The organism is Roseburia sp. 1XD42-34 (assembly GCF_009917385.1).
Taxonomy (GTDB): Bacteria; Bacillota; Bacilli; order Bacillales; family Amphibacillaceae; genus Virgibacillus.
In genome coordinates this window covers 1-57,671 of record NZ_QWLJ01000009.1, presented here as the reverse complement: position 1 = coordinate 57,671, position 57,671 = coordinate 1, and the positions used below count along the sequence as shown (strand labels likewise).

Annotated in this window: 45 protein-coding genes, 1 tRNA gene and 1 pseudogene (1 of these 47 running past the window's edge); 16 read left to right on the top strand and 31 right to left on the bottom strand. The window is 36.6% G+C overall.

Annotated features, from left to right (window positions below; translation table 11 throughout):
• From D1839_RS07025 to D1839_RS07005, 5 genes are all read right to left on the bottom strand, one after another.
• Positions 1-145: the 5' end (the start) of a BglG family transcription antiterminator gene (locus D1839_RS07025; protein ID WP_120379199.1), read on the bottom strand. The gene continues 1,928 nt to the left of window position 1, outside the view; the window shows 145 of its 2,073 coding nt (coding positions 1-145); its start codon is at positions 143-145; its stop codon lies beyond the left edge, outside the window.
• Between the two features lie 404 nt (positions 146-549).
• Positions 550-2,112, bottom strand: a complete 1,563-nt coding sequence (locus D1839_RS07020) for a BCCT family transporter (RefSeq protein WP_120379198.1) — start codon at positions 2,110-2,112, stop codon at positions 550-552.
• 281 nt (positions 2,113-2,393) lie between these two features.
• Positions 2,394-3,626, bottom strand: coding sequence for a peptidase U32 family protein (locus D1839_RS07015; RefSeq protein ID WP_120379197.1), 1,233 nt, complete (start codon positions 3,624-3,626; stop codon positions 2,394-2,396).
• Positions 3,627-3,764: 138 nt separating this feature from the next.
• The gene (locus D1839_RS07010) at positions 3,765-4,679 is read right to left on the bottom strand and encodes a peptidase U32 family protein (protein ID WP_120379196.1); all 915 of its coding nucleotides are present in this window, start codon (positions 4,677-4,679) and stop codon (positions 3,765-3,767) included.
• Positions 4,680-5,105: 426 nt separating this feature from the next.
• Positions 5,106-5,459 carry an STAS/SEC14 domain-containing protein gene (locus D1839_RS07005; protein WP_120379195.1) on the bottom strand — a complete coding sequence of 118 codons (354 nt, stop codon included), beginning with the start codon at positions 5,457-5,459 and terminating at the stop codon, positions 5,106-5,108.
• 224 nt (positions 5,460-5,683) lie between these two features.
• Between D1839_RS07005 and D1839_RS20310 the strand changes: the two genes are divergently transcribed.
• The 3 genes from D1839_RS20310 (at position 5,684) to D1839_RS06995 (ending at position 8,276) form a co-directional block, all read left to right on the top strand.
• A complete protein-coding gene (locus tag D1839_RS20310; RefSeq protein ID WP_199690002.1) occupies positions 5,684-6,034 on the top strand; it encodes an EamA family transporter in 351 nt (116 codons plus the stop codon).
• A gap of 3 nt (positions 6,035-6,037) precedes the next feature.
• On the top strand, positions 6,038-6,463 hold the full coding sequence (locus tag D1839_RS21085; protein ID WP_199690001.1) for a DMT family transporter: 426 nt from the start codon (positions 6,038-6,040) through the stop codon (positions 6,461-6,463).
• 601 nt (positions 6,464-7,064) lie between these two features.
• Entirely contained in the window at positions 7,065-8,276 is a 1,212-nt protein-coding gene (locus D1839_RS06995) for an MFS transporter (RefSeq protein WP_120379194.1), read from the top strand.
• A gap of 164 nt (positions 8,277-8,440) precedes the next feature.
• Here D1839_RS06995 and D1839_RS06990 read toward each other — a convergent pair whose 3' ends face one another.
• The 6 genes from D1839_RS06990 to D1839_RS06965 all read right to left on the bottom strand — a co-directional run bounded on the left by D1839_RS06990 (position 8,441) and on the right by D1839_RS06965 (position 15,554).
• Positions 8,441-9,925 (bottom strand): aldehyde dehydrogenase family protein, encoded by a 1,485-nt coding sequence (locus D1839_RS06990; RefSeq protein ID WP_120379193.1) that lies wholly within the window; start codon positions 9,923-9,925, stop codon positions 8,441-8,443.
• A 27-nt stretch (positions 9,926-9,952) separates the two neighbouring features.
• Entirely contained in the window at positions 9,953-10,849 is an 897-nt protein-coding gene (gene dapA, locus D1839_RS06985; protein ID WP_120379192.1) for a 4-hydroxy-tetrahydrodipicolinate synthase, read from the bottom strand.
• 102 nt (positions 10,850-10,951) lie between these two features.
• A complete protein-coding gene (gene nhaC / locus D1839_RS06980; RefSeq protein ID WP_199690000.1) occupies positions 10,952-12,379 on the bottom strand; it encodes a Na+/H+ antiporter NhaC in 1,428 nt (475 codons plus the stop codon).
• A 48-nt stretch (positions 12,380-12,427) separates the two neighbouring features.
• On the bottom strand, positions 12,428-13,330 hold the full coding sequence (locus D1839_RS06975) for a proline racemase family protein (RefSeq protein ID WP_120379190.1): 903 nt from the start codon (positions 13,328-13,330) through the stop codon (positions 12,428-12,430).
• 12 nt (positions 13,331-13,342) lie between these two features.
• A complete protein-coding gene (locus D1839_RS06970) occupies positions 13,343-14,368 on the bottom strand; it encodes a proline racemase family protein (RefSeq protein ID WP_120379189.1) in 1,026 nt (341 codons plus the stop codon).
• Entirely contained in the window at positions 14,358-15,554 is a 1,197-nt protein-coding gene (locus tag D1839_RS06965) for an NAD(P)/FAD-dependent oxidoreductase (RefSeq protein ID WP_120379188.1), read from the bottom strand. The genes D1839_RS06970 and D1839_RS06965 overlap by 11 nt, the downstream gene beginning before the upstream one ends.
• 576 nt (positions 15,555-16,130) lie before the next feature.
• On the opposite strand from D1839_RS06965, the gene D1839_RS06960 reads away from it, so the two are divergent.
• The 6 genes from D1839_RS06960 to D1839_RS06935 all read left to right on the top strand — a co-directional run bounded on the left by D1839_RS06960 (position 16,131) and on the right by D1839_RS06935 (position 22,409).
• Positions 16,131-17,849, top strand: a complete 1,719-nt coding sequence (locus tag D1839_RS06960) for a sigma-54 interaction domain-containing protein (RefSeq protein WP_199689999.1) — start codon at positions 16,131-16,133, stop codon at positions 17,847-17,849.
• 65 nt (positions 17,850-17,914) lie between these two features.
• A complete protein-coding gene (locus D1839_RS06955) occupies positions 17,915-18,184 on the top strand; it encodes a (2Fe-2S)-binding protein (protein ID WP_199689998.1) in 270 nt (89 codons plus the stop codon).
• Positions 18,181-18,516: a (2Fe-2S)-binding protein gene (locus D1839_RS06950; RefSeq protein ID WP_120379187.1), complete on the top strand. Its 336-nt coding sequence runs from the start codon at positions 18,181-18,183 to the stop codon at positions 18,514-18,516. The genes D1839_RS06955 and D1839_RS06950 overlap by 4 nt, the downstream gene beginning before the upstream one ends.
• Positions 18,509-19,738, top strand: a complete 1,230-nt coding sequence (locus D1839_RS06945) for an NAD(P)/FAD-dependent oxidoreductase (RefSeq protein ID WP_120379186.1) — start codon at positions 18,509-18,511, stop codon at positions 19,736-19,738. Before D1839_RS06950 ends, D1839_RS06945 begins: the two co-directional genes overlap by 8 nt.
• A gap of 63 nt (positions 19,739-19,801) precedes the next feature.
• A complete protein-coding gene (locus D1839_RS06940) occupies positions 19,802-20,914 on the top strand; it encodes a M24 family metallopeptidase (RefSeq protein ID WP_120379185.1) in 1,113 nt (370 codons plus the stop codon).
• A 607-nt stretch (positions 20,915-21,521) separates the two neighbouring features.
• Positions 21,522-22,409, top strand: coding sequence for a DMT family transporter (locus D1839_RS06935; RefSeq protein ID WP_120379184.1), 888 nt, complete (start codon positions 21,522-21,524; stop codon positions 22,407-22,409).
• Between the two features lie 44 nt (positions 22,410-22,453).
• Here the strand turns inward: D1839_RS06935 and D1839_RS06930 are convergent, their stop codons facing one another.
• From D1839_RS06930 to D1839_RS06910, 5 genes are all read right to left on the bottom strand, one after another.
• Positions 22,454-23,080 carry a hypothetical protein gene (locus tag D1839_RS06930; RefSeq protein ID WP_166554443.1) on the bottom strand — a complete coding sequence of 209 codons (627 nt, stop codon included), beginning with the start codon at positions 23,078-23,080 and terminating at the stop codon, positions 22,454-22,456.
• Complete coding sequence (locus D1839_RS06925) at positions 23,077-23,361, bottom strand: DUF2628 domain-containing protein (protein ID WP_158589616.1); 285 nt, start codon at positions 23,359-23,361, stop codon at positions 23,077-23,079. The genes D1839_RS06930 and D1839_RS06925 overlap by 4 nt, the downstream gene beginning before the upstream one ends.
• Positions 23,362-23,923: 562 nt before the next feature.
• On the bottom strand, positions 23,924-24,598 hold the full coding sequence (locus D1839_RS06920) for a response regulator transcription factor (protein WP_158589615.1): 675 nt from the start codon (positions 24,596-24,598) through the stop codon (positions 23,924-23,926).
• A 73-nt stretch (positions 24,599-24,671) separates the two neighbouring features.
• Complete coding sequence (locus tag D1839_RS06915) at positions 24,672-25,262, bottom strand: class D sortase (protein WP_199689997.1); 591 nt, start codon at positions 25,260-25,262, stop codon at positions 24,672-24,674.
• Positions 25,263-26,125: 863 nt separating this feature from the next.
• A complete protein-coding gene (locus tag D1839_RS06910) occupies positions 26,126-27,322 on the bottom strand; it encodes a response regulator (RefSeq protein WP_120379180.1) in 1,197 nt (398 codons plus the stop codon).
• Positions 27,323-28,296: 974 nt separating this feature from the next.
• On the opposite strand from D1839_RS06910, the gene D1839_RS06905 reads away from it, so the two are divergent.
• The gene (locus D1839_RS06905) at positions 28,297-31,353 is read left to right on the top strand and encodes an ATP-binding protein (RefSeq protein ID WP_120379179.1); all 3,057 of its coding nucleotides are present in this window, start codon (positions 28,297-28,299) and stop codon (positions 31,351-31,353) included.
• 591 nt (positions 31,354-31,944) lie between these two features.
• On the opposite strand, the gene D1839_RS06900 is transcribed toward D1839_RS06905, so the two are convergent.
• A complete protein-coding gene (locus tag D1839_RS06900; RefSeq protein WP_120379178.1) occupies positions 31,945-32,556 on the bottom strand; it encodes a sterol desaturase family protein in 612 nt (203 codons plus the stop codon).
• Positions 32,557-33,614: 1,058 nt separating this feature from the next.
• On the opposite strand from D1839_RS06900, the gene D1839_RS06895 reads away from it, so the two are divergent.
• Entirely contained in the window at positions 33,615-34,466 is an 852-nt protein-coding gene (locus D1839_RS06895) for a YitT family protein (protein WP_120379177.1), read from the top strand.
• A gap of 471 nt (positions 34,467-34,937) precedes the next feature.
• Here D1839_RS06895 and D1839_RS06890 read toward each other — a convergent pair whose 3' ends face one another.
• Positions 34,938-35,108: a hypothetical protein gene (locus tag D1839_RS06890; RefSeq protein ID WP_158589614.1), complete on the bottom strand. Its 171-nt coding sequence runs from the start codon at positions 35,106-35,108 to the stop codon at positions 34,938-34,940.
• A 1,217-nt stretch (positions 35,109-36,325) separates the two neighbouring features.
• Positions 36,326-36,709, bottom strand: a complete 384-nt coding sequence (locus tag D1839_RS06885; protein ID WP_120379175.1) for a hypothetical protein — start codon at positions 36,707-36,709, stop codon at positions 36,326-36,328.
• 591 nt (positions 36,710-37,300) lie between these two features.
• Between D1839_RS06885 and D1839_RS06880 the strand changes: the two genes are divergently transcribed.
• A complete protein-coding gene (locus tag D1839_RS06880) occupies positions 37,301-37,816 on the top strand; it encodes a DUF3231 family protein (protein ID WP_120379174.1) in 516 nt (171 codons plus the stop codon).
• A 168-nt stretch (positions 37,817-37,984) separates the two neighbouring features.
• On the opposite strand, the gene D1839_RS06875 is transcribed toward D1839_RS06880, so the two are convergent.
• From D1839_RS06875 to D1839_RS06840, 8 genes and pseudogenes are all read right to left on the bottom strand, one after another.
• Entirely contained in the window at positions 37,985-38,434 is a 450-nt protein-coding gene (locus tag D1839_RS06875; RefSeq protein WP_120379173.1) for a ferritin-like domain-containing protein, read from the bottom strand.
• Between the two features lie 380 nt (positions 38,435-38,814).
• A pseudogene (locus D1839_RS21295) lies at positions 38,815-39,840 on the bottom strand (IS110 family transposase); the annotation flags it as partial.
• A gap of 508 nt (positions 39,841-40,348) precedes the next feature.
• Positions 40,349-40,421: transfer RNA gene (locus D1839_RS06865), tRNA-Val, on the bottom strand.
• Positions 40,422-40,880: 459 nt separating this feature from the next.
• Positions 40,881-41,615: an ABC transporter permease gene (locus tag D1839_RS06860; protein WP_120379171.1), complete on the bottom strand. Its 735-nt coding sequence runs from the start codon at positions 41,613-41,615 to the stop codon at positions 40,881-40,883.
• Positions 41,616-42,332 carry an ABC transporter permease gene (locus tag D1839_RS06855; protein ID WP_120379170.1) on the bottom strand — a complete coding sequence of 239 codons (717 nt, stop codon included), beginning with the start codon at positions 42,330-42,332 and terminating at the stop codon, positions 41,616-41,618.
• Positions 42,329-43,240 carry an ABC transporter ATP-binding protein gene (locus D1839_RS06850; RefSeq protein WP_120379169.1) on the bottom strand — a complete coding sequence of 304 codons (912 nt, stop codon included), beginning with the start codon at positions 43,238-43,240 and terminating at the stop codon, positions 42,329-42,331. The genes D1839_RS06855 and D1839_RS06850 overlap by 4 nt, the downstream gene beginning before the upstream one ends.
• A gap of 387 nt (positions 43,241-43,627) precedes the next feature.
• Positions 43,628-44,998 (bottom strand): HAMP domain-containing sensor histidine kinase, encoded by a 1,371-nt coding sequence (locus D1839_RS06845; RefSeq protein WP_120379168.1) that lies wholly within the window; start codon positions 44,996-44,998, stop codon positions 43,628-43,630.
• The gene (locus D1839_RS06840) at positions 44,995-45,663 is read right to left on the bottom strand and encodes a response regulator transcription factor (RefSeq protein ID WP_120379167.1); all 669 of its coding nucleotides are present in this window, start codon (positions 45,661-45,663) and stop codon (positions 44,995-44,997) included. Before D1839_RS06840 ends, D1839_RS06845 begins: the two co-directional genes overlap by 4 nt.
• 366 nt (positions 45,664-46,029) lie before the next feature.
• On the opposite strand from D1839_RS06840, the gene D1839_RS06835 reads away from it, so the two are divergent.
• Positions 46,030-47,748: an ATP-binding protein gene (locus D1839_RS06835; protein ID WP_199689996.1), complete on the top strand. Its 1,719-nt coding sequence runs from the start codon at positions 46,030-46,032 to the stop codon at positions 47,746-47,748.
• Positions 47,741-48,463: a response regulator gene (locus D1839_RS06830; protein ID WP_120379165.1), complete on the top strand. Its 723-nt coding sequence runs from the start codon at positions 47,741-47,743 to the stop codon at positions 48,461-48,463. Before D1839_RS06835 ends, D1839_RS06830 begins: the two co-directional genes overlap by 8 nt.
• 112 nt (positions 48,464-48,575) lie before the next feature.
• Here the strand turns inward: D1839_RS06830 and D1839_RS06825 are convergent, their stop codons facing one another.
• From D1839_RS06825 to D1839_RS06810, 4 genes are all read right to left on the bottom strand, one after another.
• Entirely contained in the window at positions 48,576-49,601 is a 1,026-nt protein-coding gene (locus D1839_RS06825) for a 2-hydroxyacid dehydrogenase (protein ID WP_120379164.1), read from the bottom strand.
• A 91-nt stretch (positions 49,602-49,692) separates the two neighbouring features.
• Positions 49,693-50,751, bottom strand: coding sequence for an AEC family transporter (locus D1839_RS06820; protein WP_120379163.1), 1,059 nt, complete (start codon positions 50,749-50,751; stop codon positions 49,693-49,695).
• Between the two features lie 532 nt (positions 50,752-51,283).
• On the bottom strand, positions 51,284-52,294 hold the full coding sequence (locus tag D1839_RS06815) for a 2-hydroxyacid dehydrogenase (protein ID WP_120379162.1): 1,011 nt from the start codon (positions 52,292-52,294) through the stop codon (positions 51,284-51,286).
• A 24-nt stretch (positions 52,295-52,318) separates the two neighbouring features.
• Positions 52,319-53,377: an AEC family transporter gene (locus D1839_RS06810; protein WP_120379161.1), complete on the bottom strand. Its 1,059-nt coding sequence runs from the start codon at positions 53,375-53,377 to the stop codon at positions 52,319-52,321.
• Positions 53,378-53,901: 524 nt separating this feature from the next.
• Between D1839_RS06810 and D1839_RS06805 the strand changes: the two genes are divergently transcribed.
• Together D1839_RS06805 and D1839_RS06800 are read left to right on the top strand one after the other, a co-directional pair.
• On the top strand, positions 53,902-55,632 hold the full coding sequence (locus D1839_RS06805) for an ABC transporter ATP-binding protein (RefSeq protein WP_120379160.1): 1,731 nt from the start codon (positions 53,902-53,904) through the stop codon (positions 55,630-55,632).
• A complete protein-coding gene (locus D1839_RS06800) occupies positions 55,622-57,475 on the top strand; it encodes an ABC transporter ATP-binding protein (protein ID WP_120379159.1) in 1,854 nt (617 codons plus the stop codon). Before D1839_RS06805 ends, D1839_RS06800 begins: the two co-directional genes overlap by 11 nt.
• Positions 57,476-57,671 lie beyond the last annotated feature (196 nt).

Here is a 57,671-nt window from a genome sequence, read left to right as displayed (position 1 = left end):
GTTTATCTAAAAATTCATCTATTTCTATTAAGTCATTATAAATCGTACGTTGACTCACAGAAAAATGTTGAGTAAGTTCATTAACCGTAAAAAAATGGTCATTTTCGATAAATAATAAAACAAGATCACGCGCGCGATTGTTCATCTATCTCCACCTCATTTTTATTATATAAAGTCCATTTATAAAGCACCAAGACCAAATCATTGCAGCTTAAATTGCAATGTTTGATTTTTTATTTGCAAACACAACTTGCAATTTACGAATTAAAAGTCTCTTTAACAATTCATAATCTTTATAGATAGTTAAAAAAACAATTGTAAAATAGTAAATTATCTTTAGAAAGTATGTACAGATTATTTTTATCTTTATTGTAAACGTTATGCCTTATATGTATAAAAAGGATATGAATACTGAAATGGAGGATAACGATAAGGAAGTAAATAAAAAGAGGCATAATAATACTCTAAACTAAAGAATATTTAACAAAGTCCAAGCACCTCTAGTGCCGTTGCTAAAGGTGCTTGATTTAGAAGAAATATGAGAATGTTTTATTCTTTTTCACGAACATTTGTCTTCCAGGCTTTATCTTCATCAATCATCTTTATTACAGCGTATATCGTAAAAAATTGAATGATAATAATCGGTATACCCATCATCCCAGATACAACTTCAAGAGGTGGCAAACCGCCTATTCGCATTAAAATTAAAGCGAGCACAGTAATAACAGTAGCAACAATAATCCGTAAATATTTAGACGGCTCTACTTTGCTCATATTTTCCGTACTCGTATAAGAAGCAATCGTGTAAGTAGTAGAATCAAGCGTAGTAGTTAGAAAAATCATCGCGATCACAATAAACAGAATGATCACGACGGTTGAAAATGGCAATGAAGATAATATATCTGGAATAGCTTGCATGGCATCGCTATTCGCTACTGTATCCAATACTGGTACATCTCCAGACAGATAACTGTTCACGCCTAATCCCCCAAGTACACCAGTTGCCACCCAAGAGATAAAAGTTGGTGCCATTAAATACGTTAATATCATTTCCTTTATTGTGCGGCCGTAAGATATTTTTGCTGCAAAAACACTGTGCAGCATAGCCCATGTTGCATTATAAGCAAACCAAAATATCGTCTGTCTCTCCATATGAGAGGAACCATCAATGCTTAAAGCATTTGTATGAAACGATATATCTACATAATTGGATATTAAAAAGCCCATACTGTCCGTGAAGTAATTGAGGATAAAAACTCCTGGTCCTATCAGCATAATGATTAATGCAAATGCACCTGCAAGGTACATATTTAATGTGCTTAACCGTTTAATCCCTCTTTCAATCCCTAAATAGGCGCTAATCGAAAATAAAGCCACCCATACAATCGTAACGATTAAAGTTAAGGTGAAATTGATTTCTATGTTTAACAGTTCTGCTAAATTATAAGTAACAATTGGTGCACCCAACCCAAGAGTCACAGCAGCTCCTGCTAAAATACTAATAAGAAAAATAACATCTAACATTTTCCCGCCAAATCCATCCGTAAACCGATCTCCAAAAATGACACGGCATGCCTCTGATATTCGCATCACGGGGCTTCTACGGACATGCAGGATATATCCCATCGCTGGAGCTGCCATTACAAAAATCGCAAATGTTTGAAAGCTCCACAAAAACATGCTATAAGAATTCCCCCAAAGAATGGCCTCTGTAGATTGAGGATCCACACCAAATGGAGGATTCACAGCTACGTTCGCCCACTCGGTCATTCCAGTACGCATAATTGTTGACCCCAATCCCATGGCAACCAAGATGGAAGCATATTCAAATAATGTGAATCGCGGCTTTTCAGCAGGGTTACCTAAAACAACTTTACCGTACTTTGAAAAAGATAGGTAAATTGCCGCTCCTATTAATATAATTGCGTACCAAAGATACCCCCAGCTGAACACACCGATTAATTTATTAAACATGGTATTCAGTATTTCTAGTGATTCATCTTCATACATGGATAAAGGGACGCTAATGGCAACGATTATTAAAAGAGACGGTACAAAAATCGAATAATCAATTAACCTTTTCTGTCGCCCAACTTTTCTCTTTGTACCCACATAAACAACCTCCAAGCATTTTGAAATTCACTTTTGTGTAATACCACTTGGAAGATGTTTATAAACGTCAGCGGTTATTTTTTCAGCCGCAAGCCTTAAGAAATGTATCAGCTCCAGACTAACGTAGCAAAATGTAAAGTATGAACGCCCGAGCTAGTGTCAGATTTAATTAACCATACGATGACATCGCATCGTTGTTGGGCGATGAATCCGGACGTGGCTAGTCGGTCATTTCGTTATCTACAAGCCCCCATTTTATTTTTCCTATACAATAAATAAAACTACCTTGCCTTTCTCATCATATCAAGTGGCTTTACAGGTGCCTCCATTTGTATGCGCACTTTCATCATCGGATGAGCTGCTCGTTCAATAGGCTTGCCCTCTTCGTTCCACATCTGTGTGATTTTTTGATACACATGTGTAAAGCCAGGACCGTAAAACTCTACTTCATCCCCTATGGCAAAACTGTTACGCTGTTGTACCGTAGCTATTTGGGAAGAATCGTTGTAATCTAATACTTGACCGATAAATTTATACACCGGGATCTTCCTCCGTTTTCCAAATAATTGCTGTTGTTCTTTCGGTGTTCCATAATAAAAACCGGTCGACAGTTCACGTTGTGCCACTTTCCACAATTCATCTTCCCAACTCTGTTGAAACGTAAAATTGGCAAGATCTTTACAATATGCATTAACTGCTTCGCTGTAAACATTCGCCACAGTGGAAACATAATGAATCGACTTCATCCGACCTTCTATTTTCAGACTATCTACCCCATTTTCTATAAAATCAGGAATATGATGGATCATAGACATGTCTACAGCACTCATCGAGAAAGGTTCATCTGTTTCATTAACCGCAAAGGACTGACGCATGCCATTATGATCCATTTCAAACAAATCGTACTTCCACCGGCAAGATTGTGAACAACCACCGCGATTTGCGTCTCGAGCCGACATATGATTTGATAACGTACAACGACCAGAATAAGAGATACACATTGCACCATGAATAAATGCCTCAATTTCCACATCTGTATGATTTCTTATTTCTTTAATTTCATCCATACTTACTTCTCTCGCCAACACAACACGTTCCAGTCCTTCTTCTTTCCAAAAGTTTAAAGTTTCGTAATTCGTAGCCGAAGACTGTGTTGACAAATGAATAGGAAGACCTGGAGCTTCCATCAGACAAATTTCAATCAATGCAGGATCAGAGACGATAACTGCATGCACCCCAATATCTCTTATCGTCCGAAAGAAATCCCCCGCACCTTGCAAATCTCCTTCATGGGCAACCATATTTGCAGCTACATAAACATGGGCTCCATGCTCTTTTGCAAATGTCACACCTTCTTGCATTTCCTCATACGTAAAATTACCAGCTCGACTTCGTAATCCGTATGCATTCCCTCCTATATAAACAGCATCTGCACCGTAATGAATTGCTGTTTTAAGCTTCTCTAATGTACCAGCGGGTGCTAAAACTTCTGGTTTCTGCTTCCATTTTTTCATGATTCACAAACCTTTCTTCACATTTCATTTCTGTTACGTTTTATACAGTTCAAAAAAGCGTTGAAGTTACCTCTTCTCTACGTTTACAAGTCGACGACTAATTCCATACGCCATTTTACTAGACATAGATCTCCTATATCATTGAACATCATTAGGATTTTTTAAAAAGAACCCTTCTCCTAAAGTTCGTTCACTAGGGTGGTGCTCTTGAACTTTTTCATTTAATTTTTCTTTTAACTCTTCAGACCAATCTTTATCCAATAGTGCCTGTTTCGCCTGCACAAATTGCTTTACAACCTCTACAAATGCTTGTCCACGTGTATAGATTCCATCTAATTTCCATTTTGAAATACCTGCATTCACTAACTTTTCCAAATGCGGTAACAAATTAATATCATTTGTATCAAAAATATGCGTTCCATTTAGATCTTCATAAATCGAATAATGTGTTTTTGGCTTTTTCGGTTCGGATATAAATAAATGCTCTTGATTTTTGCTTTTCTCATTTGTATAGCTGAAATAATTGGTTACTAGCGGGCGCTTTGAATGGTGAATACAAGTGGCTCCGTACACGAGTACTTCCACAGGTACATCAGCATGCTGTGAAATAGAAATTAATTCTTCATACGTTAACTCCCTTGCTAATACCGCTCCTTTAGCTCCTCGCTTCGCCCAAAAATTAACCTGCTTTGCACTTGTAACCAATGTGTGTGGATCATACACGTATGGTATTGGAACTTCGTATTTGTTTAACAAATGTATAACCCCGGGATCACCAATCGTAACGTAATCAACTCCAGCTTCTTGCAGGAAATCCAAATATCGAGGTATTAATTTTATCCTGTCATTATGAATAATGGCGTTCATAGCAACACAGACATTTTTATGTTCTGCATGTGCGATGTGGCATATTTCTTTTATTTCTTCCGGGGAGAAATTTGCAGGTAAACGAAGACCAAAAGTAGCTTCTCCAATATAAAGTGTATCAACATCTGCATCTATTAGTAATCTTGCTTGGTTTATTGATTCTGCTGTAGCTATAAGTTCAATCATTCACAACCATCCTCAATTTATATTTATATAAAGCGACACTTATGCAAGAAGAGAATTTCTCCTTGAGATAACAGCTAACATCCGATCTTGTACTTACAAGTCTAGCCTAATTGGATTAGTTTCAAAACGAAGGAGTTTATGCCACCCCAAAATCATTTATCAAGACAAGGAAAGACAAACCGCAATGATCGGTAACATCCATAGATGTGAGATACTTATATTTGTTCGTGTCTATCTTCCATTTGATATCATACCATAAAAAAACAAAAGGAAGAGCTCATCCACAAACATGTAAAAAATCCGTCAATTACTCAAACATAGACACCCTAGCTGTTGCAACTAAAATAGGAAAAGATCCTATCCTGCCTTAGGCAAAATAGGATCTAAATAATCGTTATGAGAATGACCTGCTTCTTACTATAAAGATCATGTTCCTAGCCAGCGTCGTGCTTGAGATTTATCTTCAGGGGCAAAATGCTCGAGCTCCGTTTCAGGTAGGAGCCCTTCGAGTTTCACCCCCATTTCAGCCCATTTCTTGTCACTAACAATAGCCATTTTATGGATATCTTTTAAATGCTGTGTCATTTTCAAATCTTCTAGGACGCCTTTTAAAGTCATCCCTTTCATATTTTCAATGGATAAAAGAATATTCACTTTACTATGCTCCTGTTTTTTCATCATGAAGAATTCCTCGAAATGATGCAAATCCTCCTTTTCTGCTTTCCCTTGTATTTCAATTTCAAGAGCATTGTCAAATGGTGCTGGGGTTATTTTAATCATGTTTTTTCAGCTCCTTTTACTAGCGGTTTATTTGTTTTTTCCCAGCATCATTCTGTTTCAAACATCTTTTCCTTACATAGATTTTTCTTAGATCTAGTGTTTTGATACAAACCCGATTATAATAGATTGGAAACAACAACAATGGTGGATCATTACCATGCAAAATTCAAGCAGAATTACTGGATTATTTTTAGTTATTATTGGCGCAACGTGCTGGGGGATCGGTGGAACTATTTCACAATACTCATACAATTTTTTCTAAAGATCGAACACAAATAATATCGGTATGGAAAAATAAACAAGTCGCCATTTCTTTACTTATCTTTGGCTTATTCGGAATGTTAGCTTTCCAGTATACATATATGGTCTCCATTCATTACGGCAATGCAACTGTGGCAACACTACTGCAGTATTTGGCACCAGTTATGATTATTATCTACCTCCTGATTAGAAAACAAACCACCCTAACAAAGCAAGATATCCTAACTGTCGCCCTTGCTTTAATAGGTTGTTATTTCTTGCATACAAATGGTAACTTGTCCGAGCTATCTGTACCCGTCCCTGCTATGGTGTGAGGTGTGTTATCAGGGGTTGCCTTAGCCTTCTATACGTTATACGCAGTTCCACTGTTAAAGCAATACGAATCACTTGTTGTTGTAGGATGGGCTATGGTCATTGGCGGAGTTTTTAAGTTTTATTCATCCACCATGGAAGATTCATGTTCTTCTTTAGACTTAGAAGCATATGTCTATATCATTTTTGTCATCCTATTTGGAACCATACTTGCCTTTTGGTTTTATATGAAGAGTTTACAAAGTCTTTCCCCGAAGAAAACGAGTTTATTAGGTAGTCTAGAACCACTGGCAGCTGTTTTAACGACAGTTTATTGGCTAAAGGAACCTTTTGGACTACTTCAATGGGTGGGGTACAGCTTCCATGATTGGTATGATTTTCATTCTTGCGCTAGGAAAAGTTGGGAACAAAGGCGCAAGCGCCCCGTTTAGCAACGAAAGCGAATGGAACGAAGCAACTAAAGTTTTAGGAATCTCGGTGAGGTAACGAGCCGATGATGCCTTATCGTAGGGCACATTTCTAAAGTCGCATCGTTGCTGGGCTCATGCGCCGGAAGTAGCTATTCGGTTATTTTGGTATCCCCAAGCACCCCATTTTATGCTTCCTTATCTTACAAGAAAAAGTAACTTTAGCTACAAGCTTTATCAATATAATGTAGAAAAGCCAAATAACTTATAAAAAATGATATTTAATTCGTTGGGGTAATAAACTTGTAATAAAGTGAATCTTCTCATGAGTAGGAATTTCCATTCATATCCCAAGGCTTGTTAATACCGTATTGGTATGACTAAAGGTCGCTTACGAAATAGGGCATTAGGTCCTATTATCTCCCACTTCGACTTATTGAAGTACAGATTATCCAACTCCTAAAGCGGAGAGTCTTACAGCATCTAATAAAACAAACTAATAGCTAAGTGGCGTAAAAAAAACGAAGTGCTTTACCAAGATAAAAGAATCCTTTTTTTACATAAGCCTGTTATTTATTTATCGAAGCAAGCTTCATAAAACATTAAAAATTAGGGTGAATACAAAATGAATAGTTGGAAAAATCCGATATTATTATTGTTCTCCATTGGCATTTCAAGCATCGGGGATTTCATTTACTTAGTTGCCATTAATATTATTGTATATCAGTTGACAGGCTCTGCAGCAGCTGTTGCAGGACTTTGGATTATTGGGCCATTAGTGAACATAATTACGAAGTTTTGGACAGGAAGCTTCATTGATTATCGGAGCAAGAGAAAAGTGATGATCGTAACTTACATCATTCGCGCTGTGTTTATCTGCTTTATCCCATTGGCACCAAACATGGTTATAATTTACGCTATTCTCGTTGTTCTAAGTATTGCAAATGCTTTTTTTCATCCATCATCAACGACTTATGTTACTATCCTTGTTCCGAAAGAAAAAAGAAAACGATTCAACTCTTTTCGCTCATTTGCAAGCTCTGGTGCATTCATTATTGGTCCGGCTATCGGAGGATCACTTATTTTATTAACTTCTGTTGAGATAACATTATGGATCAACGCGGTATTTTTCTTAATCGCAACGTCTTTACTATTCGTTTTGCCAGAAAAAGAGAACATTAATAAAGATACGATCCCAGCATTGACCATATCTCAAGTTATCCATGACTTTACAGTCGTCCAGAAATTTATAGCAACCCATAAATATGTATCCTTTATTTATCTTGGTTTTATTATAATCATGATTTTCTCCTATGCTATGGACACTCAAGAAGTAGTTTTTACCCAGCAAGTAATAGGCCTTTCTGAATTTGAATACAGTATGTTAATTAGTATAACTGGAATTGGTTCCGTTGCTGGTGCAATTTTATTATCCATCTTTGCAAACAAAATCTCATTAAGATACATGATTGTGTTTGGCCTGATTATGATGACCGTCGGTTATGTCATTTATGCATTCTCCTGGTCCTTCACATCCATTGTGGTTGGTTTTACCATCTTAGGATTCTTTATGGTATTCTTAAATGCAGGAATAATGACTTTCTATCAAAATAATATCCCTGTTGAAGTCATGGGAAGAGTGACAAGTATTTACCAATTAATCCAAAGCGCTAACCAAGTATTGTTCATTTTTATCATTGGCGTTACAGCAGATATAATTTCGCTACGACTTACAATTGCTACACTCGCTATAATCATGTTAATTACATCTTTTATTTATTCCATTGCCGTGTTGAAGCAAAATAAAAAGTCCTATTACCAAGAAAACGATATCTAAATTGGAAAATTTATCTAAAACGAAGTATGCTATGTCCTAATCCAATAAAGAATTAGCAGGATTCAAGCCAGATGAATGCACCACACATGTTTGTAGCATCAAAATGGGTGGTGCGTTAATCATCCATCTTTTTCTTAAGTTACATATGAATATCCGCTTCTCAATTATTGTAAATTCACCCAAATGCTTTTGACTTCAGTATAGTTGTCAAGAGCGTAATTTCCCATCTCTCTCCCAATCCCTGACTGTTTATATCCACCAAATGCCGCAGCTGGGTTTTCCTGATTACAATCATTAATCCAAACCGTTCCTGCTTTTAATCTTCTGGCTACTTGATGTCCAGTTCGAATATTTTCGGTCCATACCGCAGCAGCTAATCCATAATGACTATCGTTCGCTCTTCTAATTGCTTCCTCTGTCGTATCAAATTGGAAGACAGCAACAACTGGTCCGAATATCTCTTCTCTTGCGATCCGCATATCATCTTCTACGTCTGCAAATACCGTCGGCTTAACAAAATATCCCTTATTCCCAACGCTTTCACCACCAGCTACTAATTTAGCTCCTTCTTCTTTGCCAATTTCAATATAGTGAAGCACACGCTCAAATTGTTCTTTTGAAACAAGCGGTCCCATATCCGTATCGGCTTCCAGTCCGTTACCGAGTTTTGTTGCGTTTGCACGCTCGACTAACGCTTCAACAACACGATCGTAATGCTTGCGGTGTACATAGACTCGAGATGTAGCACTGCAGTTTTGTCCTTGATTGTACATAATTCCTTCAAAAGCACCTACCATTGCTTTTTCAACATCTGCATCTTCTAAAATTAAATTTGGTGATTTTCCACCTAATTCGAGTGTCACATCTCTAACATGTTCTGCAGCCTTACACATAATGGATTTTCCAACACTCGTAGACCCTGTGAAAGCCAACTTATCTATCCCAGAATGCGTTACAATTGCCTCCCCCGCAATTTCACCGTACCCAGGGACAATATTCACAACTCCCTTTGGAAAACCAGCTTCCTCTAATAATTGAGCAGCATACAATATAGAAAGCGGCGTCTGTTCTGCAGGTTTCAACACAGTGGTACATCCAGTTGCCAAAGCGGATCCAAGTTTCCACGAAGCCATCGATAGTGGGAAATTCCAAGGAATTATTTGCCCAACCACACCAACAGGTTCATGAACTGTGTAATTTAAATAATCTGGAGAAATGGGAACTGTCTGCCCTAATACCTTTGTCGCCCACCCAGCGTAATAACGAAAATGTTCTACAGTACCAGCAATGTCATCCTCTAGCGCAACGTGGTAAGGCTTGCCGTTATCAAGTGTTTCCAATTGTGCTAATTCTTCTTTATGTGCTTCCAGTAAATCAGCAAATTTATAAATCAAATGCGAACGCTCGGCAGCTGATAATCGCGGCCATTCTCCACTCTCAAACGCTTTTTTCGCTGCGTTTACAGCCAGATCAACATCCTCTCCTTGTGCTTCACTAACTTCTACTAAAACTTCTTCCGTAGCAGGGTTATATACTGGAAATGTTCTCCCATTTTTAGCAGGTACATATTCCCCATTAATATATAATCCAACCGCTTGTTCCAAAAAAGCTTTTACATTCGATTTTAAATTCATTTGCGATGTGACCATACTATAATTCTCCTCCATTTGTATTTTTTATATTGTTACATACTGCTCAAGCTGCAATAAAATCTGCTTTAATGTTGCTTCTTCTTGCTGATTTAATGGTAACCTTGGTTTTCTTGATGGTCCTCCCGCAAGCCCTTGCAAATCCATCGCCCGTTTGACAATCTGTACATATTTTCCCGAACCTTCCAAAAAATTACACAACGGGAGGATTTGATCATAATAATCCCATGCTTTATCCAATTCCCCTTGCTGTACGCTATGAAATAATTGGGTAGCTAATTTTGGAACAATATTGCCCGCAACAGAAATCCACCCTGTAGCTCCAACTAGAAGAGACTCTAACACCAGATCATCGGCTCCGCAGAACGTTTGAATATCGCCTTTACCCTGTCTTGTAATATCGCGTACTTTTCGAATTTCCCCGCTCGATTCTTTAATATGAGTTATATTATCGACATCCCGAGCCACCTGTAAGATGGTTTCTGTTCCAATGTCAACACCTGATGTAAACGGATTATTATAAATCATAATTGGTAAGGTCACAGCATTCGCCACTGCCTTAAAATGCTCATAAATTTCCGCATCTTTTGGATGAGCATAATACGAATTAATTAGTAACGCCGCATCTGCTCCTATCTCTTCAGCATATTGGGTATACATAATCGCATCTTTTGTTGTTTCTGCAGCTGTTCCAACAATTAAAGGCACTCTTCCACCTACCTGCTCTACTGCTGCTTCCATCAATTGCAATTTTTCCTGCTTCTCCAAGCTAACAAATTCTCCCGTACTTCCATTGACAACTAATCCTGCTACATCTTGGTTAATAAAATGTTCAATATTGGATCTTAAGCCGTCAACATTCACCTCCTCCTGTTCAAACATTGGTGTAACGAGAACAGGAAATGCCCCTTCTAGTTGTTTCATGTTCCTTCCTCCCCTATTTATTTTTATGATTATTTGTTCGCTTTCATAAGAACGTAGTAATCATTCTGAGACCGTTGTTTTCTCAGCCCTCTTTAACTTGCATTATAAGTTTCCAGCTTGCTCTGCACCCAACTGATTTGCTTTTGGTTCCCCATGCGCTTTGGTATACCAAATAAATGTATTGGTAAATCCATAAATAATCGTAATCAAGATGACTAAAAAGTTAAACCATAGAAATGGTAAATAAGCCAGCGTTGTCACTCCAAGTGTTGTTGCCATGAATACTCCACCATCTGACCATGGAACCATTGGTGTCGTCATCGTGCCCCCTGCTTCTGTATTCCTTGATAGCACACGACGATCAATATGTAAACGATCATAATTCTCTTCGGTAATTTTACTTGCAGTAATGATCGAAACATAAGCAGCACCACCAAAAAAGTTTCCAAAAAATCCAGCTAATAAAGTTGTTACGGTCGTTTTTCCAGCACTATTAGCCCAACGTAACATCGTTAAGCAAATCGCTTGCAAGATTCCCACCTTTTCCATTAAACCCCCAACACCAAGTGCAAATATGATTAAGACGATGACATCCAGCATAAATACAATGCCACCACGATTTAACAAGTTATCAATAAATTCTACGCCAGAAGTAATTTCACTACCTTGGTATAGAATCTTAAAGGCTTCTAACAAAGCGATATTCTGAAACAAATAAGCCCATATTGTGCCAAGTAAAGCACCAAATAATATAACTGGAATAGCTGGCATTTTCATCGCCAATAATCCAATAACAAGGATCGCCGGAATTAACATATACCAGCTAATAGTAAAGTGCTCATTTAGTGCTGCCATCGTAGCATTCGCTTGCGATAAGTCTCCAGAACTATCGAGAAAAAAGTAACCAGTAAGTAAAAATAGAATGCCTGTAAGTAAGAATGCTGGGCCACTTACAGTAAGCATGGATTTAATATGCTCCATAAGGTTCACCTTTGACAAAGAAGCTGACATGACAGTCGTATCGGATAAAGGTGAAATTTTATCCCCTACATAGCATCCTGAAATAACCGCCCCTGCCACTAATGCTACAGGTAAATCAAAACTAGCACCAATGCCCATCATCGCAATCCCTGCTGTACCTGCTGAACCAAACGAGGTACCTGTTGCTATCGATGTGATCGCACAAATGATGAACGCTGCGACTAAAAAAATACTTGGCTGGATGATGGTAAGGCCATAGTAAATGATACTCGGAACAATTCCTCCTGCAATCCATGTTCCAATAAGTGCACCAACTGAAATGAGAATAAGCACTGCTTCAGAACCGTCATACACCCCTTTAAGTAAACCAGCTTGCATCTCTTTATACGAATAACCAATTTTCCAACCTACAAGCATGATGACGAACCACGTTGTTAACAAACCTAGCTGGATTGGAATCGAAAACTGTACGACAAATAAAAACATAATCAAAACAAACGAAATAAGCACAAACAAAACTTCCGCCAATGTAGGCAAACGTCTATTCATTTCCATCCTTCCCCCCTTTTTGTGAAGCGAATTCATAGATCCCTATATTTACTTTAGTAAAAAACCTTCCTCTAATGGATCTCCTGTTTGCAAGACAAACTGATGTTCACCAGTTAAAACCGGTCGCAATGGAACAGTACACATTCCATCCGTGACTGTTGCAGTCACCCTGCTACCAACAAGATTCTCATGAATAAGTTGGCGATGTTTTTTACCTTTTGCCCTTGCTACTGTCAGTAAAGCAATAGTGCTATCTACTCCCGGGGAACGTAAGATAAATCCATCCCCCTCAAATGTAACAGAACAAAACCTCCCTTCACCTATAGCTTCACTTAAAATGATTCCAGTAAAGTCACCCCTTCCATGAAAATCACGTAATACTGATTTTACCCAATTTGTTATTGGGGTTAGATGCTGCAATGAAATAGCTGGAATGGACGAAGGTAATTTAAAAACATAATAGTTCCTTAATCGATCCACCTGCACCCGTTTCCATTCGTCCGTATTTTCTACTACTTCACCCATTTGAAGATCCATTTGCATGCTTACAATCTCATTTCCCTTCTTATTAGTGTACAAATGGTAGATGCCTTGCGAAGTTTCAATGGCATATTTTCCACTATTAGATATCGTTAATGCTCCCGTTTCTAAAAGCATTGTTAATGCAGCGAATAACCCACTATAACTAAAATATGTTTCATAATAATGATGTAAAAACACGATACCAAAATCGGCTTGTTGGGATGGTGTAACTACACATCCAGTTATCCCCCGATGCCCTCTCGGTTCATTCAATAACATTCTTATCTCTGTTAAAAAATAACTTTTTAAAATTGCTTCTAAAGAAATACAGTCTGTCATGTGTAAATGGAACGGAGAATGAATGATAATTCGAAATGCTTCACCCGCTACATGGACATCATATGTGTTCATTATTTTATTTACATCCAACCGCTTCCCTCCTCAGTCATGTGTTTCCATTGGCGGAATAAGCAAAAAACCTTCGTTCAATGGATCATGTTCCTTGTAAAAAAATCGGTGTATGCCCATTACCCACGCTGAACCGGTTACTTCTGGGATCACCGCTATATATTCATCTACTTTCGTTTCCTCTAGTATCCTTGCTTGAAATAAGGTACCGACAATACTTTCATATGTAAAGGGTTCTTCCACACCAATTTCCTGTTGCCGGAACATGGTAGCTAATTTTGCAGAAGTCCCTGTCCCACATGGCGAGCGATCGATGCCACCAGGCGGAACAATTACGGTGTTTTTCAAATCTGCTTTTGGGTTTACTGGAGCTGTAAAAAATTCAATATGTGTTAATCCTTTAATAAAAGGATAAAGCGGATGCACTACTTGTACGTTTGCATTTATCTTATTACGTATAGTGATCGCATGCTCAATAATTTGTGAGGCATTGTCTGTTGTTAAACTGATATCGAGTTGTCGCGCATCAATAATGCCATAAAAATTGCCACCATACGCGATATCACAATGCACTTTTCCAATTCCTTCTACATCTATTTCAATGGTTGTGAATAAAAAGGAAGGTACATTTGTAAAGGTGACCTCTATCGCTTTACCATCTGTTACTTTCACCTTCGTTTTCACTAACCCAGCAGGAGTATCCAAATGAATATAAGTATAAGGTTCAAATACCTCTACCATTCCAGCTTCAATTAAAGCGGTACAAAAGCCAATTGTATCGTGCCCACACATTGGTAAATATCCACCTGTTTCGATAAATATTACTCCCACGTCAGCATCTGGATGACAAGGTGTTACCAGCAACGCCCCTGACATGACGTCATGACCCCGTGGTTCATTCATGAGAAATTTTCTAATCCAATCATGATTTTCTTTCATATCCAGCATTTTTTCAGACATCGTATTCCCATTTAAGTTAGGTAAACCCGTTAAAACAGTTCTAGTCGGGTTTCCCCCAGTATGGGTATCGATGGTTGTAAACAACTTATTATATTTCACTTAATTCACGACCCTTTCTTTCCTTAAAGCGCTCATATCTTAATGCCTTCATCGAAATTGATGTTTCCTCCCCCGCTAGCATCTCCGCCATTACCTTCCCAGTAATAGCTGCTAAGCTAATCCCGTCACCTTCATGACCCGCAGCGATATAAAAACCAGGAACCTCTTCAACAGACGATACAATAGGAAGGTGGTCTTCTGTCCACGGTCGCAGCCCTGCATATGTCCGAATAACCAACATATCCGCCATTTTCGGATAAAAACGAATCGCACGCTTTGCTATATGTTGGCTAATTTCATGATTCACTTTGAGATTAAAACCAGCAAATTGGCGACTGCTACCAATCAAAAAATTTTGGCTTTCGGTCGGTTCAAATACCAAGGCTATTCCATACTTTTCCGTTAAGTTATCGACTTGCCTTTCTCCGCCAAACTTGGATATCAAATAACCAAATTCCATTACTTTTCTCAGACCGACAGGATGTTGCCTGGAAGCCACTATTAATTGACCCTTTTTAGGATGAATTGGAATGTTTACTCCCAACATTTCTCCAATAATTGGCGCCCACACACCACAAGCATTCACCACTTTATTTGCCGTAAATTTTCCCGCTGTTGTTTCGATAGTAAATTGCCTTTTCTCATCTTGAATTATTTGCACCACTTCCGTATGCGTGCGGACCTTTGCTCCAAGCTGTTTTGCACTATAGAACAAAGAATAGGTGAGCATATATGGATTTACTGTTGAATCTGTTTTACACTCTAATCCACCAGATAAATCATCCGCAAAGTAAGCTGATTCATTCTTTAAATCATTTCGATCAAGCATACGAAAATCCAGCCCAGCTTCCCGTTGTTGATTCACCCACTGCTGGGCGGCTTCCAGCTCTTGCTCGTTTTCACAAACGAGAATACTTCCTGGGTTACGATATTCGAATGGAACCTCTAGCTCCTGAGCTAGCTCATGTATTAACTGCTGACTTTTTAACGACATTTGACTATCGAAACCTGGATCTTTATCAATCGCTAAAATATTTCCGTCACATCTGGAAGAAGTCCCACTAGCTAATTCATTTTGTTCTAACACTGTAATATCTAGCCCATCCTTCGCACTATAATAAGCGATTGCAGCACCAATAATTCCTCCGCCAATAATGATGACATCACAATGCGTTGTACGTTCCATTCCGTTTCCACCTCCTCCCCACAAATTAATGCAAAATTCATGCCAAAAAGTTTGAAACCTTCCTCAGTGAGGTTCTGTTATCGCGTAATGATGGTTTACTTGAGCGAATTGAGCACTTAGGTGTCGTTATCTCACTTCGGTCTCTTAATTCACCTCGTCCCTTGACATGGAAGTATTGCGATGCCTTTTATTCCACATAAACGAATAAACTCGCTATCCCGCACAAAAAGAGAGACCTTCACACACTTGAAACCTCCTATCTTGGAAAAGTGAGTAAATAAAATGTATTTTCCACCAGTGGAAGTTTTCATCCATCCCAACGGCTTGTTCGTACCGTAATGGTATGACCTAAAGGTCGCTTATGAAATGAGGATATTTAGGTACTGCTATCTCCCCTTTAGATTTATTGCAGTACAAATTAGCCTACTCCTGAAGTGGGAATATTACAGCACCTTATTTACGGGATAAAATGTTCAAATAAAAATTAGCAGCAAAAGAGATTGAAAATTTCGCACAATTATGTAAAAATAATTTAGAAGTGTAAATATTTTTTCACACATTGGAGGGGAATTGATAGTGCTTACAAAACTTCCGACTACGGAAACATTTGTTTCTACTAATTTTATGCTTGTCGATAATCTAATTACGGAGGAAAAAAAACATCCGCTCTATGCTTTATCAAAACAAAATGAAAAGATTTTTTATCGCAAAGGTACATCTTATTATCAACTAGTATTTTCCAATCATCAAACGAACTTTGATCTTCTTCCTTGCAAAGTGATAAAAAATGATAGCACAGTAGAGAGCATTGTACAGTACCTACAAGAATATTCATGCTTGGTTGTGCTAGAAAGAAATAGCAATGAAATGATCGGGTATATCCACGTAACTGCATTTATTCCCCAATTATTAACCAATTTCCGCGAGTTACAAGCATACATATCTACCATTCTAGACACAGTGGATGAATCATGCACCGTGATCAATCACTCCAAGCGAGTCATTGGTTGGACAAAGGGCGCTGAGCAATTATTTTCCGTCAATAAAGAGAAGATCATCGGGCAATCGATCACTGATTTTTTTAGTCGAGAAAGGTTGGAAATCTTAAATACGTTAGAAAAAGGGACATCAGTCTACCACCATCAGCATCAAGCAAGAGAAAATCAAGTCGTATTAATTAACTCCAACCCCGTCCGTTTAAACGATACCATCATTGGCGCCGTTGTGTCTGAAACCGATATCACAAGTCAAATACGCTTAAATAAAGAATTATACCAAGCAAGAGAAAGACTCTTCCATTTAGAAAAAGAAGTAACGAAATTAACAGCCAAAGAAGATCCATTTCAAGCTATACGCGGCAACAGTCCAGTTTTAAATCGTACCATTCATAAAATAAAAAAAGCAGCTGCTACGGACACAGGCATTCTTATTTACGGGGAAAGTGGTGTAGGAAAAGAATTATTTGCAAAAGCAGTACATCATATACGCGAAGCTGAGGAGGCACCATTTGTAGCCATTAATTGCGGTGCAATTCCGTCTTCACTGTTTGAAAGTGAAATTTTCGGCTATGAAAAAGGAGCGTTTTCAGGAGCCGATTTAAAAGGAAAGAAAGGAAAAGCTGAGTTAGCTCAAGGGGGCACGTTATTTTTAGATGAAGTTGGCGAAATGCCACTGGAAATGCAGGTTAAAACATTACGACTTTTACAAGAAAAAGCCTTTTATCGTGTGGGAGGAACGAGGGAAATACATGTTGATTTTCGCGTTATCGCTGCAACGAACAAGAATTTAAAAGCGTTAGTAACCGAAGGCAAATTTAGAGAGGATCTTTATTATCGATTAAATATTATTAGTATCGAAATCCCTCCATTAAGACAACGACCAGAAGATATTATTGAATTAACCCATTATTTTCTTCATGAAATATCAATTAAGTACCAACAGCCGATTCACGGAATCTCTCAAGAAGTGATGCAAGCACTGCTACAGCATAGCTGGCCAGGAAATATTCGCGAATTGCAAAATGTAATGGAACGATTGGTCGTTTTTGCAGAGGATGGGGAGATTCATCTAGAAGAATTGCCATTTGATGTTCACCAAAGTCATACACCGTCTAATATCCCATCAGAATCTGCAGCAAATCTTGCACTTAGTACTAGATTAGAAGAAGTAGAAAGAAAGATTATTTTACAAGAACTAAAAAAAGCAGGTGGAAACAAACTGCTTTGTGCCAAAAATTTACACATCACGAGAGCTACGTTGTATAACCGTCTTAAGAAATTAGGGATTCAAGGATAAGCCTGTGGTTTGGCATAGTTTTTGCTGGTAAGTTATACAAAAGAGATTCTAGGGGGATGAGTATTGTGGATGAAAAAGAAATAATTGTATGTAGATGCGAAGAAGTTACTCTTTCAGAATTAGAGCTAACGGCAGCAACGTATAACTGCTCTGCTCGGGAATTGAAATTACGCACTCGAGCTGGAATGGGTTTTTGTGGTGGGAGAACCTGCCGTACCATGATAGAAGCATTCGGAATAGATAAGCGAGAAAAAAATCGAAACCAAGTGACATTAAAATATCAAGCTCCTGTACGACCGGTTCCATTCGGTAAATTAGGAGGCAAAACACCATGACTCGGATAGAAAATCATCCTATTCTTGGAAAATTGGGTAGGAAAAAAACCGTAACCTTTACATTTGATAATCAGATAATTCGAGGGGTCGAAAACGAACCTATTGCTGCTGCTTTATTGGCAAACAGTATTCGTACACTTAGAAACCATGAGGAAACCGCGAAACCACGTGGTATTTATTGTAATATCGGACATTGCTTTGAATGCAGAGTCACCGTTAATGGAATTCAGGGGAAGCGGGCTTGTCTAACACCGATAAAAGAAGGTATGATTGTACAAAGCGGTAAGCGGTTCGCCACTCCTGTTAGAGATTGGAGTGGAAACCATGTATGATATTATCGTGATTGGCGCGGGACCAGCTGGATTAGCTGCAGCGAGCACAGCTGCGCGAGAAGGTTTACACGTATTAGTGATAGATGAATATATGAAGCCGGGTGGAAGGCTATTGGGGCAATTATACCAAGAGTCTAATGGCAACTGGTGGAATGGGCTTGAAGAATCCGTCAAACTAAATGAGCAAGCTGTGAATGAAGGTGTAAAAATTATTTTGCAAACAGTTGTCTATGACATTGAACGTCAAGACTCATCATGGATTATTTATACCGAAAACATAGTCTATACAAGCAAACAATTGTTACTTGCTACGGGAGCAGCAGAATCACCTGTACCTCTTCCCGGATGGACATTACCAGGGGTTATGTCTGTAGGTGCAGCGCAAGTGATGACAAATGTGCATCGAGTAAAACCGGGAGATAAAGGAATGATCATCGGAGTGAATGTGCTGTCTGCTGCAATTGCAATGGAATTGCAGTTAGCTGGAATCGATGTCGTTGCTATGGCACTCCCTCCATTAAATCAATTAACACACCAGCATTCCCGCCCTAAAGAAGTAATGGAGGCTTTATTACATGCATCCCATCTAGCCCCTTCCAAGTTCTTACGAATCGGCAGTAAGTTCATGACCAATCCTTTCATGAGACAGCTTGGCATTCGGCTTTACCCCAAAAGTGGGATAAGTATGTGGGGCATCCCGATCCAGTTACGAAAAGCGGTGACAGAGATCTATGGTACAAACCAAGTAGAAGGTGTTATCATTCGTACCATTGATATAAACGGTAGCCCTGTTTCTGGAACCGAAGAAAGTATAGCCTGTGATTTTGTCTGTATCGCTGGAGGGCTATACCCGCTAGCTGAGCTGGCTGGTGTTGCCGATTGCCCTTTCTACTATGTGGATGAACTTGGTGGTTATGTTCCAATACATAATGAAAAAATGGAAACTCCTATTGAAGGTCTGTATGTTGCCGGAAATATTACAGGGATTGAAGGTGCAAAAATAGCGATTTCGCAAGGAGTTGTCGCAGGTTACTCCATGGCAATCGCCTCAGGAAAACAAGGTTTAGTCGAAAATCTACAGGATTCGATAAAAAAGGTGCATGAAACAAGAAAGCAAGCTGCCATTCGGTTTCATCCTAAAGTCGATATAGGAAGGAACATCATTCACAAACAATGGGAGGCTCGCCAAGTGCCAAGTACAAATGACGCAACTATAATATAATATAAAGAATTTGGGCTTGAGGTAATTGTTCAAACAGAGAGTTTTTAAAATGGAGGAATAACGATGACGATCGATTACGAAGCACGGGTATCTGCACTAAAACAAACTTTAGCTCCAATGAATTTAGACGTAATTATGATAACTTCACCTGCCAATGTGTTTTATTATACTGGTTTTCTTTCAGATCCACATGAACGTTTTATGGCACTACTAATAAATAATTCGAACGATACAACCGCTCTATTTGTCCCAGCTCTAGATAAGGATATAGCAGCGAGTGAAGCAGCTATTTCTAACATCGTATCCATTAGTGATGAGGAAAGTCCGTATGAGATTTTAAAGCACGCATTAAATCATGAGGTACATTGGTTTGGTTTGGAAATGAAAGCAGTTAGCATGTTTCAACATAGGCAGTTGCAATCCAGATTTCCAAATGCTCATTACAAAGATATTCAACCTGTAATGAATCAACAAAGGACTTGTAAATCAAAGGAAGAAATAACGTATTTAAGAGAAGCCGTCACCATTATCGAGAATGTTCTAACAGAAGGAATAAAAAGAGTAAAAATTGGCATGACGGAAATAGAGCTAGCTGCAGAGTTAGAGTACTTGATGAAACAATTTGGTGCAGTAGGACCTTCCTTCTCTACCATTGTTCTTACAGGAGAAAAAGCTGCCTTACCACATGGTGTGCCTGGAGATCGAACATTACAAAATGGTGATTTCCTACTCATTGATTTTGGCGTATTAACGAAACACGGTTACTGTTCAGATATTACACGAACTTTTGTTATCGGTGAGGCGACTGAAAAACAAAAAACGATCTATAAAACCGTGCTAAATGCTAATATTGCTGGCATCGAATCCGTAAAGGAAAACGTTCCTTTAAAAACATTTGATATGGCAGCAAGAAATGTCATTCATGAGAATGGGTATGGTCATTATTTCAATAATCGAGTCGGCCACGGACTTGGTATCGAAGTCCATGAAGAGCCTTCTATTCATAAAAATAACGAGGAGCTGGCGAAAGCAGGATTCGTTTTCACTATAGAACCAGGCATTTACATTCCCGGCTATGGCGGAGTTCGAATTGAAGACGAAGTCTACATTAATAACGCTGGGGAAGCTGAAGTGTTAACTTCTTTTCCCAAAGTGTTGCATATCATAGCGCCATAACCACTTTGCTTTTTTGTATCTAACTGTGCGCTTGCTTGTGAACAAAGGCGCAGAGCACCCATTTAGCAACGTAGCGACTGGAGCGAATCAACTAAAGTTTTAGGAATCATGCTCTCGCAACAGGAGTATGCCGACACCTGAGCGGCAAGCCCGTTTTTAGTCGGCCCTCCTCTTTGTAACGAACCAATGATGACTTATCGTAGGGCGCTTCGTGAATTCGCCTAGTTGCTGGGCGCTTAAGTCGGACGTGGCTATTCCGTTATATCGGTATCCCAAAGTAACAAATTTTATACTTTCTATCTATTTAAAATCATCCTCAGCTATTTTTTTGGATGGTTTTTTCGCGTCTAATTTAATGGCTGCTTTGAAATATGTACCCGCGTATAATGATGTCCTATAAATTTGTACCCTTAGAGGCATGTAGCTTTAACTGGTAATAAACTTGTGTGATTTTCTTTCGTTTATGAATATATCAATTTGTAACTTAAAAGCATGTAGTATGTTTTAGTAGACATTCTGTTACGTTTATGTAAGAATATGTCTTTGTTGGAGTTATTTAAATTGGAATAATAAAATGGAAAGCCAGTATATATTGGAGATGACGACCATGAGCAACCGTAATAAAGGAATTATTCTATTGCTTCTATCCGCATTTGGGTTCTCGATGATGGCTGCTTTTGTTAAGCTATCTGGTGATGTTCCAACTGTACAAAAAACACTATTTCGAAACGCTATTTCTATGATCATTGCATTTGGTTTTGTAAAATATTACGGAGCAAGCCTGTTCGGTAAAAAAGAAAATCAAAAATATTTACTGCTTCGTTCCACTTTGGGGGCAGTAGGAATTTTATTAAACTTTTATGCAATTGATCATTTAGTTCTGTCAGATGCGGATATGCTTAATAAAATGAGTCCATTTCTCACCATTATTTTTGCAGCCATCTTTTTAAAAGAAAAAACCCGATTGTTCCAAGTAGTATCGATAATTATCGCCTTTTTAGGAACATTATTTATTATAAAACCTGCATTTTCCTCAGACACTATCCCATATGTCGCCGGTTTTTGCTCTGCTGTCTTTGCTGCAGGCGCTTATACCGTTTTACGCGTCTTAGGAAGAAAAGAACAATTCTATACCGTTGTCTTTTATTTTTCATTTTTTACAACGATGATTCTATTACCATTTGTGATTGCGTTTTATGAACCTATGACATGGCATCAATGGGCTTATCTTTTAGGAGCAGGGGTTTTTGCCACAGTAGGGCAATTCGGAATAACTATGGCATATAAATACGCACCAGCTAAAGAAATCTCTATCTTTTTCTACTCGACCGTTGTATATTCAGCATTAATCAGTATTATTCTCTTTGAACAAATACCAGATATATTAAGCATCATTGGTTACCTCACCATTTTTGGAGCCTCACTGTATATGTTTTTGAAAAATAATCAGCTAAGTCGTCTAGAAAAAAACAAACACCAGCATTTGTCTACATGACAGCTGGTGTTTGTTTTTTTCTAAGAATAACCTATGTAAATATCTCATTCTCTCTGATTATAGTTTTGAAAAATAAAGTGCAAGTATTCAGTGGTTTCTAAATCATTTAATTCTTCTCCATTTATGGTTATCATAAAGACGCCTAGTTCTTCCTCTTCTTCCTCATGAACTCCAAAGCGAATTGTAACATCGTCGCTTTGTCCACCTTCATTATAGGTTGCCACAAAATCTACTATGCTATATTCTGAAGTACTTGCTTCATCTACCTCTTTCCATTCTCCATTTTGGAAGACCTCATCAAATAAATCACCGATAGGAACATTTGGAAATTCAGTAAATGTACTGATTTTTACCTGATCGATATCATTGACATGAATAGGAATAAACATGGATGGAACTGTATACACTCCAAGCAGAATAAGTAAACCGATAATAGGTCCGAACCAATGGACGCCTCCCTTCCTTTCTATTTCCTCGTTTATTTTTTCTACGTCTCCATTGATCTGCTTTATTTTATTTACTTGCTTTTCAGCGAAATTTTTATAAAACTTGTTCCCATAAAAACCGTACAAAATCATCGTGGCAAATGTTATTCCAGTATCTATATAGGCGTTGTTATTACTAAACATATACTCATATCCAAATAAATACAGAATAAGGTCAATTATCAAAAAATTACTGCTAACAAACAAATCATTTTATACATTTTTCGGTAACCTAGCCACAAAAAACCGAACAAAAAACTACAGACGTTAAAAGAAATACCATTTGTATTTTCCATTCTTTCCCATTTTCTTGCGTAATAATTCTTGCGCTTACCGACAAATCGTAAAAGATCATTATCATCGTCTGCAAATTTTGCTTTATTTTCCGCTACTGTAGCGGCTTGCTCATAACCACAATGCCTACAATAGGAACCATGTTCATCATTATTCCCCCACAATATAGACATTTCATAAATCCCCCTCCTTTTCATGAGAGTATACTATGCTCCCGAATTATGAAAGAGACTTATTTCCTGTTATGACAAATTATTGGTTTTTTTGAATCTTTTCCGCACAGCATTCGTACCATAAGTAAAATGTATTCATTTCTTGTTTGGTTAGTAACCCAAGGGTATGACCTAAAGGCCTTTGAACGAATCAGAAATTTAGGTGCTGTTACCTCCCGCTTCGACTTGTTCAGCTCACATCTTCCATATCTTAGACCGCGGGAGTCTATAACGCCTTTTTACGGGATAAATGAATCATGCCACTAAAATGGTGGTATGCCAATATCTGGGCGGCAAGCTCGTTTTTAGTCGGCCTTCCTCTTAGAGACGAACCGATGAGACCTTATCGGAGGGCAATTTTTGTGAAGCAGCATCGTTGCTGGGCTATGCGCCAGACGTGGCTATTCAGTCATTTCGTTATCCTCACGCAGCACCTCATATGCTTACTTATGCTAACTAAAAAGCTTGCAGAAAAAAGTTCTCATTCTGCAAGCCGATCACACATGAACAGGAAGCAGGTATTTTATTCTACTTCTTTTTGCTGTATGATTGAAGTCAAGTATGTCCTTACTTTATTTCTATTATTGATTTGCAGCTTTTTATATACTTTACTTACATAGTCACGCACTGTTTTTTCTGACAAATTTAATTCGCTTGCTATTTCTATATTTCTGTATCCTTTGTAGATTAAAAATAAAATATCAATATCTCTTCCATTTAAATCCAAGCCCTGTGAAGTTAAATAATGTTTCAGTCTGTCCTTTTTATTCATACATTCTGCTCCTAGGAAATCGATCATTTCCACAACGATTTCATCAGCAAAGACATATTGATGGTGGCACACATTTCTAATCGAATGAACAAGCGCCTTACCACTGCTATGGCTTAATAAAAAACCTTTGACGCCTTGACTCAACGCTTCTTTGATCATATTTTTATCAATCGCAGCAAATATATAAATAATTTTTATATTTTCATACTTTCTCCTTATTTCGTGTATGTTACGTTTTAATATATCATTGGTCCCGTTAATTAAGTGAACTAACAAAATGTCTGGATCAAAATCACTTATCTGCTCCAAAATATTAGCTTCGTGATTATCTATTTCTAAAACTTCCAAATCGCTTTCATCTTCTAATATGATCCTTAACCCTTGTGTAAATATTTCACTTGTATTCATCATAAGCACTTTTATCATCTTTTCCACCCTCATTAGAGAACTTTCCACGGTAAAATCCCGTAGAAATAGACCCTCTACAGGATTTTACTAATTATTTTTTTCCTACTAACGTTCCTTTTAGTGCAATCCGATCTTTACCATCGAGGGTACATGTAATGAGAGTAAGCTCATTTTTACCTGCGCGATCTTCTAAAACTTCAACTGCTGTTGGCTTGATTACTTCAGAAGTTGTCATTTCGTAAATAAAGGTTTGCTTGGCTGTATGCAAGTACGCTTTATCTCCCACTTCTACATTAGGAAGTTGCCGAAAATGGCGATCTCCACGATAACCTCTATGTCCAGCAATCGTAAAATTTCCTTCACCTGGAGTTTGATTCGTTTTTATTTGCGTTAAAGCGATACTCAAATTTTCCTCTGTTGTCTTAGTTAAAATCTTTTGCTTTAGGTCGATAGAGGGAATCTCTAGTTCGAGTACCCCCTTTAACTCTTCTTCAGAAAAAGGCAAGTCTTCTATTGTCGCTAAATCGACGACACTTTCATCTGATTCTGCAACCATCGCTAATGCTTCTTCTAATGCTGCAACTTGCTTGGCTTGTTTCCATTCATAATAAAATGGGATGGATACTAGTATAACCCCTATAAACATCAATCCAAGCCCTATTTTTCGTTTTGTAATTTTCATGGTTACCTTTTTCCTCCAAGCAATAAATATCTATTTCTTCTTTTTTGCCTACGTACTAACTCATTCCACCGCTTACCTTGCAGGTTTAACACACAAAATGTATGATTAGAGAAGGATCTTTCACTCTGGAGTTATTATCATTAAGAGAACACAAGCTTTTACATGCTTCTTATTAGTTAAGGCATGTTAACGTTTAAAGAAACCATTATTGTCTCCCTCTCTAGATAAAAATCAAATATGTTTCTTCGTTTAAAAATAAGCTTCACCACAGATGGCAAGCTCATTTTACTTCTACGCTTCTACATAATAAAGTGAACCTTCCATCAGGGGGCATTTTCATTCATACCTCACGGATAGTTAGTACTGTAATGATATGACCTAAATACAGCTTACGAAATAGGGCATTTAGGCGCTGTTATCTCCCCACGTAGACTTTGTGCAGTACATTGATCTAACTCCTCAACAAGGCGTCCTGCAGCACGTTATATACGGGATAAAGGCTTTATAATAATGGATACCCTTATATGGGTATACAATGATCTATAGTGTCTTTATCATATATATCATACATTATACCTTTTTTGCCTTTACAAATTCTTTACAGTTTAAAGCAAACTTAAACGGGACTCCTTATAAAGTGAATCTTTCACCAAAAGGTGTTTTCCAGCTGGGGCTAATTGTTAGAACGCAAGAGCATTGTCCTAAAAGACACTTAAACGAATTGGGAAATGGGGTCCCACCACCCCACTTAGACTTTTTGGTATCCATTAGTGATTTCCCCGAAGTGGGTCTCTTACGGCAACTTATAGTCAGAATAAAAGAGCAACCTTAAGCCATGTAACAAAAATGCTACATGGCGTATTTTACATATGATATTTTTTCCATTGTTTATACCAACTTGTTATTTCCGGGTTAGGAGTCGTTGCTAAATCCGTCTGCAGTATTTTCTTTAAAAATAAATATTGCTCATCCACTTTCTCTGTTTCATTTATAAAAGAGTAGAGTTTCATTAATGAAAAGTGGACTTCTTCCTGCTCTGGATATCGTTCGTTAATTCGTTTATACCATTCTTTAGCTTTATCATACGAGGAAATAGAATAATATACTTTTGCTATTTGCATCGCAGTTCGATACCAAAGTCTTTCCAATCGTACCTTATCATTTTCTGCCCACCAGTAATCATAATCATCAAAGTAGGGAGCTGTATAGTATTCCATCGCTTCTAAATATTGCTTTATTGTTTGTTGAGTAATAGGAGGAGCTTCTTCCAGCTTCTGTTGCCAAAGTTCTATATCAATATCAACATCTTGGGTAGAAAGAATATACCCCTCTGTCATATTTTCTAATTTAAAGTAATCTGGATAATGCTTTAATGCTTTCCGAACATGATAAATAGCCGTATATAGTTGCGCATACGCTTTTTCAGGATCTAGCTCAGGCCATAATAATTCAATTAGCAACGACTTCCTAACCAGCCTCCCTTTATTATGGAGTAAATAATGAAATAATTCCCTTACTTTTGAAGTCCGCCAAGAAATTAGCTCCACCTCTCCATTTTTCCCTCTTATAGAAAAACTGCCACAAACGCTTAATAATAAGCGATCTTGCTTCGTGTAACTATGCTCTATACCATGTGAGCTGTGCTGTGTCAAGCGTTGCATTGTTTTCTTTAAACGTTCCTTCTGGATTGGCTTTAATAAGTAATCTAAAGCATTAATCTCAAATGCACTTAATGCATAATCATCATATGCTGTTACAAAAACAATCTGGATGTTCGGATTCATTTCCAAAATCTGCTCTGCCAGTTCCAGTCCGTTAACTTGCGGCATATTAATATCTAAAAACACAACATCTGGATTCGTTTGTCTTACATTTTCTTTTACGGATAAAGGATTAGTGAGTTTATCAACAATTTCTAAATCATTATATTCCCTTAATAAGTGTTCTAAAAAATCTAATGCCATTTGTTCATCATCTACAAGAATCGCTTTCAACTCAATGACCTCCCTCACTAACCAATATACGTAAATAACAACTTGATAACCCAGTGGTGCATACATAATGACTTTTTCCTGCCCCGTTGTAACGAATTCATCTATTATTTTAGAGAAGCTTTTCTGCTGAGTACAGGTTAAGATGTCTTATAATGAATAACATTTTAGGTGATAACAAAGTACATTTCCCTACTAGATCTAATGAAGACTTATGCTTCTCCAGTCTTAAGAGCTCAACTGGCAATCCATTTCTATTTTTTATTTTTGTAAATTAGTAACACAACTGCTGCTTAATTATTCTATGCTTTATAAGCGTAACTAGACGATCAAAAAGATTTAAGTATATCGTGAAACTTCATCCTTACTGAATGTTAGGTAAAAGCGAATGAGAAGTTGAAGTGCCGTTATCTTCCACCTAGACCTTATAGTGGGCACTTCTCTTGAAGTCGGTGTTTTTGGAACCTTACAGCCGAGATAAAATACATCTAACAAATAGACTATATACAACTTAGTTTTAAGTCTATGATCTAGTATATTTTTCCTATACTTTTAGCATAGCATAGGAACGAGAAAATGCACATAATCTAAACAAGTATTTTTTAATTTAACGTATCCAATGAAACTCCATTCCGTGGAACTTTTTCTTGCTTCTACTCTTGATGCAAAAACAGAGCAACTCGTATACATAAACTTATTATGAGTAGTACGATGTTGGCTATTCTAGGACTTGTTGGTCGATTGTCTATTGGGTCCATTTTGATTGACATCCTATAGCTTAAATAAATATCACAATTGCTTGCCACCCCTCTCTTAAATATTAGTAACTCTATGAAGCGGGACATCAGATTAGAAGCAATATGAACTGTAACTACTATTATAAAATGGTTTAAGTGAAGAGAACCATTTAATAAGACAACGGTCATAGACTTTTTTACTACTTAACGGTCAATCTTGCAATCTACATACTTTAATAATATATTCATAGAGGTAACAAACTCCATAATTGCTATATTTACACCATAAAGGAATGAATAATTTCAATGCCAATAACAAAAACCAAAATATTTTTGCTCATTAGCTTATTTTCATTGCTGTTAATTTTATTTCGGATTGGCTGGATGAATTATCATGAGCCACCAGAAAAGCCAACAGCGGAAGCAGGGGTGATTGATTTTCGTAGTCATAACTTGTCCAAAAGCGAAATATACAACTTAGATGGAGAATGGCACTTTGATTCATATAAGTTTATAGATCCATCCACCATGACAGAAAGCAAGCAACACTCCAAATTAGTCCGCCTACCGCATAATTGGAAAGACGAATTGGATAATAACCAAAAAGGAGCTGTTTCTGGTTACGGTTATGGTACCTATCGGTTAAAAATCCGCTTGCCTAAAAATCGTCCAGAATTACTTTCTTTGCATTTAACAGAAATTGCTTCATCGGCTGCTATTTATGTAGACGGGAAGCTTATTTCTGAAGTAAATTCGTCGGCTGAACAGAATAATAAAAATACAAAAAAGCACGGAGCCTTATCTGTTTCATTTACTCCGATGAAAGATGAAACAGAATTAATGATACATGTATCGAATAACGAACTGCCTTTTAACGGCGGAATTACCAATTCGATTTGGTTTGGATCATCCGATGCCATTCATCAAAAGGCATCTTTCTTTGCAATTTTGCAAGTTATTGTAAGTGTTATATATTTTTTACATATGTTTTATGCATTCAGTTTGATTTTCTTTGGTAAAGGGCAACACAAAAAAACACTTCTCTACTTTGGTACTATGGTTGCTTCGGCAGGATTTGCAAATCTCATCGATGATAATGTTATTGTAGAATTGCCACTTCAAATCGAATGGTATTATCGTATCTTATACCTGTTATTTCTAACTACTCTGATTTGTATGCTATTCTTTATCAAATCTCTGTTCGTGCTTCGAAGTCGGATATTTTCTTATTTAGTCTTTATTTACGGACTATTTTGCATTGCTTTTATAACCATACCATTTTCTTACTATGATATTTTATCAGGATTTGCAAATGCATTCGTAGCCATAGTGGTTATGATTATGTTCAAAAATATTATCCCATTTACCCAAAGAAAAGAACATGGAGCTATTATTATCCTTCTGTTTATTGTCAGCTATGCAATTAATATATTAGCTGGGATGTTAATAAATAAAAAAATTATTGCTATGCTTTATTATCCATTTGATTTCATAGCCATGACAATTTTAATTGGCTTGGTTTTATTGCAAAGATATATTCGTTTGTTGGAATTAAATAAACAACAAACAGCAATATTGCAACAGGCAAATAAGCAAAAAGATGTATTCTTAATGAATACATCGCATGAATTACGCAACCCATTGCATGGAATTATTAATATAGGCCAGGCCATCCTCGATAATGAAGGGGAAAAGTTATCCGCAAATAATAAATACCATTTAACCCTCCTTGTTCGGGTTGGACAGCAAATGTCGTTTATGCTCAACGATCTTATTGATTTAACAAGACTGAAAGAAGACCATATCAAGCTACATCAAAAAGAAATAGACTTGCATGCAGTTGTATCTGGCTTAATTGACATGATCTCCTTTTTAATGGATGGTAAAAAAATACAGGTGAAGGTTCGCATCTCTCCCTCCTTTCCTCATATTTATGCTGACGAAAATCGCTTAATGCAAATTTTATTTAACATCCTTCACAACGCTGTGAAGTTTACCAGTGAAGGAGAAGTTATCGTTAAGGCGGAACCAAAAGGGAAAATGGCATATATTGAAGTAATAGATACTGGTATTGGCATGAGTGAGGAAACAACTAAAAAAATTTTCCAGCCATACGTTCAAGAAAAACGTCTCAAATTAGAAAATGGTGGGATCGGAGTCGGGTTAAGCATATGTAAAAAACTGATTGAATTGCACGGTGGGACCATTGGTGTACATTCTGAAATGAATAAAGGTTCTACTTTCTTTTTCACAATTCCATTTGCTGATAAGTCTGCTATTAAAAAGAACACTTACACAGAGGTAAGAACCTTTACCCCTGATGAAGCAACTATCCATAATGATTGTACATTACCTGTGGACAGCCATACTAACCATCGGCGACAAAAAATACTTATTGTTGACGATGACCCTGTTAACCTTAAAGTATTATACCATGTACTATCTGCCGATTACGAAGTAGCAACAGCTTTTAGTGGTGAGCAAGCATTGCAGTGTATTCAAACTGGTAGATGCGACTTGGTTATTTGTGATGTGATGATGCCAAATATGTCTGGCTATGAACTTACCCAAACAGTGAGACAGCAATACAGCTTATCAGAATTACCTATTTTATTATTAACAGCACGGCAGCAATTTGAAGATATCTACGCTGGATTTTTAGCAGGAGCAAACGATTATGTAGCAAAGCCTGCACACACTCTAGAGTTACGAGCTAGGGTTCGGGCTTTAACCGATTTAAAAAAATCGGTTAATGAACAGTTAAAAACGGAAGCAGCATGGCTGCAGGCTCAGATTCAACCGCATTTTTTGTTTAACACATTAAACACAATCGCCTCATTAAGTGCAATAGATACATCTAGAATGGTTACTTTACTTAATGAATTTGGCAAATATTTACGTTTGAGTTTTGGTATTCATAACACCCAAACGCTTATTCCCGTTGAAGATGAACTAGAATTAACCCGTGCTTACCTATTTATTGAACAAGAGCGATTCGGAGACAGATTACAAATTCATTGGGATTTAGATGAAAGTATTGACTTTCTAATCCCTCCTTTGTCCATTCAACCGATTGTGGAAAATGCAGTGAAGCATGGTGTTTTAAAGCGAATTACTGGAGGTACGATTATAATTCGAATTACAAAACTCGACACACATTTCGAAGTATGCATTATCGACGACGGTGTCGGAATGGAGGAAAACAAGATTCATGAGATATTAGATGGATCAACGAGTAAAAGGAAAGGAATTGGCTTAGCTAATACGAACCGGCGTTTCAAACAACTTTTTGGTAAAGGTTTATTGATTTTTAGCGAGCCAAATGAAGGAACAACCGTCATTATGACAATTCCACGTTCTTAAACTAGTTACAGCAATTACAGGGTAAAAGTATTAGTACCCAAAACGCCTAAAATAATCGAGTCTAACTATTGCCTTCTTTTAAGACGTTATTATTATTTGATCTGCTTTATTTTTTATAGTATCAGCGTAGTATGTGAGAATGGCTTGCGACAGATAGGAGAATCTCGACGACTATCCAAGCCACTTCGCGAGTGGTAACTTCTATGCTCTCATTATATTTCAAAGGTTGTAGCCTTTGTTCTTCTTCAATCAGTGGGAGGAAGACCTCTCACTGATTGAAGCTTCACTTTATCAAAGCAACATCCGAACTTTAAAAATGATGGATAGTACAAATAACCGCTCTAGAAATATACTTCACTTTCCGTGAGAAGCTGCTTCCTCGTACTAAAAACACTGTGGATCCTAGCCATGTTGCCCCCGCTTTTGACTACTTATATTTTCATGTTATTTTAGCGCATCATTCACCTTTAAGCTAATCGTTTCATTATGCCCTTAGCTCCTTTATTAATCTAAAAACGCAATACATAACTAAGTATGGATAGAGCAGGGATCAAATAAATCCTATGCATGTGCTAAATAATAGGTAGTAGTTTACGCCCGTTTTTCCAAGTCTCTGGCTGTATCACTTTTTTCCACTTCCTTATGGTCGCGATACGTTCCCATAGTTTTATCAACAGCCCGATGCGTCACACCAAACCAATAATTTTCATTTTTGTAATGATGCCAAAGATGCGATTTTTTAATTTGTTTTCCTAACTTCGTTGCTGGTTGAATTGGTTTATGAGCAACAAAATGCTTCCATTCATAATACAAAAAATATCCTATCACTCCTGTTATAAAAGCAATAGTCAGCTCCAAGCTTCTGGTAATGCCATAGCATACGACTGCTAAAATCATAAAATTTGGCAAACTAAACCATAGCGGTAAGAAAAGCAACTTTACATTATCAGGATCCACATGATGATCGTAATGTAACCGCTTAATTAATTGGAGTAAGAATGGATTATTTGGTTTTTTAATATGAAATAAGAAACGATGAATCATATATTCGCTAATTGCATACATTAACATTCCGATGCCTATCGCAATCCAGATTTTCCAGTCATAAAGATTTGGTACTGTAAGAGCTAACATCGCAGCAAAAATAATGAGCATTACCATCACATCCGGAAATGTGATAAATTCCTTCTCATATTTCTTCATACTCATCCCCCATTTTCAGATTCAGATCAAAAAATAATTATTTTGTCTCTAACGTTAGTTTTTGAATTTTTCTTATATTTTAACATGTTATATTTTGCGTGTCGATGTCAGTTTCAGAAAAATTTTCTTCAACCTAAATGAAGAGCTTACGATAAAAACAGATTAGCTATATAATCAATCATAATTATTTCCATTTATTGACTAAGCCACGCTTGCAAGCAGAAAAGGCTATTTTGAACAAAGGCACGGAACGCCAGTTTAGCAACGTAGCGAATGGAATGGGAAGAATCAACTAAAGTTTTAGGAATCATGCCACTAAAACTGGGGTATACCGACGTCCGGGCGGCAAGCCCGTTTTTAGTCGACCTTCTTCTTACAGGCGAACCGATAAGGGCTTATCGGAGGGCGATTCGTAAAGTCGCCTAATTGCTGGCGCTTAAGCCGGACGTGGCTATTCCGTTATATCGGTATCCCAAAGTAACAAATTTTATACTACCTCTCGTAACCATAATCAAAACGAGTTACGGGGAGGTGGCGTTTTTTAATCTATATTGATAAATGTATAAAATAAGCTTTTCAATCAAGAAAGGCTACTAAAATGAATGAACATTCATGAAACCTTTATAGTTTACACAATATCGCTTAAAATAATATAAAGCCTGCTCCTTTTGGGGGGATTATTATTGTTTAGTATTGTAATGGCGATCTTTAAAATGCTTTTTGACAGTTAGCGTAATAGGATATGTTTGTCTCATATATTAGATTACCACCCTTTTTCTTACCTCAACTGCTTTTATTTAAATTAACTACTAATAAATTTTTTGCGATTTATTTTTTTTGGAGTCTGTTTCGGTTTGTTAGAATTTTCTTAGAGTATACTTTTCATTATATTCCACTTCTAATAAGAAATAAGTGTTTTAAATTTATTTGTGAAATCTAAATATTTTATAGGGTGTTGACTTTAATACAAGAGGTTACTATAATCATTAAGTTGCTTTAACGTTTTACTAGTCAATTGGTAAAGCTTTTTAACTTTTTTATCTTGGGGGGATATTTATATGAAAAATCTTACAAGAGATGTACTTTTAATTACTGTTGGTGCTTTCCTTATCGCTGCATCAGTTCAGTTTTTTGTGATTCCGAATAGATTAGGTGATGGAAGTACAATTGGTATGTCTCTAATTCTATACTATTTATTTCAGGTTCCTACAAGTATTAGTACGTTACTCATTAATCTTTTTTTTATTGCCGTAGCTTATAAATTTTTAATGAAAAAAACTATAGTTTACACCATATTGGGTGTTGTTATGAGTTCTTTATTTCTTGGTATCCTGAGTTATGTTCCATTCGGTATTGAAGATATGCTATTAGGTATTGTATTTGGTGCGTTATTAATGGGAGCAGGATTAGCTCTTATTTTCATTGCTGACGGGTCTACTGGGGGAACAACCCTTTTGGCCTATTTATTAAATTACACCAAAGGTTATAGTTTCTCAAAGAGTCTTTTTTATATGGATAGTGCTATTATAGCAGGTTTCATATTTACTATTGGGATCAATAATATGTTATATAGCTTTATTTTTGTTTATTTATGTACCAAAATTGCAGATCAAGTAATTGGAGGTTTCCAGAACAAAAAAGCAATTACCATTATGTCTGATAAATACGAAAACATCTCAACATCGATTACAAAAGAATTTGGTAACGCCGCAACGATTTATTATGGATATGGATACTATGTGAATAAAGATAAAAGAATCATCTACACCGTAATTAAAAAGACTGAGCTTTTAAAAATTAAAAAAAGAGTGCAAACCATTGACCCAAATGCCTTTGTTGTAATTCATGAGGTAAAAGAGGTAGTTGGTGGAAAATTAGGGTTTGTAAGCAGTAATACTAACTATAGTTAGGGTCAAAGCCTTCATACCGGAGGCTTTTTATAATTGCAGCGCAGACACGGGACTATCTAGGAGGGATTGTTGGTAATATTTTATTTCATCCGGCCCTATTTCTTGTGTTTTCTCCCGACTGTCCATTTTTGATGACATTCTAACTAATTTTTCGTAACAACTTATGGCACTATATTTCCTATCAATCGTTTTTTCGAATCACTAATAAACTGTTGTTGACTAAGATGATTTTCATCTTTTGGAAATATGATATCCGTAATAAAAAACTACTGACTTCTATTTAGATATTTCTGATAAAGTAACAAACCACAAATTAAACATTTTAAACGAACTGCTGCAATTGAGCAATAGTTTTGGGTTTCGTCCAAAACGTAGTGCACATCAAGCTATCATAAGCCTACTCTTAGTTGAAAGGCTGAAAAAGAAGGAGCTGGTAAATGATAAAAGTTAGTTCCATATTTACATACAAGTTTAATCTTTACTGTCACTATCAAAATAATCTATAATTTGCTCTTGATCATTAAGATCAGCTGGAATAATAGTTTCTATATGTTTATCATGTTGCATAATCATGAATTTATGTAAGTTTCCATTGTAAGGCTTTTCTTCAATAAAATATTCATTATTAAACCATACTTTCATAGCTCTTCCTTCCCTTCTTTTAAAGTGCCATTCACAAATTATTCCTCCTTATAATTTATGGAGTATATTTACAAAATAGGTACATTATACAAAAAACAATCAACAATTAATAAACAAAAGTAAAAATTAGTGTTTAAAGGAGAGGTGCGTAGTGGATTTAGAAAAACAGACAAATCAAAACCCTTTTCTGTTGGTCAGAAAGTAATTGGGTAAAAATTAGCAAATTGGCTACAAGTAAGTCAATCGCAAGCTTGTTATAGGAAATAGCTATAATGTGATCCAGGGAGATCTGCTCGAATACTATTTGGTATGTTGGGTGCGTTAAATCATACATGTACTATATTAAAAAGCCCCATCCTTAGTGAATGGGACTACGGAAGGGAATCTACAGTCGTTGTAGCTTCCCTAATAGTATGTCTGGAATAATTAAAAATATGTCCCGTAGAAAAAATTGCTATCAAAGACAAAGATTATGATATATTTTTTTACTATGAAACCTGTCCAATCACCTTCGTTCCATAATCATACTATGAAGTAAGAGGAAGGGAGGATTATTATGTGCTATAATTACTCCAATAAAAAGAAACGCTATTGTCATTGTTTTGATAGCTGTAAAAAGAAACGACCTTGTGACTGTTTCCATTGTAAAAAGAAAGATTGCTATGACTATGACAGTCACGATTGTTTTAAACCTTGTAAAAAGATGACTGAAAAGAAATATTATTGTTACTGTTGCTGTTGGCATTATTAAATTAGACTTATAAAAAACGAGTAGCCCTCATGTTAGTGGGGGCTTTTTATAAGTAACTTTATAATGTAGTGTATGCTTTTACTAAGAGAATTGTGCTAAAAATCTAATCCTAAAAAAGGAGCAGGGCTTTTTCTTTTTCCTCCATAAAACCACCTCCTGTAACTATAACTGAAATGAGCTATGGGTAGAAGGGACTTTGCGGTAAACAAAAAATGCAAGGGTATAATTAGATGAAAAAGGAGCTTATTAACATGGGTACAAATTCTATACGAAGGATTTTAGGTGTAGGTACTGTTGGTATACCTGTGTATCTAGTTTTTACATTTAATAGTGATTTGAACTTATTCGCAAGCGTTATAGGATCTCTAATAGCTGGTGGCAACTTCTTATCTACCAATATATTTATATAGTTTAACTTAAACGGTGTTATTGAACATATTGAGGGTGAGTAATAATATCATCATGCTTAAACATCAGGTGGCACAAATTTCATATAACTTGCTCTCTTTTGCTCAAATCCAACAGCCTTAAACAAATACTTTTTACATACTCTTACGGTCATATCTTTTAATTGCTCTGGCGTATACCTCCATACACCAGATTTGTTTTTGTACTTCCACTTATATGTAGTTTTACCGATCCGCTTAATATCCAGATGGTACTTGCTGTATAACTGTTTTTTAGTAGCAGCTAAATCCATTTCAATAAGTCTGACAGCTTCGTCAGTAAAATCCAGGTAGAAATCAGGGTCGTGGAGGCCATCAAAATATTGTTGATCATGTTTAAACGCAGCTTTAGCGAGAGGCATGGCTATAAAGTCTGCGGCGAGTTGTTTTAGTGATTGGTCCATTTTATCACCTTTTAAGAATGTATGTTCTTATTATATGCGGGCGAATTGCGTTTTAAAACAGACACTTTTTACCAAAAAGAAAAAAATCCGTAAAATATAAGTCAGATAAAGTGACAGATACGAATTGCTTGACAATAAGGATTTATATAGTGCTTTATAATGCTACGAGTATATTAAAATAAGTCAGTGACTTTTTTAAAGATATTATGCTGATTCTCTTGAAGTTATCAAAATCGAAGTAGTAGCTAGAGAAAACGAAACAGAGAAAAACCTATTCAGAATTATCCAATCAATTCCTGCAAAGTAGTGGATATTTAAAACTGAGAAGAACATAGACACAAAGAAGTAAACTCTCAGTCTGTTATTGGCAGTTAACAATGCTCTAACTGTTGGATTAAAGTGTTTTTTTACGCCAAAATAGACTGTATTCATAAACAGCAGAAATACATAAGTATCGCTTGGACAACACTTTCCTTTATAAATTCATAGTTGTGATATTTGGATAAAATAACAAAAACATTCTCAAACCTTGAATAGTTCTGTTAAACATATACACACTAAGACTGATTAAACTATCTAAGGAGTGAAGTTATGGGAATTTTAAGTGGTAACCCTACAGAAGAACCGATGCATTATGGAGAAGTCTATTTAACATGGTCGCATCTTTTAGCAAATAACGGGATGATTGATCTTTATCAAGGATTCTACAATCATGCTGGTGATGGAGATTTAAAGAAACTTATTAAAGAGGGGATCCAAGGTATTAAAATTGAAAATCAAGAAATTGAAAATTTATTAAAAGCAAACGGAATAGCTCTTCCTCCTACACCACCAGAACGACCAGAAGCTAATCTAGAAGAAATCCCAGTGGGTGCACGTTTTAATGATGTAGAAATCGCAGCTATTTTATCAGCAGATATAAGTAAAGGGCTTGTCGTCTGCAGTGCCATTATTGGACAATCCATTCGTGAAGATATAGGTATGATGTATGGGCAATTTCACATGAAAAAGGCTCAATTTGGAGTAAAAGTACTACATCTAAACAAGGAGAAAGGTTGGTTACTACCTCCTCCACTACATCTAAAGACGCAAAACAAGCATGAATAGACCGGGTTAGGAACACCCGGTTTTTATTTTTAAGTTAAGAAAGCATTTCTGTTTATAAGAACTTCAACTTTTGAGTTGTCACTAGCAACCAAGAGGGGCTTATTTTCGTTTACTTCAATATCATAAAAATATACTCTATTACAAATCTTTATTTGAAATGCCCTCATTTCATCTATTTTTCACGTAATAATATAAAAACCACACTGCATGGTTTTGCTCATCTGCGGCAGCTCGTCTAAAGGTTCTTTTAATTTGCGGTGTTGTTGCTTCATCAGAAATATTTAAATAGAAGTCAGTAGTTTTTTGTTCATCTTGTAATGCAAATTCTAACCCTTCTAAATAATTGTTTGGGCATTCCTCAACAATTTTTGGTTGTGGCTGTTTACCAGTTAAGTTGGCATATATAGCAACAAATTGTTGATAATGTCTTACTTCATCCTGCCTTATTTCTTGTATTTGCTCCCTTTCAGTCATTGTTGGCGCCATCCTAGCCAATCTTTCATAACAACTTATTGCGCTATACTGCCCATTAATTGCTTTTTCTATATCACTAATAAGCTGTTGTTGTCTATAGTAACTTTCATCATTGGGGTAGTAAGGATACCTGTAATTGTACATAAACCTTCCTCCTTCACATAAAAACCTATACTAATCTATGTAAGAAGGATTAAATGGGTGCGTCTCACGCCTAATTTATCAATCTAGACACATGTAGCACAAAAAATTCATAACCTTAAAATATTGGAAAGGTGAAAATCATGCCCTCAATTAATAGATCTGTAAAAGTTAACCGTGTTGGAATACTCGGAATTATAAACTTCGCTATTAACAGCAAATTACCACATTTTGAAGAAAAAAGAACCATATAATCCCAAGTTATATAAAAAATCGGATGTTCTTCCAGTTCATCGAGAAATTACGTTTGAACAAGCAATCTTGTTAGCCAAATCTCAAGGCTTCAAAATGATACCTCAAGTACAAGTAACTTACTCAAATAGCCGTTTCGCGGGATGTTTATCGATTTTGACTACAGCGGTAACACACTGTACCAAAAGGGGCTTGATATATACCCCTGCTCTCCAAATTCTTACTGACTATTTCTTGCCAGTACTTTTGTTCTTCGTAGGTGTTAGCCCTGCCCAGGAACATAGATGTTTAGCTGTCGGGAACACTTCCATAATGGACACCTATCTCAGAAACCACGGCAATAGAAGAGAAGGTGTTCTTAAAGGACGGAACAGTTAAGATCAAGCTAATCTCTTCTGTGTAGGGTTCGGCAAGAGAAAGTATCAGCTTTTCAAGATCAGCTTTACATGCTTTAAGGTTTTCGTAATGCTGCTTAATAACAGATAACTTCCTAGCTTGTTCAGGAGTAATAAAACCATCGATAGCAAACTTTAAATCAGAAATTTTGCCTTTCATCGAACCATGAATAAGTGGTTCAATTTTAAAATTGGAGTTAGTCGGATCTTCCAACAGTTTCCCGACAATATTCATCGAGCTTTTTCCAAAGGTATCTCAAAACAACTGGCAATTTGGATGTTCGAAACGGTTAAACTGTTTTGAAATTGATTCTTTTCGCTGGATGTAAAATGAGTCAATTTAAATCGATAACGCATGAGATCACGCAATTATAAATAGCTAAAGGAGGCATACAGCTTCCGGCTATAAGATCATGTTTAAATAAATCAGCAATCCATTTGGCGCCTTTCTTATCAGTCTTTTTACCACGGATAGCCTTGACGTATTTAGGGTGTGCAAGTGTGATATTGTACGAATATTCTAGTACATTAAACTCGGGATCCAATACTTCCCAGTAGATTCCATACAGACAACTTTACAGTCCGTTTCACAAAGCCTTTGTGACTTGTGACAACTCTCTAAGTCCTTTTGTGAAGGTAGAAAAGCAACGGCGTTTGTAAGTAGTTACTCCTTTTTTGTTTTACGGATGTAACACAAGCAACAACAAAGGTTTTGTGGATATCAATCTCACAGCAAATGGGAAATACAATTTTTAACCCCATAAGGGATAGCTCTCCTTTTCTATATATACAGAGACAGAAAGCATTGAATGATCACCCAGCTATAAACGAGAATTGTTTATACAAAGGTAAGTCTGCGTGCTCGAAGTCACACTTATTTGTGCTTGGAAAGGTAACCTACAATTATAAACATGCGGTCACTCAGCTTTTGGAATGACCCACTCACCTCCATGTGATTTGTAGGTAACTTTCTATCCCTATAAATCTAAAATAATAAAAAGGCCCAAAGCGCAAATATATTTCATAGCGTTTTGGGCCTTGAGCGTAACGAAAGGAATGTTTATAAACATGAAGATTGTTCAAAAGCGATTAGGACATAAAGACATACAGACAATTTGAAACCTATATCCCCATATAACAGAAGAGGATGATAAGAAAGCTAGTGAAGTTTTTGATAACTTTATGTAATTGGTCACTACGACAGATTTGAAACAAAAAACTATAGCATACCAAAAACGCTCGATACCTTCGTACCAAGCGTTCTGAAGTATGATTCCGATTGGGCTCGAACCAACGACCTCCACCCTGTCAAGGTGGCGCTCTCCCAGCTGAGCTACGGAATCGTATAATAAATACCGTATAAACGTTGTTATAACGAACTTCCTTAACGATAAGGCATTCGGTATTTCACACGACCATATCTGGTATTATATCAGTAGTTCCGCAACCTTGCAAGAGTTTTCGACATAAAAAACGGTCAGACCGGAAATTACTCCGAAAACTGTCCATTGAATTGATGATTTCGCTATTTCATACGACTTTTAATCTTTAAATCTTCACATATCTCTTCAGTAACTTGTAGGAGCAAATGCGTTATGCTATTACTTTTAGAAAAAATAATGATTACATCATAGAGTTAAGTTTTTTAGAAATATATTCGTTCTGTCTAGCTGGTGAGAAAGCGCCCCCCAATAGGAGCTTTATATAACTGCATCAGTTGTTAAGCATCTCACCATTCTAATAAACTAATTTCAATTAGCGGGGGTTTTCTTTCCCCCACTGATGTAGTGATTTAGATGATTCTAAAACATCTTCCTTTGGAAATATAGTAATCCACCAAAGAAAAACAAAACAAAACTACCTCCCACAACAACTATGAATTGATCCCAAGGTATAAAGAAGAGATCGTTTGTGTCCCCCTCAATATACATCATAAAAAAGGGTTGAACCCATGGATAGTACGGACTAAAACTCTCGGAATTAACAATTAATAACGCTGGCAATGTGCCAATTACATTTATAGTTAACGGGGCAGCAAAATTCTTAAATATTAAAGACACCCACAATTGTAAGGCTAATAGCGGGAGGGTTGCTACCCAACCACCAAAGATACTCTTCCAAATTAATCCACTAGGAAAAGGATCTGTATAACCATTTATCATACCTACCCCATAAATAGAACCTAGGTATAATAACTGGATAGCAAAAACCAATGCCAGCAATAAAACATATTTGGATACAAATACTTTTGATCTTGTTACAGGTAATGCTAACAAATGTTTCCAACCCCCTGCCTGGTGTTCGTACCTACATACTACACTGGCAAGAACGCCTGTTATTAATGGAAGGAAAAGTAAAGCATAAGTTCCATTCATTAATAGCAGGGATTGTAACCACTGATTCACTGCCAATCCATCAAACATAGTTAAATTAGAAGTTAAGCCAACCAAAAAGCCAATAGCCGGTGCAACAAAAACAATAGATATTATCTTTGATTTGCGTAATTTATACCACTCTGACTGAAGAATGGAGAACACTCACTTCACATCCCTTCGTATAAAATCAAGCATACCAACAATATAAATTAAACAGCCTACAATTATACCTAAAACAACGTTTATTATAGGTTTATCCCATTGGTTCATGAGTGAAGGCCATTTCCAAATTATCCAATCTGGAAAAGGACTGTAAGAATTGGTAAGAACTAGAATCACCCCAATAACACCAATCGTGATTGGTACTGCTTGATTTTTACTTACAGTAGAAATCCATAATTGCAATGCTAGTACAGGTAAAGAAGCAAAGTAGGGATAAAAACTATATTGAAATAATGTCACATGTAATATCTCCCCATTAAAATCTAGAAAAATCCCATATAATAGAGTAAACAACATTAATAACACAGAGGATAGAAACAACAGACTAGCAAGCAATGTGAATTTAGTTATATATACACTTGCTTTTGATACAGGAAGTGAAATCAATTTCTTCCAAGTATTCGTTTCATTTTCTATACTGGTTAAAAAAGAAGTTAAAATAACCATCCCTAGCACAAGAGCAAACGGAGTAAAACCACTTACATTTAGAATGTAATATTCCCAATCATTGGTACTTTGCTTCAGTAAATACTCCTTCCGATATGCATAATTCATCATTTGTAAAGCGACTACCCCAAAAGGACCTAAAACTGTTAAAAGCCAAAATCCTTTCCGTTTTATTTTTAGAAGTTCGGAAGATAAAAGCTCTTTATTCATACCAGCCGCTCCTCCTGTGTTATTTGGAGGAAAATATCTTCTAGCGATCTTTTTTTTCCTTCTACCCGATAAATTAAAAAGTTATGGTAAACAAGCTGCTGAACTAATTCAGCTACGTCCTCATCCGAATGATTAGGTATAAAAATATGGTCATCTCGATAGTCCGCTTCTATTCCTTTAGAGACTATAAAGCGCAAGGCCTTTTTAGCATCACTAATTCTTAAAGCAATATTAGGCTTTGATAACTCTCGTAGTTTGTCCATTGAATCTTGAAAAAGCATTTTCCCTTTTGAAATAATCCCGACTCTTGTGGCAATTTGCTCAACCTCTGATAATAAATGGCTAGAAATTAAAATCGTCATTCCTGATTCAGAAGCTAATTGTTTCATGAGGTTTCGTATTTCGATAATGCCGGATGGATCTAGACCATTTGTTGGTTCATCCAAGATTAATAATTCAGGATCATTGAGTAGGGAAGCAGCAATTCCTAATCGTTGCTTCATCCCAAGCGAAAAGCCTTTTACTTTTTTATTGGTCACCTCTGATAATTGTACAATCTGTAATACTTCATGAATTTTCTCCTTAGGTACACCTAAAATTTTTCTCCAGACTTCTAAATTCTCATATGCAGTTAAATGTGGATAATAGGATGGATTTTCTACTAATGAACCTATCCTTTTTAAAATATGGATTCTATCTTTTTTTAAATCTTTATGAAACACATGAATTGTCCCTGAAGTTGGTTTCATTAGACCTAAAAGCATACGAATGGTCGTTGTCTTTCCTGAGCCATTCGGACCTAAGAACCCGTATATTTCCCCTCTTGGTATGGTTACATTTAAAGAAGAGACTGCTTTTTGCTCCCCAAATTGTTTTGTTAAGTTCTTTGTTTCCACGACATATTCCATTCTTTTCACCTCTACATCTATCTTATAAGCTGCAGGTTAAAATGAGGTATATAGTTTGTTTAAATTTTGTTTAAGTCACATATAAAAATCTGAAAATTACGCAATTAATGATAACTAGTTTCAAGGATCGCACGTTGTGCTACTTCACTTCGCCAGTGTCTATAAGCTGAGGTGATTTTAGCAGAACTACCACACCCCCGTATATAAAATAGTACTACATGAGTGAGCTGTGCAGCTTGCTCGAAACACATTCTTACGCTGAAAAGAAGTGGTCTTTTCAATGGAGCAGAAAAACGAACTAACACTAATAAAGAATGTAATTGAATTTCGCCCATTTTTGGCACAAAAAAAAGATCCCACAAAAGGATACTAATACCTTTCCTAGAATCATTGTTTATATCTTTTAATCTTTATGGTTGTTCCATGTTCACTTGACTTGATGTTCCAATCCAACCCCATTCCTTTAACCATCAAATCAACAATTGATAAACCTATTCCTGCACCTTTATGTTCAGATTTTTTTTCAAAACCTCGACCTTTATCAATAATGAGGAATGCATCATACGCTTCTTTCGATACTGTTTTCACTCCGATATACAGTCCATCTTTAGCGTGTCGTAATACGTTCTGAAGTAAATTATCCAAGATACGTTCAAACCAAGTGGGATCTACTAACCAATTCGATTTTTTAAATGTGGCTAACTCAATCTCTATTAAAAATTGTTCTTTTTCAAAAACAGGATACCACGAAGCTAAATAAGTACGTACTAAACGAACAATATCCACTTCTTTTAAATTTAACTCATACTTACTAGCCATCAGAATCGTATAGGAAACTAAGTTTTCAAGTAGTTTATCAACATCCATAATATGAAATTCTAACATTCGTAAAGATTGCTTAGCCTTATTGATTTCACACTCTCTTGCAAGCGAATAGATTTGGGCACGAATTTTCGTTAACGGCGTTCGTAAATCATGGGATAGATTGGCGATCAGTTCTCGTCGCAATTGTTCTTCTTCTCGCTCTCTTTCCTTACTTATCCTCAGTTCACTTACCATCTGATTAAAAGTTTGCTCAAGCTGTCCCACTTCATCCTTCTTTTTTACATGAATTGGAATGGGAAGCCCATCCACATCTCGTATCGTCATCGCCTCTTGCAATTGTAACAGCCGATCTCGAATCCTGCGGAAAAACAAAAATGAAATAGTGATAAATGCCATAATAATGAATATCATAGCAATGAAAAAAATAATCATATATTGGTCGTAAATTTTTTGTAATAGAGATTGAAAAGTGGATCTAGGAACTTGAAAAACCACCAAACCATTCGTTTCACTTTCTCCAACCAATGTAACAACAGTAAAAGGATCACCATCATAACGACTTTTCATAAATTTTGCCGTATAAGCAGGAGTCCATTGTGAAGGCAAGCTGCCCTCTTTTATGTTCATCTGCTCTGCTAAATATCCATTACCATCGACCCAAAACATAGACGCTTTTGGATAGTTTTGTTTCCATTCTTCAAAGAAGTCATGTATTTGGTTATGAGAAGCTTCTAATTTCCTTGCTTCTTTATACCATCTTTCCTCTATTTCATCATAGTTAGTCATATTTCCACGTTGCATATATTCGTTAGTTTCCGCCTCCCATAAAACTTCAAATATTGTATAAGTAGTTTGAATCAGGAAGATTAAGCATACAGCCATTACAATAATAAACATATATTTTGCTTGCAAAGAACGAAACAGATTGATCATGCCTTCACCCTATAGCCAATTCCACGAATCGTTTCTATAATTTTAGGTTTAGCAGGATTTTCCTCAATCTTTTCTCGTAAATATCTAATGTGAACCATTAAAGTTTTATCACCTTCTATGTAATCAGCTCCCCAAACACTTTCATAAAGTTGTTCTTTTGTTAGAACTTGATTAAGATGACGAATAAAATACTGGAACAAATGGTATTGTTTTCCTGTCAATAAGATGTCCGCTTCCTTTTTCCTATCAATAATCCGCATGTCTTTAGTATGAACTTCTAAATGACCAATTTCTAAAATGTCATTCGCTTTTTGATATCTCCTTAATAACACTTCTATTCTTGCTACTAGTTCATCTGGATGAAATGGTTTGGTTAAATAGTCATCCGCAAAATGAAGACCCTCTATTTTATCTTCTATAGCGGTACGCGCGGAAAGCAATAAAATTGGCAAATCACCGTTTTCATTTTTCATTCTTTTTCCAATCGAAAACCCGTCTAAACCAGGTAACATAATATCTAAAATAACAATATCTATATGCGAAAGGTGCCTATCTGCTTCTTCAGCAGATTTCAGCCATGTTACATCGTAACCTCTTCTTATTAAATCTTGCTTCACCCAACTACCTATTTCCTTCTCGTCTTCTATATATAAAACATGCACCATTACTTATCCTCCAAATCTTTAATAGGATGTGGTTAATTTTCCAACTACTGCATCCATTTCAAATCAATTCTTCACCATCGGGGATCAAAAGAACTTATTTTTATTTTTGGTAATAAGAGCAAATAGACCATACTTAATACCCGTTTTTTATTTTACATATCTATTATAATACTCGTATTCTATAATAAATAGTGTCAAATGATAAGCTAATTGGTCTTGCCTCCTCCCTATTCCCCTTAGTGGAAGAATAGATTATTTCCTGCTACAATAAAGTGGGCCTTCCATCAATGGGGGCGTCTTCCACTTTTATTGATGGATAAACCACAACGTTATACCTAAAGGCTCCTAAATACATCGGGAATTTAGGTGATATGTTCCCAAGTTAATAGCATCCTCACGCTTTCCAAAACGGGAACCTTTCGGCGTGATCTTCAAGTAAAAAACAGAAAGGATCTGGACAATATTAAAGATAAGTGGCTAGCTCGACTTTCATTAAAGAAAATGACAACTTTGCTCGTTTTATCATCTGTGCTTGCTTCTTTAATTGCTTCAGCCATTCTTTTAGATAATTATGTATTGGAGCGGGAGCATCGGACGGTTAAAAATAAAATAGCAAATGTGGCTAGAATGGTTGCTAAGGATATCCGTGTGGTTAACAAAGTAGAAGACTCACCAGCTGACCCGACCATTCAAAACTACGCCAATGAAGTAATGGATGCAACTGGTGTCAGCTTTGTCGTTGTTTTAGATAATGACCTCATTCGTAAATCACATCCGGATCAGAGTGTGATTGGAGGAACCTTTTCAAATGTTGAAGATGCCAGTAAATCACTAAACGGCGCCGAACATTACTCCAGGCATATCGGCATTCTTGGAGAAGGCACTCGCTTTTTTACACCGATTTGGAATGAAGAAGGTGAGCAAATCGGAATTGTTTGTGTAGGTTATGTGCAACAAACAATCAATGATGAGTTATGGAATGCTCGTAAAAATTTATATATTGGATTAGGCTGCGGACTTTTAGTAGGAATCATCGGTGCATTATATTTAGCCCGTTATTTAAAAAAAGTGCTGCTAGGTCTTGAACCCAAACAAATCGTTGCCCATATGAAAGAAAAGGAAATTATAATCGATTCAGTAAATGAAGCAATCATTGCCGTTTCTCCAAAACGAAAGGTACTTTTAGAAAATGTCAATTTCAACAATTTATTGCATAAAACGGAAGCCGCCTCCCACGCAATTCATGATGGCTATCTAAGTGAAAAAGTATTTTCTTTAATTTTTGACAACGTATTTGAAACCGAAAAACCCATTGCTAATCGAGTTATGGTCATTAATCATTTCGAATTTATTGTCAATGTACAACTTGTCTATATTGATAAGAATATCTATGGCGCAGTGGCAACATTATATGATCAATCCGAACTACAGCATCTCATCCGTGAGCTTAGCGGGACGGAGCAATACATTGATTCATTACGTGCACAGAATCATAAATTTATGAATCAGCTCCACACCATTTTAGGCTTAATTGAACTGGAAAAATACGCAGATGTGCATCACTTTGTCCGTGTACTCAACCATAATTACCACCGAGAAATCGGTTTTGTTACAGATAAAATTAAAAGCTCAGCGATAGCAGGTTTCTTACTTGGAAAAACAAGTGAACTGGAGGAACAAGGTGTTACCTTAACCATTGATGAGGATTCTCATTTTCCGGCTATAAAAATAGGCGAGATGCTACATGACTTATTGCTCTCCATGGGAATTCTCCTCGACAATGCCAAAGAAGCTGTGCAGAATAGCTCTAAAAAGCACGTCACCCTCTTCCTCCAATACGATGCAGATGAAGGTGTCATTATAATTGAAGTACAAGATACAGGCTTAGGCATTGAAGAGCATGTTTTGCCAAAAATATTCGAACGTGGTTATTCAACCAAAGGGGGAAATAGAGGCTATGGATTGGACGCCATTCAATCCATTGTAACTCATTATGATGGGCTTATAGATGTCCAGTCGAAACTTGGAAAGGGAAGCTCTTTCCGCATAGAAGTCCCATTCAACTGGAGGAACGAAGATGATTAAAGTAATAATTGTTGAGGACGACCCAATGGTGGCAACGATTAACCAACAATACATGGAGCGATCAGAAGGCTTCCATACACTTGCCACTGTAAGCAATATTAACGAACTATGGGAGGCACTTGAGAAGGAAACACCTGATTTAATCTTGCTGGATGTTTATTTACCTGGGCAAACAGGGATTGATTTTCTGCAAGAATTACGGCAAAAGCAGTTTTCAATTCCCGTCATAATGATTACAGCTGCGGATGACATGGCGACGATTAAAAAGGCGTTAGAATCTGGGGTCATTGACTTTCTTATCAAACCTTTTACGTATGAGCGATTTAAGGTCGCAATCGAAAACTTTTTGCAATACCATAGATTAACAACAAGTGTGGAGAAAACCGATCAGGAAACGTTAGACCAATTACTAATCAAGGAAAGAAATCCTATATCTTCAAGTAGTAATGAAATACTGACCCCACTCCCTAAAGGGTTATCCAAATTGACCCTAAAAAAAGTGTTACAAGCTGTGGAAAAACAAACCGATACGTTTTCTACAGAGGATATTGCTACAAGTATTCATTTATCGCGAATTTCAACAAGGAAGTACTTGCAATATTTAGATGAGATTGGCTATTTAGCCTCAGAGCTAGAATACTTAACTGTCGGGCGTCCAATCATGATTTATCATGTAGTTCCTGACAAGGAGCATCTCGTTACCGATTATAAATAATCCCTTCCTTAACAACATTCAGCCTCCCTGCATACCGTTATATCATTGCAACAAAAAGCAAGCACCTTCCGAGAGTAACTTAGAAGGTGCTAAATTTATTTCTGTGGGTCATTTACGAAACTGCTTGGCTTTTGTCAGGTAATTCTACAACATTTGACGTACTGCCTTTGGTAATAGTGTCGTAAAAATTTTCAAAGCTTGTCTCAATCATATTCGTTAGGGCCTCATCTGTATTTGAGCCAATATGTGGCGTTATAAGCACACGCGGGTATAAATCCACTAAAGCTTGTACAGTAGGGTCCAGCTTTTTCCCATCATTAAATTGTTGGAAAAATATGTCTTTTTCATTAGCAAATACATCTGTCCCGAAACCTTCTAATTTGCGCGTGCGAAGCGCCTTCAGTATTGCCTCATTATCTTGGAGCTCTCCTCTAGCTGTATTAATGAAAATAGCTCCATCTTTCATTTTTGCAATGAATTCTTCGTTAACCATTTTATCATTTTTACCTGGAAAATAAGGAACATGTAAGCTAACAATATCACTTTCTCTTAATAGATCATCTAGTTTCATAAAGGTAACGGTTTGTTTAGCTTCTTCACTTTGATACACATCATAACCAAGTACCTCTGCACCAAGACCTTTAAAAAGTTTTGCTTCCGTTAAGCCGATTTTACCTGTACCGACAATTCCTACCTTACAATTTCGGATTTCTTTGCTAAACATTACTCCATCCACTGTAAAGTCTTTGTTCGCTGTTTTGGCGGTCGTATAGGCAGTGTGCCGAAGTAAAGACATGGCAAGTGTTAATGCTAACTCAGCAATAGCATTTGGTGAGTATGAAGGTACTCGTGCTACATACATATCAAAATCAGCTGCTGCTTGTAAATCAATATGGTTATAGCCAACCGTTCTCGTAAATAAATATTTGACACCATATTTATGCATTTCTTGAATATTCTTTCGATCCGCCACACAATTTCCACGTAATAATACAGCATCCATTTCTTTGGCAGTCTCAATATTATCATGTGTTAATAATTCTTCAATCAATGTTAACTCAAAATTGTATTTATTTAACTTATTAAAAAATGGAACTTCATTTTCTCTTACTCCATAACAAGCGACTTTAATTGTCATTATTACTCTCCCCTTTATCGAAAATTAAGAATCCTCAGATATAAATTATCATATTTAACTTTTCTTTAAGTTTTGTTTTATTTTTATTTCCTTAACCAAAAAGATTTGTGGATGTAATCATATTGATCACAATAATCCATATCGGGATCATCACCACGGCGCTGATTGTTGACAATAAAGATGCATTAGAAGCGAGCAATGCGTCTTTATCAAAGCTAATTGCATATGCAGCTGCTACTGTTGCAGTCGGTGCAGCCATCATAATGACTATTGTTCCTACAGACACCGCACTCATAGTTAAAATTCCGGTAAGTGAAAGAATAGCTAAAACGACAATGTTAAGAATTGGAACTAAAATAACCTTGTTTGCACTATACACAATGGACGTACGATCCGTAATTGCCGTTTTAAAATCAATCGATCCTAAAGTAGATCCGATTGCTAACCATGCTAAAGGTGATGCTAAGCCGGCTAAATATGTCATTGGTTTGAATAACCATGGTGCAGTTTGATCAATTCTTAAGAATGCTACGGATGAAGTCGTTCCATCTGCTGCTACAACAGTCATTTGTGGTAAAGAATCTTGGAATACCCAGATAAACAAACCTACAAATGTAGCAATAACAATCGGATTTAAAAACATTTCTTTCAAGTTCTTAGCTTCCATTTTTAATCCACTCATTTTGATATAACCGTAAGAGTATAAAAAAATGCGATAACCAATATTAAAGATGGAAGCATATAGTACACCTTCAGCCCCATATATAGCACCAACAATTGGAATACCGAAGAACGTTGTGGAACCAAAAATAGTTAGAACACGTAATGTATCTTCTTTATCGCCTTTAAACTTGGCATACATTGGCTTCGTTACAATAATTAAAATAATATAAATGGCAATCCCCCAAATTAAAATGCCCATACCTTCCGCTAGTGATTCTTGGTCAATATCATTCATAAATGCTTTTAACGCAAGAGCCGGTAACGCTACAGATAAAACCACTCTTGATAGCATTTTTCCCACTTGGTCGCTGAAGATACCTTTTTTCCGGCAATAATATCCTAATAAAATAATGAACATTGTTGATGTAATAGCACTAATAATATTCATATCTGTAAACGTTGTTTGCATGACTTCTAGAATTTTCATTTTCTTTTCCTCCAAGTTCCTTTTGTGAATTTATTCACATGTTGTGTTACAGAAAATTAAGCCGGCTAATTCTTACATGTTTATAATAGTACAATGCCGTCAATTTAAGAATATAATCTAACTAAACTAACTTATGTAATTTAAGTAAGTGAAATATTGAGCAAATTTTTGTGTAAAGTGAAATTTCCCATGCATAAACCTTTCGCAGCAAATTAACTATAAATCGTCCTATAAGCAATTCAAAGAATATGCAATAACCAGTAAAATCTCCTGTTTAGCATCATATAAACTAAGACGATAAAGTGAAGTTTTCATTTATTCCCCAGAGCTTGGTAGTACTGTAATAGTATGACCTAAAGACCTCTTAACAAAATAGGGCATTTAGGTGCTGTTCTCTTCCGCTCAATACAGATTCCCACACCTGAAGTCGCAATCTTACAGCACCTTATATACGGGATAAAAGTAACATGATTTTAAAAAACAAAGGCAAAATAACGAGGTGAGTGCAGTTCTTCACCTCGTCTTCTGTATATTATTTGTTTGGTAACGATACAGCATTTGGTGTACTTCCTTTTGTTAATGTATCGTAAAAATTTTTAAAGCTGGTCTCAAGCATATTTTTTAATGCCTCATCAGTATTGGATCCTATATGAGGCGTAATAAGCACTCTTGGATATAATTCAATTAACGCCTTTACAATTGGATCAAGCTTTTCCTCGTTAGAAAACTTTTGGAAAAATATCTCTTTTTCATTTGCAAAAACATCCGTTGCAAATCCCGCTAATTTATTTGTTTGCAAAGCTTTCAAAATTGCTTCATTGTCTTGCAGTTCTCCCCTAGCGGTATTGATCAGTAAAGCTCCATCCTTCATCTTAGAGATAAATGATTCGTTTACCATTTTTTCATTTTGTTCTGGAAAATAAGGAACATGTAAGCTGACAACATCACTTTCTCTTAGCAAATGGTCTAATTCCTTAAAGGTAACGACTTGTTTTGCCTCTTCACTTTGATATATATCATATCCAAGCACCGTTGCACCTAGACCTTTGAACAATTTTGCTTCTGTTAGCCCGATTTTCCCTGTACCAATAATCCCCACCTTACAGTTTCGTATTTCTTTACTGAACATTACTGGATCTACTCTAAAATCCTTTTGTGCCGTTTTCGATGTTGTATAGGCTGTATGTCGTAATAAAGACATAGCTAAAGTTAACGCTAATTCCGCAATAGCATTCGGCGAGTAAGATGGAACCCTTGCTACGTACATGTTGTAATCTTTAGCCGCTTGTAAATCAATATGATTGTAGCCAACTGTGCGAGTAAATACATATTTAACTCCATATTCATATAGTTTCCTCATATTCTGCCTATCAGCAACACAATTGGCTCTTAACAAAATTGCATCCACTCCGTCAGCCGTTTCTATATTTTCATGAGACAGCAACGGCTCCAATAAATATAGCTGAAAGTTATATTTATTTAGATTATGAAAAAATGGAATTTCATTTTCTCGAACACCGTAACACGCTATTTTTAAAGTCACCCTTTATCTCTCCTTCCTGTTTGTTCATCCGAATATTGCTGTAGCGGCTATTAAATTAATGACAACGATCCATATAGGAATGAAAATGACTGCTGCTATCGTTGAAAGTAAAGATGCATTAGAAGCTAATAAGGCATCTCTATCGAAGCTGATTGCATAAGCAGCTGCTACAGTCGCTGTTGGTGTAGCCATCATAATTACGATCGTGCCTAAGGAAACATCACCGATAACTAAAATATTGGTTAATGCCAATATAGCGAGAATAACGATATTCAATATGGGAACAATAACCACTTTATTAAAACTGTAAAATAAGGATGTGCGATCTGTTATCGCCGTTTTGAGCCTAACGGAGCCTAAAGTTGCTCCAATGGCAAGCCAAGCAAGTGGAGAAGCAAGTTGCGCCAAATACGTCATTGGCTGGAATAACCATGGAACCGTTTGATCAATACGTAAAAATGCAACCTCTGAGGTCGTTCCATCTTCCGCTACCACACTAACCTGTGGTAAATATCCTTGGAAAATCCAAATAAATAACCCTAAAAACGTAGCAATCACAATTGGATTTAAAAACATTTCCTTCAAATTTCCAGCTTCCATTTTAAGACCACTCATTTTGATATATCCATAGGAGTATAGGAAAATACGATATCCGATATTAAAAATAGAAGCATACAATATACCTTCTGCTCCATAAATAGCACCGACAATAGGAATTCCAAAAAACGTAGTGGATCCAAATATCGTTAGCACACGTAACGTGTCTTGGCGATCTTCTTTAAACTTTAAATACATCGGCTTAGTTACAATAATTAAAATAATGTATATGGCTATCCCCCATATCAGGACCTCTATTCCTTCTGCTAGAGATTCTGCATCAATGTCTTTCATAAATGCATTGAATGCTAGTGCAGGTAAAGCAACTGTAAGAACTACTCTAGATAATATTTTTCCAACTTGATCATTAAATATATTTCTTTTGCGACAGAAAAAACCTAATAAGATGATAACCAATGTAGAAGAAATCGCACTAACGATGTTCATATCTGTAAACGTCTTCTGTATCTCTTGAAGTATAGTCATATTTTCTCTCCAAATTCTTTATTTGTTTATTTAAACCCTTCATAGGAATTGTAGTAGTTCCAATATCTTTAGAAAAATTTTTCCCTGATAGCAAAATAATATACAAATAAAGAGGGAATTTATTCAGGAGGAGTCTTTCTCTATAGAAAAGAAGGTTTACAAGCTAAAAATCTCAGGCTTTTTTGAAAAACAATAATGTTTTCTACGTGCGACGCCCGCTTCTGAGGTTTTTCTGATCCTTGAAAAAGAAGAATGCTCTTTCTACTTGAACCTCTTGAACAGCATCTGCCTACCCAAAACGAATCGAGCATTTAGACGCCACTCGCTAACTAGACATAAACTTCTTCGTACTATCTGTTTTGCGGTACCTTATATGTAGGACAAAGTGTAGTAGTGGACTACATCTATGATTGATTTCTTTTACACTAAACAACTATTCATTCACTAAATTAGGATATTGGATAAATACATCAAATCCATTTATAATAGGTAGAAATTGTGTAGCATCATGGGAGGAGGTCACCATGAAGACCGTTTTAGCATTTTTAAAACCTTATAAGCTGCCTGCAAGTATAGCCTTTATGCTCATGCTAGTTGAGCTAGCAGTTGAACTTTTGCTTCCATTTCTGCTTGGGAAGATGATTAATGAGGGTGTGGTGAATCAAGATTTATCGACCATCTTAGTGTGGGGTAGTATTATGATTGGACTTGCTCTTATTGCTTTCATAGCTGGAATTGTTAACTCATTTTATGCTTCTCATGTGAGCTGGGGATTTGCTTATGATCTTCGTGAAAAGCTATTTGCGAAAATACAGACATTCTCATTTGCTCAGTTGAATCAGTACCCAACATCGGCTTTAATGACTCGATTTACCAATGACATACGGCAAATGCAAAACACCATCTATATGATGCTGAGAATTATGTCTAAAGCACCGCTAATTGTTATTGGTGGTGTGACAATGGCGTTTGTTGTAAACGCTAAATTGGCGCTTATCTTTTTTATTTCCGTTCCCTTATTGGTTGTTTTTGTTCTCTGGGTATTAAAGGTTGCCAGTAAATTATTTCATCAGGTGCAAAAAAGTTTGGATAAACTAAACCAAGTGATGCAGGAAAACCTAAGTGGCATGCGGTTAATCAAAGCGTTCTCACGTAGAAATTACGAAGAGGAGCGATTTAAAGAGGCAAACCAGTCGTTAGCAGATAAAACAAGATCCACATTTCAATTTGTGGAAGCTTCCATGCCTGTTTTACTTTTTGTGATGAATATAAGCCTACTGTTTATTATTTGGTTTGGTAATTCACAAGTTACAGCCGGATCTACGAACGTAGGAGATGTCGTTGCGATCATCAATTATGCACTCAGAGTATCCATGTCCATTTCCATGTTCACATTCATTATTATGGCTTTTTCAAGAATGCGGGCCTCCACAAAGCGAGTAAGCGACATTCTTCGGATAGAGACGGATATAGAAAGTACAAAGACAGCTGACACTTCTTTAGTTATTAATCAAGGTGCAATTTCTTTCCAGCAGATTCATTTCACGTACCCAGAGCATGATAAATCTGTGTTACATGGTGTGAGTTTTAACGTAAAGAGCAGAGAAAAACTCGCAGTGATGGGAGCAACTGGTGCGGGAAAAACGTCTTTGTTTCAATTAATTCCTCGTTTATATGATGCAAGCAGTGGCACCATTACCATTGATAACAAAGATATTACAACCTATTCTGTAGATCGGCTCCGAGATAGTATTGGCTACGTACCGCAGTCTCCTTTGCTTTTTACAGGTACTATTAAAGAGAATATTACCTGGGGGAAACCTTCAGCTACTTTGAAAGAAATGATCCAAGCAGCAAAGGATGCGCAAATTCATGAAACGATCTTGCAATTAGAACAGCAGTATGAAACAAAAGTCGGTCAAAAAGGGGTTAATCTTTCTGGAGGTCAAAAACAGCGGATTTCTATCGCCAGAGCCCTAATTCGACAGCCGAAAATCCTTATGCTGGATGATAGTACTAGTGCACTGGATTTAACCACAGAGGCGAATTTACTAGAGGCTATCGACACCTATCATTGTACGACATTAATCATTACACAGAAGATAAGTACGGCTATGCGCGCTGACCGAATTCTCCTATTGGATAATGGGAAAATTTTAGCATTGGGGACACACCAATCATTGCTTGAATCATCCAAGCTCTATCAGCGGATTGTGGAATCCCAGTTTAGTAAGGAGGTTTCTTATGCTAAGTAAACAACTAAAACAGCCTTTTCAATACGAAAAAATACCCGTTTCATCGGTAACGGCTCACAAGAAAAAGCGTGCGCAAGATACAGCGGGGACAATTAAACGCATTTGGTCTTACTTAGCGAAAGAAAACGGAAAATTAACGCTCGTTATTTTAATGGTGATTGCTAGCTCTGCCTTAGGTCTTTTAGGCCCGTTTATGATTGGCATGGCGGTAGATGATTTTATTGTCACTAAGCAAACTACAGGGCTAGTCACATTATTAATCTGGCTCGCGGTCATTTACCTGTTACACTCCTTATCCATTTTCCTGCAAAACTACTGGATGATTAGCATTGCACAAAATACGGTTTATGCTTTAAGAGAAGATTTATTTCAGCAATTTCACCGCTTGCCAATTGCTTATTTTGATAAACGGCAACATGGAGAATTAATGAGTAGAATTACAAACGATATTGATAATGTAAATAACACGCTAAACCAGTCAGTAATCCAAATATTTTCCAGCGTCCTTACATTAACTGGTACGATTGGTGTCATGCTTTACCTAAGTCCAATACTTACAGCTATAACGATGGTTATTATACCAATTATGTTTTTTGCTATTCGCTGGATAACAAAACGAACAGGACCATTATATAAGCTGCAGCAAAAGAATTTAGGTGAAGTAAATGGGTATGTTGAAGAGATTGTATCTGGACAGCATATCGTAAAAGCTTTTTCTCAAGAGAAGCGTGTCATGAATGAATTTGAAACACGTAATCAACAATTGAATCACGCAGGATTTTGGGCATTAACCATTTCTGGATTTATTCCTAAAGTGATGAACATGCTCAATTTCCTTAGTTTCGGTCTGATTGCACTAGCAGGCGGTATCCTAGCTATTTACGATATCGTAACCGTTGGGATTATTGTTATTTTCACGGAATATGCGAGGCAATTTACACGTCCCTTAAACGAACTATCCAATCAGTTTAATATTCTATTATCAGCAGTAGCTGGTGCAGAGCGCGTATTTCGCGTTATGGATGAGAAGCAGGAAGAAACAGATGAGAAAACTGCGCAAAAGCTCCATGACACAAACGGACACATTGTTTTCGACCACATTTCTTTCGGCTATGAGGATAGTAATATTCTACATGATATAAGCTTTGAAGCAAAACCAGGAGAAACCATTGCTCTTATTGGTCATACTGGTGCAGGAAAAACAACAATCATTAACTTAATCTCGAGATTTTATAATTATGATAAAGGTGAAATTTATTTGGATGGTATACCACTAAAATCCATTCAACGGTCGAGTCTAAGAAAACATATGGCCTTTGTTTTACAGGACGCCTTTTTATTTCGAGCAACGATACGTGAAAATATTAGGTATGGTCGCTTGGAAGCGACTGATAAAGAAGTTATCCAAGCAGCTAAGGATGCAAACGCCCATGAATTTATTCAACAGCTTCCAAATGGGTATGACACTATGTTAGATCAAGATGGCAGCGGAATTAGTCAGGGACAAAGACAATTGCTTACCATCGCGCGCGCTTTATTAGCTAAACCGAAAATCTTGATTCTAGATGAAGCGACCAGTAATATTGATACCATAACGGAGTTAAAAATTCAGGATGCTTTAAAGTGTCTAATGAGGGGAAGAACAAGCTTCGTTATTGCCCATCGTCTCAATACCATTCAAGAGGCGGATAGGATTATCATGCTACAACATGGGGAAATAATAGAACAAGGCAGTCATGAACAATTGATCGCTTTAAAAGGACAGTATTATCAGTTAAATAAAGTACAAAGGCGCAAGCGCCCGTTTAGCAACGTAGCGAGTGGAACGAAGCAACTGAGGTAAAGGAATCATGGTGAGGCACGAACCAATGATGACTTATCGGAGGGCGATTCGTGAAGTCGCCTAGTTGCTGGGCGATGAAGCCGGACGTGGCTAAATAACTTTGTAAGTTTATCCACATTTGGAAAATTTTATAATTTCCTCACTAGCGTTGCATAAACTTTTTATTTCAAAGTCAAGCGAAAATATCTTGTACCAA

Coding starts and splice junctions, on each gene's coding strand:
- D1839_RS07015 (WP_120379197.1), bottom strand. CDS start 3,626: ATGAAAAAATGGAAGCAGAAACCAGAAGTTTTAGCACCCGCTGGTACA.
- D1839_RS07010 (WP_120379196.1), bottom strand. CDS start 4,679: ATGATTGAACTTATAGCTACAGCAGAATCAATAAACCAAGCAAGATTA.
- D1839_RS07005 (WP_120379195.1), bottom strand. CDS start 5,459: ATGATTAAAATAACCCCAGCACCATTTGACAATGCTCTTGAAATTGAA.
- D1839_RS06995 (WP_120379194.1), top strand. CDS start 7,065: ATGAATAGTTGGAAAAATCCGATATTATTATTGTTCTCCATTGGCATT.
- D1839_RS06990 (WP_120379193.1), bottom strand. CDS start 9,925: ATGGTCACATCGCAAATGAATTTAAAATCGAATGTAAAAGCTTTTTTG.
- dapA (WP_120379192.1), bottom strand. CDS start 10,849: ATGAAACAACTAGAAGGGGCATTTCCTGTTCTCGTTACACCAATGTTT.
- nhaC (WP_199690000.1), bottom strand. CDS start 12,379: ATGAATAGACGTTTGCCTACATTGGCGGAAGTTTTGTTTGTGCTTATT.
- D1839_RS06965 (WP_120379188.1), bottom strand. CDS start 15,554: ATGGAACGTACAACGCATTGTGATGTCATCATTATTGGCGGAGGAATT.
- D1839_RS06950 (WP_120379187.1), top strand. CDS start 18,181: ATGACTCGGATAGAAAATCATCCTATTCTTGGAAAATTGGGTAGGAAA.
- D1839_RS06945 (WP_120379186.1), top strand. CDS start 18,509: ATGTATGATATTATCGTGATTGGCGCGGGACCAGCTGGATTAGCTGCA.
- D1839_RS06940 (WP_120379185.1), top strand. CDS start 19,802: ATGACGATCGATTACGAAGCACGGGTATCTGCACTAAAACAAACTTTA.
- D1839_RS06935 (WP_120379184.1), top strand. CDS start 21,522: ATGAGCAACCGTAATAAAGGAATTATTCTATTGCTTCTATCCGCATTT.
- D1839_RS06925 (WP_158589616.1), bottom strand. CDS start 23,361: ATGTCTATATTGTGGGGGAATAATGATGAACATGGTTCCTATTGTAGG.
- D1839_RS06920 (WP_158589615.1), bottom strand. CDS start 24,598: ATGATAAAAGTGCTTATGATGAATACAAGTGAAATATTTACACAAGGG.
- D1839_RS06915 (WP_199689997.1), bottom strand. CDS start 25,262: ATGAAAATTACAAAACGAAAAATAGGGCTTGGATTGATGTTTATAGGG.
- D1839_RS06910 (WP_120379180.1), bottom strand. CDS start 27,322: ATGTATGCACCACTGGGTTATCAAGTTGTTATTTACGTATATTGGTTA.
- D1839_RS06905 (WP_120379179.1), top strand. CDS start 28,297: ATGCCAATAACAAAAACCAAAATATTTTTGCTCATTAGCTTATTTTCA.
- D1839_RS06900 (WP_120379178.1), bottom strand. CDS start 32,556: ATGAAGAAATATGAGAAGGAATTTATCACATTTCCGGATGTGATGGTA.
- D1839_RS06895 (WP_120379177.1), top strand. CDS start 33,615: ATGAAAAATCTTACAAGAGATGTACTTTTAATTACTGTTGGTGCTTTC.
- D1839_RS06890 (WP_158589614.1), bottom strand. CDS start 35,108: ATGAAAGTATGGTTTAATAATGAATATTTTATTGAAGAAAAGCCTTAC.
- D1839_RS06885 (WP_120379175.1), bottom strand. CDS start 36,709: ATGGACCAATCACTAAAACAACTCGCCGCAGACTTTATAGCCATGCCT.
- D1839_RS06880 (WP_120379174.1), top strand. CDS start 37,301: ATGGGAATTTTAAGTGGTAACCCTACAGAAGAACCGATGCATTATGGA.
- D1839_RS06875 (WP_120379173.1), bottom strand. CDS start 38,434: ATGTACAATTACAGGTATCCTTACTACCCCAATGATGAAAGTTACTAT.
- D1839_RS06855 (WP_120379170.1), bottom strand. CDS start 42,332: ATGAATAAAGAGCTTTTATCTTCCGAACTTCTAAAAATAAAACGGAAA.
- D1839_RS06850 (WP_120379169.1), bottom strand. CDS start 43,240: ATGGAATATGTCGTGGAAACAAAGAACTTAACAAAACAATTTGGGGAG.
- D1839_RS06845 (WP_120379168.1), bottom strand. CDS start 44,998: ATGATCAATCTGTTTCGTTCTTTGCAAGCAAAATATATGTTTATTATT.
- D1839_RS06840 (WP_120379167.1), bottom strand. CDS start 45,663: ATGGTGCATGTTTTATATATAGAAGACGAGAAGGAAATAGGTAGTTGG.
- D1839_RS06830 (WP_120379165.1), top strand. CDS start 47,741: ATGATTAAAGTAATAATTGTTGAGGACGACCCAATGGTGGCAACGATT.
- D1839_RS06825 (WP_120379164.1), bottom strand. CDS start 49,601: ATGACAATTAAAGTCGCTTGTTATGGAGTAAGAGAAAATGAAGTTCCA.
- D1839_RS06820 (WP_120379163.1), bottom strand. CDS start 50,751: ATGAAAATTCTAGAAGTCATGCAAACAACGTTTACAGATATGAATATT.
- D1839_RS06810 (WP_120379161.1), bottom strand. CDS start 53,377: ATGACTATACTTCAAGAGATACAGAAGACGTTTACAGATATGAACATC.
- D1839_RS06805 (WP_120379160.1), top strand. CDS start 53,902: ATGAAGACCGTTTTAGCATTTTTAAAACCTTATAAGCTGCCTGCAAGT.
- D1839_RS06800 (WP_120379159.1), top strand. CDS start 55,622: ATGCTAAGTAAACAACTAAAACAGCCTTTTCAATACGAAAAAATACCC.